The organism is Paenibacillus sp. FSL M7-1455 (assembly GCF_038004655.1).
Classification (GTDB): Bacteria; Bacillota; Bacilli; order Paenibacillales; family Paenibacillaceae; genus Paenibacillus_AQ; species Paenibacillus_AQ cookii.
Map to the genome: position 1 here is coordinate 5407501 of NZ_JBBORO010000001.1, position 54211 is coordinate 5461711.

The window sequence follows — 54211 nt, forward strand, 5'->3', positions numbered from 1 at the left end:
AGACCTCTTCGCCTAACCAGTTCCTTTGTAACTCCATGTGAGACGTCCCACAACCCCGGCCAGCAAGCTGACCGGTTTAGGCTAATCCGCGTTCGCTCGCCGCTACTGACGGAATCACTATTGTTTTCTCTTCCTCAGGGTACTTAGATGTTTCAGTTCCCCTGGTATGCCTCTTCACATCCTATGTATTCAGATGCGAGTGACTGACTATTACATCAGCCGGGTTTCCCCATTCGGACATCCCCGGATCAAAGCTTGCTTACAGCTCCCCGAGGCAGTATCGTTGTTCGCCACGTCCTTCATCGGCTCCTAGCGCCTAGGCATCCTCCGTGTGCTCTTAGTAGCTTAACCTTTGACTCCTGTTTGCCTCGTTTCGCTCCGTTGTTTTGTGCTTCGCACAAAGCCAAAGTCGCTCTTCGATTCAAACACTCGTCTGCTACCTTTATTACTTGGTCTTTCAATGAAGACACAAGCAGCTATGATGAATTTCAATTTGACGCGAAGCCAAATTCAAAATCATCAGAAAAGGATATTTCTAAAACGCAAATTCGTTTCGTTATCTAGTTTTCAAGGATCAAATTGAATAATTGGTGGAGCCAAGCGGGATCGAACCGCTGACCTCCTGCTTGCAAGGCAGGCGCTCTCCCAGCTGAGCTATGGCCCCATAATAGGAAATATGCTTATTTAATTATATATGGTGGGCCCTAGTGGACTCGAACCACCGACCTCACCCTTATCAGGGGTGCGCTCTAACCAGCTGAGCTAAGGGCCCATATTCATTTCCTAATATACTCTTGATGAGTAAACCCATAAAGGTTTGCGCTTGGCAGCGTCCTACTCTCCCAGGACCCTTCGGTCCAAGTACCATCGGCGCTGGAGGGCTTAACGGTCGTGTTCGGGATGGGTACGCGTGGAACCCCTCCGCTATCGCCACCAAACGCATTTCGAAAGAGGTTTGCTCTTTCAAAACTGACAACGAGTGAGATTGTTTTGCCTTGCGGCATATTTGAATGTTTCCGTTGCAGGAAACGATTCTCCATAGAAAGGAGGTGATCCAGCCGCACCTTCCGATACGGCTACCTTGTTACGACTTCACCCCAATCATCTACCCCACCTTCGGCGGCTGGCTCCTTGCGGTTACCCCACCGACTTCGGGTGTTGTAAACTCTCGTGGTGTGACGGGCGGTGTGTACAAGACCCGGGAACGTATTCACCGCGGCATGCTGATCCGCGATTACTAGCAATTCCGACTTCATGCAGGCGGGTTGCAGCCTGCAATCCGAACTGAGACCAGCTTTGATAGGATTGGCTCCATCTCGCGACTTCGCTTCCCGTTGTACTGGCCATTGTAGTACGTGTGTAGCCCAGGTCATAAGGGGCATGATGATTTGACGTCATCCCCGCCTTCCTCCGGTTTGTCACCGGCAGTCATTCTAGAGTGCCCACCTTAATGTGCTGGCAACTAAAATCAAGGGTTGCGCTCGTTGCGGGACTTAACCCAACATCTCACGACACGAGCTGACGACAACCATGCACCACCTGTCTCCTCTGTCCCGAAGGCCGCCTCTATCTCTAGAGGATTCAGAGGGATGTCAAGACCTGGTAAGGTTCTTCGCGTTGCTTCGAATTAAACCACATACTCCACTGCTTGTGCGGGTCCCCGTCAATTCCTTTGAGTTTCAGTCTTGCGACCGTACTCCCCAGGCGGAATGCTTAATGTGTTAACTTCGGCACCAAGGGTATCGAAACCCCTAACACCTAGCATTCATCGTTTACGGCGTGGACTACCAGGGTATCTAATCCTGTTTGCTCCCCACGCTTTCGCGCCTCAGCGTCAGTTACAGCCCAGAAAGTCGCCTTCGCCACTGGTGTTCCTCCACATCTCTACGCATTTCACCGCTACACGTGGAATTCCACTTTCCTCTTCTGCACTCAAGTCACCCAGTTTCCAGTGCGAACTAGAGTTGAGCCCTAGCCTTAAACACCAGACTTAAGTGACCGCCTGCGCGCGCTTTACGCCCAATAATTCCGGACAACGCTTGCCCCCTACGTATTACCGCGGCTGCTGGCACGTAGTTAGCCGGGGCTTTCTTCTCAGGTACCGTCACTCGGATAGCAGTTACTCTACCCGACGTTCTTCCCTGGCAACAGAGCTTTACGATCCGAAAACCTTCATCACTCACGCGGCGTTGCTCCGTCAGGCTTTCGCCCATTGCGGAAGATTCCCTACTGCTGCCTCCCGTAGGAGTCTGGGCCGTGTCTCAGTCCCAGTGTGGCCGTTCACCCTCTCAGGTCGGCTACGCATCGTCGCCTTGGTGAGCCGTTACCTCACCAACTAGCTAATGCGCCGCAGGCCCATCCGTAAGTGACAGATTGCTCCGTCTTTCATTACCGCTCCATGCGAAGCGATAAATTATCCGGTATTAGCTACCGTTTCCGGTAGTTATCCCGATCTTACGGGCAGGTTGCCTACGTGTTACTCACCCGTCCGCCGCTAACCAAGAGCGATCCGAAGATCGCTAAGGTCCGCTCGACTTGCATGTATTAGGCACGCCGCCAGCGTTCGTCCTGAGCCAGGATCAAACTCTCCATGAAAGTTGGAAGAATCTGCTCACCCGAAGGAGAGTAGCGTTCCAACAAAAAGTTTGTGACTCATTTTGAATCTGACGAGAAATAAATTCTCATTTGTGCTCCACAAACCATCCAGCCATAGGCTTGAACCGATTTGCTTCGCGTTTCGGTTTCGTTGCCGAAACCTCATATCTCACTCGTTGTTCAGTTTTCAAAGATCAAATTCTTTCGTTTTCATTCATCACCGCATCTCAGCGGCGACTTTTATAATATATCATACATGCTCGATGTTTTGCAAGGCTTTTTTTAAAACTTTTTTTTCGAAGTTTTAAATTCGTCAACATCTCGCAGCTTTCCGTTTTATTTGACTAAAACCGAAGCGAAAATAAATTTATCATAGATCCCCGCTGACCGTCAAGCACTTTTTTCGCATCTATTGTTTGAATTGAGACAGCTTGCTGTTACGCGCATATTTGGAGAGCTCCTTCGGGGGCGCGAATCTGGCATACATGCGGAACACCGTGCGATATCGGCTCGCGATCGCGTTTCTCACTTCCAGGTCCAATCTATGGTCGCTTAAGTCAAACAGCATTTCATCCAGCTCTTTACGCAGTACATAATCCAGTTCCTTGCATTCCTTATCGTTAAAAAGCATACCCAGCATGGTTGCTTGGCCTCCTTGTCGACTAGAGCATATTTTCTGAAATTATCGGAATTTGCAACATTCTAAAATGTGGCTCGATATGCCGCCTTAATGTTATGCACAGTTTTTGGGAAATTTATGAATGCGGTATGCCGAAAAAAGGCAAATAGGCGCTATGCCTATTTACCCCTTCATCAGCGTGTAAGTAATCGTGCTTTCGATAATGGCGGCCACAAACAATAAAATGACGATCCATATCGATGCCGTCCATGCCTTCCGGAAACCCTCTTTCCATTTCCCCTTTAATCCTTCCTTCCCGCTTCCGCCAAGGCTCGCAATGACAAGCATCCCCATCCGAACCCCAAAAGCGCAAGCGATGATAATCGCGGGAATTTCGATGATCCCATGAGGCAGCAGACCTTTCACGACCAGATCGAACAAGCTGTTTCCCTGCTCCATAGAGGTATGAACCAGGAACCCGACAACCATGCCGTTCACAAGCAAAAACAAAATCGAAGGATGCCCAAAAACAACCCCAAAAAGATCATCAATACGGCCTTGATGCTGTTATTGAAAAAGATGAACACGAAAAAATTCCACTTCGGGTTGGACGACCTGCTCAGGCTTTCCCCGATGTCGCGGATTCCTCCCATCTGCTGATCGATGAACTGCGCCAATACGCCGGTGCTGTACCATCCTGCGACGATGCCCAAAACGAACAGGACCGTAACGAACAGCAGGGTTTTGCGGATCGAACCCAAATCTTTCAGAAAAACCGAAGGGCGAAGCATAGTTAACCTCCTCCTGGTATAACTCGCTGGTACGAGCATACTATGTAAAGTAAACAAGCATTTCCATTGTGGGAAAGGAGCGACAAACGCAAATGAGTTCATTTTTTTATGTGCTGAACGGCCGCAAAATCAAACGCACCTTCTTCGTGCTCGCCGCGGCACTGTTTGCGATCGGCATCATTTATGTAGAGTCAGACAATGTCACGGTATTCTCCGAAGGGGCTCCAGCCGCCATTTACAGCGTTCCTACCGAAAAGAAAGTGATCGCCCTGACCTTTGATATCAGCTGGGGAGAAAAGCGCACCGAGCCTATCCTGAACGTTCTGAAAGAGAAAGGCGTAACCAAAGCCACCTTCTTCCTCTCTTCCCCTTGGAGCAAAAGCCATCCGGATATCGTCAATAAAATCAAAACCGCGGGCTTCGAGATCGGAAGCCATGGCCATAAGCACGTCAACTACAGCAGCTTAAGCGACGAGGAGATCAAAACCCAGCTCATGACGGCTAACTCTATATTAACCGATCTGACGGGTAAGGAACCTACCCTGCTCCGCCTGCCGAACGGCGACTTCGATAAACGCGTGCTTAAAATCGCCGACAGCATGAATTACAAGGTCATCCAATGGGATACCGACTCGCAGGATTGGAAAAACATCGGGGTCGACAATATCGTGAACCGCGTCGTAAGCAGCGCCCATCCGGGCGATATCGTTCTCCTCCATGCAAGCGATTCGGTCAAACAAACCCACCAGGCGCTCCCGATCATTATCGACGAACTGCGGAAACAAGGTTATGAATTCGTCACGGTCTCCGATTTATTGTCGCAAGCCGATACCAAAGGAAAAGAAGTGCAGGATCAGGCGACGCTGCAGCAAGCCCTTGAAGATGCGGCAGGCATGTAGCATACGTAAATTTAAAGAAAAAAGAGCTAAGTTTCTTAGCTCTTTTTTGGTTTCAGCACTTTATGCAGTATTAAAATCTGGTATGCATTGCATGCGAGGAGTGGAACCACAATAAAGATCGTGGCATTGTTCTCATTGATTTTCAGACCGCCCACCATTTCGACGATGGTCACCGCGATCATGAAAAAGAGGGTCGGCACCCATGCGGTAACGTTGGTGGCTTTCGCTTTAAAATAGGCAACGGCAACAGCCACGACCAAAATCGCCAATCCCAGGAGCAAATCCGCCATTTGGCTGTTTTCCTTGCCGACGAAGGAACGGAAGAACATCACTTCCAGCAGCGCCAATATTGCTAAAACAAGCTGTATGTATTGCCAAGCCTTTTTTGGGAATACGCCGATAGCCGTATAATTCAGGATCATATAAGCAAAAAAACCAAGCTGCGAGTAAACGCTCGTCAGTGCTCCAAAACCGAAAAGAATAAGCAAGTAAAACAATACATCGCTTACATCCTTGAAGGAAATGGATTCCCTGCTGAACGGCAGCAGAAAACCGGTGATGATGGAGACGGCGGCTCCCACCAGCAATGTTTGCAAAAATAACTTGGACCAATTTTTTAAGTTCAAATCGCCTGCACCCCCAAGACTTTATTTTACCAACGTTCACATTAAAAAACCATGCCCGGAAACGACATATTTCGAAATCCACTTCGGCATACTACATGCAGGATGATAAGCAAAAGGAGTGACGCTCATGAAGTGGCCTGTTTTAGGCATTTGGGGAATCATATTCGGACTTACCACCGTACTCTCAGGCTGCGGATCCGAACCGAGCTATGCACCGCCTCAAGGCGATTATAAAGAAATGAAGACGATGGTGGTCGACATCCTGAAGAGCGACGAAGGCAAAAAAGCCGTCGAAGATGCGCTGAAACAGGGCGGCGGTGGCTCTTCGGGCGGCAGCGGCGGTCCCGGCATGCAAATGATGACGATGCAGGCTACCGATCAGATCCGAACGGCGGTCAAGGATACCATCACCTCGCCGGAATATAAAAAGGAATTCGAAAAAATCATGACCGATCCGCAGTTCGCCGGCGACTTTGCCAAGGCGATCAGCACCCAAAACAAGCAGCTTCACATGCAGCTGATCAAGGATCCGACGTATCAAAAGGCGATTTCCGATATCATGAAGTCGCCCGAGGTCATGAAGATGTTCCTCGATTTGACCAAAACGCCGGAATACCGCAAGCAATCGATGACGGTCATGCAGGAAGCGATGCAAAATCCGATGTTCAAAATGGAAGTGATGTCGCTCCTGCGAAACGTGGTGACCCAGGAACTTCAGCCGAAGGTCGAAAAGGAAGGCGGCCAAGGCGGAGAAGGCGGCAAACAGAAGGAAGGCGGGGAAAAAGGCGATAAAGAAAAAGAAGGCGGTGGCGGCGGAGAAGGCGAAGAAGGCGGTGGCGGCAACGCTTCCTAAAATCGAATGGCACAAGAAAAAAAGCCCTCGCGACGGGGCTTTTTTTCTTTGAACCAAACGGTCTATTTTTCGCATTTGGCGATAATGCTCGCCGCCAGCTCATTGTAAATTCGTCCGCTCGCGGATTCGGATTTATATACCGATGGCGAAAAATCCGGCTCTGAAATATGGTTGTCCGGCGCTCCGAGCGGAAGCTGGGCCAAAAGTTCGGTGTGAAGCGTTTCCGCCAGCTGTCCGCCGCCGCCCCGGCCGAACACGAAATCCTTTTCTCCGCAATGGGAGCATTCGTAGTATGCCATGTTTTCCACGACGCCCAGTATTTCATGATTCGTCTGAATGGCCATGGCCCCTGCCCGGGCAGCCACAAAAGCGGCCGTGGCATGCGGGGTCGTCACGATGATTTCCTTGCTTTGCGGAAGCATTTGGTGAACGTCCAGCGCAATGTCCCCGGTTCCCGGCGGCAAATCGAGCAGCAGGTAATCCAGCTTGCCCCAGTTGACGTCGCCGAAAAATTGATGGAGCATTTTGCCGAGCATCGGGCCGCGCCATACGACCGGGCTGTTTTCGCGGATGAAAAAGCCCATCGACATCACCTTCACGCCAAACCGTTCGACGGGAATGATCAATTCGTTCTCGACGACGGGGCCTTCCTCGATTCCCATCATGTCCGGAACGCTGAAGCCGTAAATATCGGCATCGATCAATCCGACCCGCTTGCCTTGGCGGGCCAGCGCCGCAGCAAGGTTGACGGTTACCGTGGATTTGCCGACTCCCCCTTTACCGCTCGCCACCGCGATAAAATGGACGTCCGGATCGTTCAGCAGCTCGTTTCTTTCAAGGCCGGCCGCATGCCCCTTCACCAGCTTGTCTTTATCCGTTTTTCGTTCGTGGTCGCCCAAAATCTTGCCGCGCTCATGCTCGTTGGCCGGACGGATGCGGATGTGCACATCTCCCGCTCCGGCAGCTTGCAGACGCTCGCGGATTTCTTTTTCCAGCGCTTGTCCATAATCGTCCAGCGTAATCACGGATAGTGACACCCTGGCGTCTTTCACGACGATATCTCTTATCATTTGCAGCTCCATAAGGCTTCTACCGGTAACAGGCTCGCTTACGGGCTGTAGCACCTCTTGTACTTGCTCACGTGACAACATGATGGCAGCACCTCTGCTTTGTATATTGTGCATCCGCACGAGGCGAATGCGCCCCAGAAGCCATTATACCATCAACGCTTACATTTCTGGCGACAAATTCGCCTTTTCCCCCGATAAATACCGCAGCATCCCTTTATACACCGCAGCCGCGACCTTCCGCTGGTATCCTTCGTCCCTTAAGAGCTGAGACTCCTCCGGATGGGACAAAAAACCGACTTCGACCAATGCCGCGGGCATTTTCACGGCTTTAAGAAGGTACACGTGGTTTACGGTTTTGGCGACGCGATCGGTATTTTCCAGGTTGCGCTTGATTTCCTCCTGGATGAATACGGCCAGCGTCTTATTGTCGGGATGATTGGGATAATAAAAGGTCTGGGCTCCGCTCCATCTGCCGGGGAAGCTGTTCAAATGGATGCTCAGAAACAGGTCGGCGTTGGAGTTTTCGATCATCTTGGCGCGCTGTTTCAAATCCTCCGTTTTGCGTTTGGAGTATCCTTTCGTATCCTTCCCTGCCAAATCGTAGTCGCCTTCCCGCGTCATGTACACGACAGCCCCCGCCTGCTGCAAATAATCGCGCAAATACAAGGCGATCGCCAGATTCACATCCTTTTCGATCAGGCCCTGCTTGCTTACGGCTCCGCCGTCGGGGCCGCCGTGGCCCGCATCGAGCACGATGACCTTTCCCGATAACGGGAGGCCCCATTGCCCCGTCGTTTTAACCGCAGGAATATTCAGCGTGGCTACGGTGACAAACACGATGGCCAGACATATGCCGATGAAAAGCTTCTTGATGGAGCTCAGCCGGATCCACAGCACCTGCTTGCCAGGCTTGGACATCAAAAATCCACCTCCGTTCCCATATCGACTCTACTCATCTATATGGGCGAAGGTGGACAAATAGTACCTTTAAGGCGTTACTTGCGCGCGCATGCCTGCGATCAGCACTTCAGCGACTTCCGGACGGGTGAATTCCGGCGGCGGACACTGCCCGTCGCGGAGCAATCCGCGTACCTTGGTGCCGGACAGGGTCAGGTGATCTTCCTTCGGATGCGGGCAGGTTTTGCTGGACGCCATGTTGCCGCATGTTTTGCAGAAGAAGCTATGCTCGAAAAACAGCGGCGTAATGCCGAGCTCTTCAGGCGTAAAGTTCGAGAATATCTCCTGCGCTTCATAAGTGCCGTAATAGTCGCCTACCCCGGCATGGTCGCGTCCGACGATGAAATGGGTGCAGCCGTAATTTTTGCGGACCATCGCATGGAAAATAGCCTCTCTAGGACCCGCATAACGCATGGCGGCAGGAAACACGCCCAAAAACGTCCGGTCCTGCGGATAATAGTTTTCCAGAAGAACCAGGTAGCTCTTCATTCGTACGTCCGCCGGAACGTCGTCCGATTTCGTCTCGCCGACAAGCGGATTCAGGAATAGGCCGTCAACGATCTCTAGCGCCGTCTTCTGAATGTACTCGTGGGCCCGGTGCACGGGATTGCGGGTTTGGAAGCCGACAACCGTTTTCCAGCCCTTTTCCCGGAACAGCTCCCGGGTTTGCGCCGGGTCGAAATAAAATTCGCGGAACCTTGCAGGCTGCGGGCGGTTAAGGACCTTGACGCTTCCGCCGACATAGATCGGGGAACGCTCGAACAGCTTTTTCACGCCGGGATGCTCCAGATCGCTCGTTTTGAACACCTTCAGCGCTTCTTCCTCCTGATCGGCTTCGTACACGCTTTCCACGGTCAAAACGGCATACACGACGCCGTCCTCGGCTCCGGTCAACGCCACTTGATCCCCCAGGTTAAGCCCTTGGGCCGTCGTTTCATCGACGGATAACGTCACCGGTATGCTCCATACCGTTCCATCGGCAAGCCGCATCGTGCTGACTACCGAACGGTAATCCTCTTCGTTCAAAAATCCTTCAAGCGGAGAAAATGCTCCGTTCCCGATTAAATCAAGATCGGAAATGGTCCAATTGTTCACCCGGATCTGCTTCAAAAACGGCGAAGCCTTCAGAAGCTCATCGCGTTCGTTTCCTTCTGCGAACCTGTTAACCAGCTTGCCGCCATGCGGAAGTATTCCAGTCATGCCGTTCATTCCTCCTATTTCGAAATTTATTGATGCAGTCCGCATTCCGTTTTTTCCGTTCCGGACCAGCGGCCGGCTCTTGGGTCTTCGCCCGGCTGCACCGGACGGGTGCAGTGTTCGCAACCGATGCTCGGATAGTTCCGGTCATGGAGAGGATTGTACAGCACTTGGTTATCGCGAATATATGTCCAGACATCGTCGGATGTCCAATCGGCAATCGGGTTGAATTTGACCAGCCCGAACTTATGATCATATTCCACTTTCTTGGCATTGGCGCGGGTCGGAGCCTGGTCTCTGCGGATCCCCGTGATCCAGGCGTCGTATTGGGAAAGAATCCGGGTGAGCGGCTCGACTTTGCGGATGTTGCAGCACTGGTTCGGGTCGATTTTCCACAATTCCTCGCCATGGCTGGCCGCTTGCTCCTCCGGCGTCAATTTGGGAGACACGCGCACGAACTGGATGCCGTATTTGGATTCCAGCCGGTCTCTCGTTTCGTACGTTTCCTTAAAGTGGAAGTCCGTATCCAAATAAAAAATATCGGTGGACGGACTCACCTTTTGCAAAATATCAACCAAAACCACGTCCTCGGCCCCAAAACTGCACGCAAACGTAATATTCGGGAATTTCTCGACGGCAACCCGAATGACCTCTTCGGCGGAAGCATGCTCCAGCTCGGCGGCTTGAACCTCGATCCACTTTTCTTTTTCAAGCAAATTCATGCGAATGTCTCCCCTTCCAATAATTCGTATCATAATCATTGCAATAATAATCAGTGAATACCAAGCGGTTTAATATGATTTAAAACCAGTATAAAGCAATATCTTTAGTTGTCAATCCTATAAAAGGTCCTGAAACCTGCGAAGAAGAAAAAGACCTTTCGCTGCGAAAGATCTTTTTCTTGGCCGGGCCCTTACATCTCCAGCGCTTTTTTAGCGGTTTTCTTATCGTTTTCGAGCAGCTGATGCAAATCGTATGCCGGATAAAACCCGCGTTCATGCATGAAGTTAAACACTTTCGTATGCAGTTTGATCGCATGGTTCAGATGTTTGACGAATGTATCTTTAAGCTGCGGAGTAGCTGCCTCCGTAACGGCTGCCGCGTAGTTTTTGACGCAGTTTTTGGCTATCCCGAGCAGATGGCCGGCATAAAAGGCGGTCAGGTCTTCGTGATGCGGCTTGCTTTTGTTGTTTCTCGCTTCCATGGGGGCCATCGGATAAAATTGCAGCAGCTCCTTCAGGTTGGACTCCGTGGAGCGGATCGTCTCCTCATAAAGGCCCCGCAGCTTCGGATCCGCCACGTCATGGACGTGCATTTTAAGCCCCATCAAAGTGTTGGACTGCGAAGCGGTAAGTTCATGCAGCTCCATCGTTTCATGCCATGCCAAATGTTTATGCTGTGCGTTAGGTTGCAAAATCAAATCCCTCCGTTCGAGTTATGCTACAGCATATGATGAATCCGCCCAATGGGCACATTGTCTTACCAAAAAGAATAAGAATCCGCCCTTCAAAGGAACAATACGTAAGGGATCAAAACCATACCAGACTACCGAAGGAGGCATTCCCTTTGAACCAGTTCAACCAAACGCAGCAAATTACCCAGCTCGTCCAGCAGTTGATTCAGCAAACCCAACAGGCTTCGCAAGCTTACCAACAGCTGTTGAGACAAGAAGAAAGCAACGCGATGCAGCTCGAGCAGCTCGCTCAGCGTGAGCGCCATGCAGCCCAGGTGATCCAAAACGCGCTGCAAGGACACCAAACCGCGATTCAACAGCTGCAGCAAATTTCCAATATGGCTCACCAAATGGAAAACGTCAGCCATTCCTACACCGGCTTTGGCCAACAGCAATACGGAATGGGCACCAACTACCAAGGCTTTCAGCGTCAATAATCATCCAAACGGGAAATAGATCGAGCAGTCCGGTCTATTTCCTTTCAAAATTCCGATGAGGTGAAAAAGCATGATTGTTTCCTCCAACCAGCTTGGCCAATCGTTGTATTGCAGCCAATGCGGCAAGGAAAACGAACAGATCAACGTATGGTGGAAAGACGGACGGAATGACGACGGATTGGGTTACAGCGAGGTTTTTGCCGAGTGCCCGGCCTGCCATGCCCAGCTCATGAAAAAACATGCGTACGGGGAAATCGGCTCTGTCGATGATGCATTACATATTTTGCAAAATGAATAACTCCGCTTTTTGGGGGTTTAATCCAACTGCCGCAAGGCAGTTTTTTTCTGGAACGGGCAAAATAAAAAGCCCCTGACCGGTAAAGGCCAGAGGCTTGTATCCTGAAATCCAGGAAATATTAACGTTTCGAGAATTGTGGCGCGCGACGAGCCGCTTTGAGACCGTATTTTTTACGTTCTTTCATGCGTGGGTCACGAGTCAGGAAGCCCGCTTTTTTCAAAGCCGGACGGAACTCTGGGTCAGCTTTCAGCAACGCACGGGAGATACCGTGACGGATTGCGCCTGCTTGACCGGAGATGCCGCCGCCGTTAGCGATAACGAGTACGTCGTATTGTCCGAGCGTTTCAGTCAGAGCCAGCGGTTGCTTCACGATCAGTTTGAGGGTTTCCAAACCGAAATATTCGTTGATGTCGCGTTTATTGATGACGATGCGTCCTTCACCCGGTACAAGGCGAACACGTGCTACCGAATGTTTACGACGACCTGTCCCATAGTATTGTACTTGTGCCATGAAACTTGTCCTCCTTTTAATTATCCGCGAAGTTCGTAAACTTCTGGTTTTTGTGCTGCATGTGGATGTTCGGAACCTGCATATACTTTCAGTCTCAGCTTCATTTTTTCGCCCATGCGGGTTTTAGGAAGCATGCCGTGAACAGCGGATTCCAATACACGTTCAGGTTTGCTGTTCAAGAGGTCTTGAGCGTTGGTCACTTTCAGACCGCCTGGATGCAGGGAGTGACGGTAGTATTTTTTGTTTTGCAGTTTTTTGCCTGTCAGATGGATCTTCTCAGCGTTGATGATGACAACGAAATCGCCGCCGTCAACATGAGGTGTAAATTGTGGCTTGTGTTTGCCGCGGATCAAAGCAGCTGCTTCGCTCGCCAAACGACCAAGCGTTTTGCCTTCGGCATCGATGATGTGCCAATTGCGCTCAACTTCATTTGGCTTCGCCATATAGGTGGTACGCATGAATAGTTCCTCCTTGTAATCGTCCGAAAATCATTTATCTTCGTTCATCTTTGTTATGAAAAGAAAGTCATTTGTAATGTTAGGTTTGTCGTTTTCTTACTGGGGGCTGTGGGAGAGCCATAAGAAAACACAACTTTTATTTTACAGTATAGGCAGATAAATCGCAAGCCGATTTTCAATGTTTTTAATTGAAATTCTCATACTCCACATTCCATAACATGAGACCCTTCGATTCGGCCGTCGGACCTGCTTTCATCCGGTCTTTGGCCTTCAGGATCGACGCAATGTCCTCAGGACGTCTACGGCCTTTGCCCACTTCCAGCAGCGTGCCCACGATAATGCGGACCATATGCTGCAAAAAGCCGTTTCCGGTGATATAGACATGGATCAAGCCCTGATCCCGGGTTCCCGGGCGGCACATGGATTGATCCCTTTCGATATGGGCATCATATACGGTGCGAACATGGGAAGGCTTGGTGGAATGACGGGAAGCAAAGGAAGTAAAGTCATGGGTACCGATCAAATGCTTCAGCCCTTCGGACATCGCTTCTACATCGAGCTTGCCGGGATGATGAAGCTCCGTATTTCTGCGGAACAGATCCGGATATTGATTGGCATTGATGGTGTAACGGTACGTTTTTCGCTTCGCGTTTCTTCTGGAGTGAAAATCCAGGGAAACCTCCCGGGCTTCGGTCACCAAAATATCTTTGGGAAGTCTCGAATTCAGCGCCAGGCACCATCGTTCCACGGGAATTTGGGAGGCGGTATGAAAATGAAACACCTGCCCGATCGCGTGAACGCCGGCGTCCGTCCGGCCCGAGGCATGGATTTTCACCTGCTCGCCCGTCAGCAGCTTAATGGCCTTCTCCAAATAATCCTGAATGGCGTTTCCGTCCGGCTGCGTCTGAAACCCGCTGTAATTCGTACCGTCATAACTGACTTTCATGCAAATGTTGCGCATTCCCCAAATCCTCCTGACCTCTTGCTTCCTGCTTCGATGACGCGCTTCATGCCGCAAACATAAAACGGCTCCGCCGTAATTCACGGCGAAGCCGTTCCAAGGTAATTCAAAAGGAACACGAAACGGGGCCTCTTATCCGGATAAGAAAAATCTTATTCCGTATACAGGCCCCGGACGTGAAAAAAGGGTTCGATCAGAATCATGCGATTCCTTCCCCCCTTTCCCCATCCTCACCTGTTTACGCGCGGTCAACCAGTTCCAGATAAACCATAGGCGCGGAGTCACCGCGGCGAGGTCCGAGCTTCAGGATACGAGTGTATCCGCCTGGACGCTCAGCGTAACGGGTAGCCAACTCGCTGAACAGTTTTTGGATCGCGTCTTGCTCTCCGTCAACCGTTTCACGACGTACGAATGCTGCCACTTGGCGGCGAGCATGAAGGTCACCCTTCTTCGCTTTCGTGATCAGCTTCTCAGCGATGGAACGAACTTCCTTCGCTTTCGCTTCCGTTGTTTGAATGCGCTCATATAAGAACAGGTCGGTTACCAGGTCACGGAACAAAGCTTTACGTGCGCTGGAATCGCGGCCCAACTTTTGGTATGCCATGTTTTCCCCTCCTTCGCTAACAATCCTAAGATGCTATTCTTCTGTACGGAGTCCCAAACCGAGCTCTTCGAGCTTCTCTTGAACTTCCTCCAAAGACTTGCGGCCCAGGTTGCGGACTTTCATCATATCTTCTTCGGTCTTCGTGGTCAGCTCTTGTACCGTGTTGATGCCGGCACGCTTGAGGCAGTTGTAGGAACGAACAGAGAGATCCAGCTCTTCGATCGTCATTTCAAGCACTTTTTCTTTTTTGTCTTCTTCTTTTTCGACCATGATTTCCGCATCTTTCGCCTCATCGGTCAAGCCGACGAACAGCATCAAATGCTCGGTCAAAATTTTGGCGCCGAGGCTTACGGCCTCTTCCGGACGGATGCTTCCATCAGTCCAGATTTCAAGCGTCAATTTGTCGTAGTTGGTCACTTGACCAACCCGCGTATTCTCCACGCCATAATTCACGCGGCTAATCGGGGTATAGATAGAATCGACCGGGATGACGCCAATCGGTTGATCATCACGTTTATTCTTATCTGCTTGGACATAGCCACGACCGCGGTTAGCAAAAATACGCATGTGAAGTCTCGAACCTGGTCCCATGGTAGCAATATGCAGGTCTGGGTTGAGAATTTCAACATCGCTGTCCGCCCGGATATCTCCTGCCGTCACGACTCCTTCGCCCTCAGCATCAATCTCAAGGACTTTCTCCTCGTCGGAATGAATTTTCAGGGAAAGAGCCTTCAGGTTCAGAATAATTTCCGTCACGTCTTCCATTACACCCGGAACCGTTGAGAACTCGTGCAGTACGCCATCGATTTGAACGGACGTTACGGCTGCGCCTGGCAGCGAGGACAACAGGATCCGGCGAAGGGAATTCCCCAGGGTCGTTCCATATCCGCGCTCAAGCGGTTCTACTACAAACTTGCCATAGGCACCGTCTTCACTGACGTCTACGGTCTCAATTTTCGGCTTTTCGATTTCAATCACGCAAGTACCCCTCCTTCAAGCGTCGCTCCTATTTGAAACTGTCATTACCCTTGTGTACTCATGTAGTATGCCTAAACAACCATTATTAGCAGATTGTGCCGGAAATATACCACATTTTACAGGTTTGCTTCAATTAGACACGACGACGCTTAGGTGGGCGGCAACCGTTATGCGGAACTGGAGTTACGTCTTTGATCAGGTTGACTTCCAGACCAGCAGCTTGCAAAGAGCGGATCGCTGCTTCACGGCCTGCACCTGGACCTTTAACCATAACCTCTACCGACTTCATGCCATGTTCCATCGCAGCTTTAGCCGCGGATTCGGCAGCCATTTGCGCTGCGAACGGAGTCGACTTACGGGAACCTTTGAATCCAAGGCCGCCGGAGCTTGCCCAAGAAATCGCGTTTCCATGAGGATCCGTAATCGTTACGATAGTGTTATTGAACGTGGAACGGATATGAGCCACTCCGGATTCAATATTTTTGCGGTCACGACGTTTAGTACGTACGACTTTTTTCGGTTTAGCCATTGTCTTTTATCCCCCCTTCTTATTTCTTCTTGTTCGCTACAGTACGACGAGGGCCTTTCCGTGTACGAGCATTCGTTTTAGTACGTTGTCCACGAACCGGCAGACCGCGGCGATGACGCACTCCACGATAGCAGCCGATCTCAATGAGACGTTTAATATTCAAGGAAATTTCACGACGCAGGTCACCTTCAACCTTAACCGTTTTGTCGATCGTTTCACGCAGTTTGCTGACTTCATCTTCCGTCAAATCACGAACACGAGTGTCCGGATTGATGCCTGTAGTGCTCAGAATTTTCTGGGAAGTCGTTTTACCGATTCCGAAAATATAAGTCAAGGCGATCTCAACGCGTTTGTCACGTGGCAAATCCACACCAGCTATACGAGCCATTTTACGCTACACCCCCTTCTATTAACCTTGTTTTTGTTTGTGCTTCGGATTTTCACAGATAACCATTACAGTCCCTTTGCGGCGAATGACTTTGCATTTTTCGCAAATAGGCTTTACAGAAGGTCTTACCTTCATGTTAATTACCTCCCTCAAGTTTTGCAAAAAACAAAACTCGCTTCGTAAGGATTGACTAAAGTCTTGCTTTTACGCAAAACCTTCTTCAGAGAATTCACTCCCATCATGAAGGAAGCAAATTCATATTTAAGGATCAACCGGACTTTACAAATGTAAACCCTCGATCGAATATTTTCAAGTGCCCTATAGGATCATAACATCCCGGGCGTCCTATTGAAAGAAACGGTAAAAATTACTTACGGTACGTTATACGGCCTTTGGTTAAATCATAAGGCGATAACTGCACGACCACTTTGTCGCCTGTCAGAATACGGATAAAGTGCATCCGCAGCTTACCGGAAACATGGGCAAGAATTTGATGACCGTTCTCAAGCTCGACTTTGAACGTTGCATTCGGCAGCGGTTCGATGACCGTGCCTTCCACTTCAATTACATCCTCTTTAGCCACAGTTAGTCTCCTTTCTCTTCAGCATGGGATTCGGTGGACTTCATAAACTTCATGACTGCATAACGCAGTTTTCCGTTCGTGACCCGACCGCTTTCATTTAAACTGTTTGCGACCTCGCTGCTTATGAAGGACTGGGGCTCCAGATGGAGAAAGTTTTTCTTCTTTTTCTGGTCAAACTTTCGTTTGTTCCCGTCCGCTATATACACGAACCTGCTGTCCTCAATGGATACGACCACGGCCACCTGTCCGGCGTCTTTGCCTTTCAGGATCTTCACAATCTGGCCGATTTGCAGGCTGCCTGGATTACTCAAGAACCATCACCTACATATCGAGTTTTGTGAGAATTTCATGGCCTTCGGCTGTAACGGCAACCGTATGCTCAAAATGGGCACACAAGGAACCGTCGACCGTAACGACCGTCCAGTTGTCTTCAAGCGTTTTGACATAACGGGATCCGGCATTCACCATCGGTTCAATCGCCAGCACCATGCCGGGTTTGAGCCGCGGGCCCCGATCCGGAACGCCAAAGTTCGGAATTTGCGGTTCTTCATGCAGTTCTGCCCCAACTCCGTGTCCGACATACTCGCGAACAACCGAGAAGCCGGCGTCTTCGATGACGCGCTGGATGGCATGTGAGATCGTGAACAGGCGCACATCTGGTTTGACAAGCTCCAAGCCTGCATACAAGGATGCTTCGGTAACGTCCAGCAATCGCTGGGCTTCTTCCGAGATCTTGCCTACAGGATAGGTCCAAGCGGAGTCTCCATGGTAACCACGGTACTGCGCACCGATGTCTAGCGTAACAATGTCGCCTTCGTTTAATTTGCGTTTGCCGGGAAATCCGTGTACCAACTGATCATTGACTGAAGCGCAAATGCTGGCAGGAAAACCATTGTAGCCCTTAAAAGACGGCAGTGCTTTTTGACTGCGAATGTAGTGGTCAGCGATAGCGTCCAGTTCCCCGGTCGTGATGCCCGGTTCGATATGCTTTGCCATAAGACGGTGCGTTTCCGCCACAATTCGCCCTGCTTCCCGCATAAAGCCGAGTTCCGTTTCGGACTTACAAATGATCATTACGACTAACCTCGCAGCACCGACACGATCTCTTTCGATACCGTATCGATTTCTTGATCACCATCGATCTGACGCAAAAGACCTTTGTTCTCATAAAATGCAAGGAGTGGTGCTGTTTTGTTGATATATTCGTCCAGACGGGTACCGACGCTCTCTTCGTTGTCATCCGAGCGCTGATACAGCTCGCCTCCGCATTTATCACAAACACCTTCCTGTTTAGGCGGGTTGAAGATCACATGGTACGTGGCGCCGCAGCTTTTGCAAATCCGCCGCCCCGTCAAGCGGGCGAGCAGTTTGTCGCGGTCCACTTTCAGGTTGATGACATGATCCAGCTTGGTGTTCAGTCTGCTAAGGATATCATCCAGCGCTTCCGCTTGCGAAAGAGTTCTTGGAAAACCATCCAATAAAAAACCTTTTTCGCAATCGGACTGCTGCAGACGTTCCTCCACGATGCCGATCGTGACATCATCCGGTACCAAAAGCCCTTGATCCATGTATTCTTTGGCTTTGATCCCAATGGGAGTTCCCTGTTTAATCGCCAGACGAAATGCATCGCCGGTGGAAATGTGGGGAATGCCGAATTCATTGACAATGACTTCTGCCTGCGTTCCTTTCCCTGCCCCAGGAGGGCCCATGAATAGTATGTTCACGTTTCTCTCTCCCTCCGACTTGCCTCTTTACAAGAAACAACGCAATAAGTTGCCGGGAAGCTTTGGAATCACTTCACCGGAACCTATCACTATTTATTGATAAAACCTTTATAGTGGCGTTTGATCAACTGACTTTCGATGGTCTTCATCGTATCGAGCGCAACCCCGACGACGATCAGCAGTGAAGTGCCTCCGATTTTGACCGAACTAGGCAAGCCAGCCAGCGTACCCAAGCCGATCGGCAGCAAGGAAATAACAGCCAGGAAGATGGCGCCTGTCATGGTTAGACGGGACATGACCCGGGTCAGATATTTCTCGGTAGCTTTACCAGGGCGGATGCCCGGAATATAGCCGCCGTTTTTCTTCATGTTGTCTGCCATCTGGTTCGGGTTCATCTGCACGAAGGTGTAGAAGAACGTGAAACCGATAATCATCAGGACATACAGTACCATACCAAGAGGGTAATCATATCTCAAGTTTGTTTGGATCCATTGGGCCCAAGCATACGTGTTAAAGAATCCCGCGATAATGGTAGGGAACTGCAGCAGGGATACGGCGAAGATGACCGGAATGACGCCTGCCGCATTGATTTTCAGCGGAATATGCGTATTCTGTCCACCGTACATCTTGTTGCCAACCACACGTTTGGCATATTGGACAGGAATTTTACGAATCGCCTGTTGGATGTAGATGACACCCACAATAACCGCCACAATAACAATCAGGACGATCAGAGATTTCAGCGTATTCATAAAGGCCTGACCTTCTTGAATGAAACTGGACTGAGCCGTTGTACGGATATATGTCGGAATGTTGGCGATAATCCCGGAGAAGATCAAGATGGAAATACCGTTGCCGATTCCCTTTTCCGTAATCTGCTCGCCGAGCCACATCAAGAACGCGGTACCTGCGGTCAACACGATCGCAATCACCAAGTAGTCCGCGAACGTGGCGTTGGGAATCATCTGCGTACCGTACAAACGGTTAAAACCGACGGACATCGCAAATGCCTGGATGAGACCCAACACGATCGTACCATATCGAGTCAATTGCGCCGATTTCTTTTTCCCGTGCTCGCCTTGTTTTGCCCACTCGGCCAGCTTCGGAATAACGTCCATCGAAAGCAATTGCACGATAATGGACGCGGTAATATACGGCACGATCCCGAGGGCAAAAATAGAGAACTGATGGAGCGCGCCCCCTGAGAACGTGTTTAAGAGACCAAACAATTCTGAACCTTGTTGATTCGTCTGTTCCAGGACATCTTTATTGACGCCAGGAACAGGAACGAATGAGCCAATACGGTAAATGATCAGCACGAACAAGGTAAACAAAATTCTTTTACGAAGGTCCTCAACCCGCCATATATTCTTCAGGGTCTTAAACATTAGATCACCTCGGTTTTACCGCCGGCAGCCTCGATCTTCTCTACCGCAGATTGAGAGAACTTATTTGCTTTTACAGTCAACTTCACGGTCACTTCACCGTTGCCAAGAATTTTGATGCCGCTTTTCGTGTTTTTCACTACGCCGCTCTCCACCAAAATTTCAGGAGTAACTTCTGTGCCCTCTGCAAAGCTGTTCAGTTCCTCGATGTTAACAATCGCATACTCTTTCCGGGTAGGATTTACAAAACCACGTTTTGGCAAACGACGATACAGCGGGTTTTGGCCACCCTCGAATCCAGGACGTACACCGCCGCCGGAACGAGCGTTTTGACCTTTATGACCGCGACCGGATGTTTTGCCCGTACCGCTACTTGTACCGCGACCTACACGCTTGCGGTCTTTACGGGAACCCGCAGCTGAAGTAAGTTCATGTAACTTCATCGTTCGTTGCACCTCCTTAATATTTGTAAGTTAATTCAACGCTGGAATTAACCTTCAATTTCTTTAACGGATACCAGATGGCTCACTTTGTTGATCATACCGCGAATCGCGGGATTGTCGTTGTGGACCACGCTGGAGTTAAGTTTACGCAAGCCGAGAGTTTTCACGGTAGTACGCTGAGTTTCAGGACGACCGATCACACTGCGGACGAGGGTAATTTGAAGTTTAGCCATGACATTCCCTCCTTAACCGAGCAGCTCTTCGACAGATTTGCCACGAAGTTTGGCAACCTCTTCAACGCGTTTCAGACGGGACAAGCCCTCCAGAGTCGCGTTGACCATGTTCATGGAGTTCGAAGAACCCAAAGATTTTGTCAAGATGTCACCTACACCAGCCAGCTCGAGTACTGCGCGAACAGGACCGCCGGCGATTACTCCAGTACCTTCGGAAGCTGGTTTCAACAGAACGCGTCCAGCGCCAAAGTGACCAGTAACCAGGTGAGGAATGGTTGTTCCTACGATCGGAACGTGGATCAAGTTTTTCTTCGCATCTTCGATGCCTTTGCGGATCGCGTCAGGTACTTCACCGGCTTTACCGATACCTGCACCGACCCAGCCTTTGCCGTCGCCGACAACAACCAGTGCGCTGAAGCTGAAACGGCGTCCGCCTTTTACAACTTTAGCTACGCGGTTAATATTTACAACTCTTTCAGTCAGTTCTAAAGTGTTCGGATCTACACGCAAGTCGTTAACCTCCTTTTTAGAAATTCTTAGAATTCCAAGCCTGCTTCGCGTGCTGCTTCAGCCAGGGCTTGAATCCGTCCATGATACAGATATCCTCCACGGTCGAATACAACCGCTGTGTGTCCTTTTTCCTTCGCGCGTTTTGCTACCAGTTCGCCTACTTGACGAGCTGCTTCCACGCTGCCGCCGTTTTTCACGGAACCGCTCAGTTCTTTGTCAACCGTAGATGCGGATACCAGGGTTACGCCTGCTACGTCATCGATCAGTTGAGCATAGATATGTTTAGAAGAACGGAATACGTTCAAACGCGGACGAGCTGCAGTACCTTGGATTTTCTTGCGTACACGCAAATGACGTTTGACACGTGCCTTGTTCTTATCCTGTTTTGTAATCATGACTTCCTTTTCACTCCTTTCAGTTTGCCATTACAGCTTCACTAAGACGCACAAGGCAAAAGACCGGTAAGCTTAGAAAGCTTATTTCTTCTTACCAGCTTTACCTTCCTTACGGATAATGCGTTCGCCTTCGTACTTAATCCCTTTGCCTTTGTACGGTTCAGGTTCGCGAACGGAACGAATTTTAGCGGCGTATGCACCTACGCGCTCTTTATCGATACCGCGAACGATGATTTTCGTATTTGCAGGCACTTCGAATTCAATACCCGGTTCTGGAGTGATTTCAACCGGATGAGAGTAACCAACGTTCAGGACGATCTTGTCTCCGGACTTGTTTGCACGATATCCGACCCCAACGAGTTCGAGAGATTTCGAGAATCCTTCGGTTACGCCGCTCACCATGTTGCTGACAACGCTGCGGGTCGTGCCGTGAAGGGAACGATGCAATTTGTTGTCGGATGGGCGTTCAACGATGATTTCGTTGTTCTCAACCGTTACTTTCATATCCTTGTGAAGTTCACGAGTCAAAGATCCTTTCGGTCCTTTAACCGTGATTGTAGTATTGTTCAGTGTGACATCCACACCGCTAGGTACTGCGATTGGTTTGCGACCAATACGGGACATTTGTTGCACCTCCTTGTTCTGTGACGTGTATTACCAAACGTAGCAGACAACTTCTCCGCCAGCTTTGGATTGACGAGCTTCTTTGTCGGTCATAATCCCCTTCGAAGTGGAGATAATCGCAATTCCGAGACCGCCGAGTACACGAGGGATTTCGTTGCTCTTCGTGTAAACGCGCAGACCTGGTTTACTGATTCTCTTCAAGCCGGAGATAACGCGTTCGTTGTTAGGACCGTATTTCAGGAAAACACGGATAATCCCTTGTTTGTTATCTTCGATATATTCTGCATCACGGATGAAACCTTCACGCTTCAGGATTTCAGCGATTTGTTTTTTCATCGTCGAAGCAGGCATCTCAACTGTTTCGTGACGCACAGTGTTCGCGTTACGAATACGAGTAAGCATATCTGCAATTGGATCAGACATAGTCATGTGTGTAAACCTCCTTCCCGATTATAAACTTCTTACCAGCTTGCTTTTTTCACGCCAGGGATCTGGCCTTTATAAGCTAATTCACGGAAACAAATTCTGCAAATTTTGAACTTTTGCAGTACCGAATGTGGACGACCACAACGTTCGCAACGCGTGTAAGCACGTACTTTGAACTTAGGCGTACGTTGTTGTTTTACTTTCATCGAAGTTTTTGCCACTTAGCCTGACACCTCCTAAAAATTTTCGGAGAAATGGATTCGCGATCTTACTTCGCGAAAGGCATTCCCAATTGAGCGAGCAGCTCGCGGGACTCTTCGTCAGTTTTAGCCGTCGTTACGATAACGATATCCATACCGCGGACTTTATCCACTTTATCGTACTCGATCTCAGGGAAGATCAGTTGCTCCTTGAGGCCAAGCGTATAGTTTCCGCGTCCGTCGAATGCTTTCGTGGACACGCCGTGGAAGTCACGCACGCGTGGAAGAGTGATGTTGAACAATTTGTCCAAGAAGTAATACATGCGCTCACCGCGCAGCGTTACTTTCACACCGATCGGCATATTCTCACGCAATTTGAATCCTGCGATGGATTTTTTAGCACGAGTGATTACCGGTTTTTGACCAGCGATCAGCTGCATGTCGTTAACTGCGGAATCAAGCACTTTCGAGTTGGATACGGCATCACCCACACCCATGTTGATGACAACCTTCTCGATTTTAGGTACTTGCATAACAGTAGAATAGTTGAACTTCTGCATCAAAGCAGGAGTAACTTCATTCAAAAAACGTTCTTTCAATCTTGCTGCCATGAATCATAAACCTCCTTTCTTTAGCTCTCGATTAGTCGATAACTTCTCCGGATCTTTTCGCTACGCGAACTTTCTTACCGTTATCGAGCACTTTATAACCAATGCGGGTTACTTTGCCGCTCTTCGGATCGATATGCATCACGTTGGATACATGGATTGGCGATTCCTGTTCGATGATTCCGCCTTGCGGATTCATTTGGTTAGGCTTTTGGTGTTTTTTCACCATGTTCACGCCTTCCACCAGTACGCGGTTTTCACGAGGATAAGCTGCAATGACGCGGCCTTTTTTGCCTTTGTCTTTACCGCTGATCACCATAACCGTGTCGTCCTTTTTAACGTGGAGCTTGTTGTTGTAGGATTCCAGAACCTTTTTCACTTTTGGCATTCGTTACACCTCCTGCGGGCTTGCCCATGGCAAGTAACTTGGAACGATTTATTCAATCGGTTATCCGATTCAATTGAAGACTTAGATAACTTCCGGTGCCAAGGAAACGATTTTCATGAAGTCTTTATCACGAAGTTCGCGTGCCACTGGTCCGAAAATACGAGTTCCGCGCGGGCTCTTGTCTTCTTTAACAACAACCGCTGCGTTTTCGTCAAATGCGATGTAAGATCCGTCCTTACGACGTACGGAACGTTTCGTACGAACGACAACAGCCTTGACTACGTCACCCTTTTTGACAACGCCGCCTGGTGTTGCTTGTTTTACGGAACAAACGATCAAATCGCCAATCGCTGCAGTACGACGTCCTGTTCCTCCCAATACGCGGATACACATCAGTTCCTTCGCACCGGAATTGTCAGCTACTTGCAGACGTGTAAATGGTTGAATCATTGAAATTTCCTCCTTTCGGAAAAACTGTCGCTATATCTTTAGATGATAACCGCTTTTTCAACGACTTCTACCAGTCTCCAGCGCTTATCTTTGGAGAGTGGACGAGTTTCCATGATTTTAACGGTATCTCCGATTTGTGCAGTGTTGTTCTCATCATGCGCTTTAAATTTTTTGGTGTATTTAATGCGTTTGTGATAGAGATCATGCTTCTTGTAAGTTTCAACAGCTACGACAATGGTTTTATCCATTTTATCGCTGACAACTTTACCGATTTGCACTTTACGAGCATTGCGTTCTTCGCTCATCGTTAGCCTCCTTCCTGAATACAGGCAATAATGACTGCATCAATTAACTAATCCCAAGTTCTCTTTCACGGATGACGGTTTTAGCACGAGCTATTTCCCTGCGCACATCACGGATCCGAGTCGGGTTATCAAGCTGTCCGGTAGCCAATTGAAAACGGAGGTTAAAGAGTTCTTCTTTAAAGCCCGCAATCTTTTGCTCAATTTCTGCAGTGGTCAAGTTACGCAGATCATTAGCTTTCATTTGCTTCACCACCCAATTCTTCACGTTTCACAAACTTCGTTTTGATCGGCAGCTTGTGAGCGGCGAGACGCATCGCTTCGCGAGCAACTTCCTCTGGCACGCCTCCAAGTTCAAACATAATCTTGCCTGGTTTGACAACTGCGACCCATTTTTCAACGTTACCTTTACCGCTACCCATACGAACCTCAAGAGGTTTTTGAGTGATCGGCTTATCTGGGAAAATTTTAATCCAAACTTTACCGCCGCGGCGGATGTAACGAGTCATCGCGATACGCGCTGCTTCGATTTGGCGGTTCGTGATCCAAGTTGGCTCCAGAGCCTGCAGACCGAATTCGCCGAAGTTGAGCTCAGTGCCGCCTTTTGCCATACCCTTCATGTGACCGCGTTGCTGCTTGCGGTGTTTTACACGTTTTGGTACCAACATGATTAGTTGCCTCCTTCCTGAGCTACTTGTTTCTTAGCCGTAGGAAGAACCTCTCCACGATAGATCCATACTTTCACGCCAAGACGGCCGTAAGTCGTATGTGCTTCAGCTGTACCGTAGTCGATGTCAGCACGAAGCGTATGAAGTGGAACAGTTCCTTCACTGTAGCCTTCCGTACGAGCGATTTCAGCGCCGCCAAGACGTCCGCTGACTTGAGTTTTGATACCTTTAGCGCCTGCACGCATCGTTCTTTGGATTGCTTGTTTCAATGCACGACGGAAAGAAACGCGGCGTTCCAATTGTTGTGCAATGCTTTCTGCAACCAAGATCGCGTCCATGTCCGCTTGTTTGATTTCAGAAATGTTGATGTGAACTTTTTTACCGCCTGCAATTTTCGTTACTTGGTTCCGCAGTACTTCGACTTCAGAACCACCTTTACCGATAACCATGCCTGGTTTCGCAGTGTGGATCGTTACGTTCACACGGTTAGCCGCTCTTTCGATTTCGATGCGAGATACGGCAGAGTCTTTCAATTTATTTTTAAGGTATTCACGAATTTTAACGTCTTCCAGCAAAAGATTTCCGAAATCTTTGCCTGCATACCATTTCGATTCCCAATCACGGATAATACCGATCCGGAGTCCGACTGGATTTACCTTTTGGCCCACACGTTATCCCTCCTTATTTTTCAGATACCACCAAAGTAATGTGGCTGGTGCGTTTGTTGATTCGGCTCGCACGACCCATGGCACGTGGACGGAATCTCTTCATGGTCGGCCCTTGGTTTACGTAAACCTGGCTCACAACCAAATTGTTAATATCCATCGAGTAGTTATGCTCAGCATTGGCGATCGCCGAGTTCAGCAGCTTCTCTACGACCAGGGAAGCCGATTTCGGAGTGTGGCGAAGAATGGCGATGGCCTCACCAACTTGCTTACCGCGGATCAAGTCAACCACGAGCTTGACTTTACGAGGAGCAATCCGGATCGATCTGGCATGTGCTTTTGCTTCCATTTGTTTTACCTCCTCTCAAACAAAGAGCTTCAGTTTTATCTTCTTGTTTTCTTGTCATCGTCCGTATGACCTTTGTAAGTACGCGTTGGCGCGAACTCGCCCAACTTGTGACCTACCATGTCTTCCGTTACGTATACAGGAACGTGCTTGCGTCCATCATATACACCGAACGTGTGACCGATAAATTGCGGGAAAATCGTAGAGCGGCGGGACCAAGTTTTGATAACGGCTTTCTTGTTCGATTCGTTCATCGCTTCTACTTTTTTCAGCAGGTACCCATCAACGAAAGGTCCTTTTTTCAAACTGCGACTCATCTATAAAATCCTCCCTTCGTCCAATCTCTCGTTACTTTCGGCACTTCACAAAGTTATGCACAGCGTGCATTATTTTGTGCGGCGGCGAACGATATACTTGTCAGAAGCTTTTCCTTTTTTACGCGTTTTGTAACCAAGGGTTGGTTTGCCCCATGGAGACATAGGCGATTTGCGTCCGATTGGAGCGCGGCCTTCACCACCACCGTGAGGGTGATCGTTAGGGTTCATGACGACACCGCGAACTTCAGGACGTTGTCCGAGCCAGCGGCTGCGGCCTGCTTTACCGATTTTGATCAATTCATGATCTTCGTTGCCTACGGAACCGATCGTCGCGCGGCAAACTTTCAGGAGCTTGCGAACTTCGCCGGAAGACAAACGTACGGATACGTACTTCTCTTCTTTACCGAGAAGCTGAGCTTCGGTACCGGCAGCGCGAACCAATTGTCCGCCTTTGCCAGGCTTCAGTTCGATGTTGTGGATAACGGTACCTACCGGAATGTTTTCCAGCGGAAGCGCGTTACCGATTTTGATGTCGGCGTTAGGGCCGGATTCGATCTTGTCTCCGACTTTCAGACCTTTTGGAGCGATGATGTAACGTTTCTCTCCGTCTGCATAGTGGATCAGAGCGATATTGGAAGTACGGTTCGGGTCATACTCGATTGTAGCAACGGTACCTGGTATGCCGTCTTTCGTACGTTTGAAATCGATGATACGGTATTTACGTTTATGTCCGCCGCCGTGGTGACGAACTGTAATTTTACCTTGGTTGTTGCGGCCGGCTTTTTTGCTGAGCGGCGCAAGCAACGATTTCTCCGGCTGGTTTGTCGTGATCTCTTCAAACGTAGAGACGGACATGTTACGTCTGGCCGGGGAAGTCGGTTTATACTTTTTAATAGGCACGTTTACTCCTCCTTACTCTACAGATTCAAAAAACTCAAGCGGTTTGCTGTCTTGGCTCAGCGTTACGATGGCTTTTTTCCACTCGGTCGTATAACCGTTGTAGCGGCCATAACGTTTCGGCTTCGCTGGGACGCGCATCGTATTAACGTTAGTCACTTTCACTTTGAAAATAGACTCAACGGCTTGTTTGATCTCGGTTTTGTTGGCACGAATGTCAACCTCAAAAGCGTATTTCATGTCGCTCATGTATTCGGCCGTACGTTCCGTAATCACCGGACGTTTGATAATATCACGAGGGTCTTTCATTACGCGAGCACCTCCTCTACCTTCTGAACTGCTTCTTTCGTAATGATCAGCTTGTCGTACAGAAGTACGTCAAGAACATTAATGCCGTCTGCCGCTACGAATTTCACGCCAGGAATATTACGTGCGGAAAGAGCCACATTATCATCATAGCTAGGAGCCACGATCAGGGCTTTGCGTTCCACTTTCAGGTTGTTCAAAATGGCTGCGAATTCCTTGGTTTTAGGAGCGTTCAACGCAAGTGCATCCAGAACGATGATGTTGTTGTCGATCACTTTGGAAGACAACGCGGATTTGATCGCCAAACGACGAACTTTCTTAGGAAGCTTGAACGTGTAGCTGCGTGGCGTTGGGCCAAACACAGTACCGCCGCCTTTCCATTGTGGTGCACGGATCGAACCTTGACGAGCACGGCCTGTGCCTTTTTGTTTCCAAGGCTTACGTCCGCCGCCGCGTACTTCAGAACGACCTTTCACTTTATGCGTACCGCGACGCAAAGATGCTCTTTGCAGCAATACGGCTTGGTTCATGACATGAACGTTCGGCGTAATACCGAATACCGCATCGTTCAGTTCCAATTCTTCTACTTGGCTTCCGCTAACGTTAAACACGGATACTTTTGGCATTTATTGTTCCTCCTTTCCTTAGGTGATTATTTCTTCACCGTTTCACTAATTTTCACGAAGCTGTTTTTAGGGCCTGGGATGGCGCCTTTGATCAGCAGCACGTTGCGTTCTGCGTCAACTTTAACAACCTCAAGCTTTTGAACCGTTACGGTCACATGACCCATCTGTCCTGGAAGGTGTTTGCCTTTAGGAACGCGGTTTGCTTGGATGGAACCCATGGAACCTGGTCCGCGATGGTAACGGGAACCGTGAGCCATTGGTCCGCGGCTTTGTCCCCAACGTTTGATAACGCCTTGGAAACCTTTACCTTTGGACGTGCCGGTTACGTCAACATACTCGCCTTCCGCAAAAATGTCAGCTTTCAGCTCTTGGCCAACCTCGTATGCTCCGAGGTCAACACCGCGGATTTCGCGAACGTAGCGCTTAGGTGCAGTGTTAGCCTTTTTGGCATGTCCTGCTTCCGGTTTATTGGCACTTTTCTCTTTTTTATCGGAGAAACCGATTTGGATCGCTTCGTATCCATCGTTCTCGATATCTTTCTTTTGCAGAACAACGCAAGGACCTGCTTCCACTACAGTTACAGGAATTACATTACCTTCAGCGGTAAATACTTGAGTCATTCCGAGTTTTTTTCCTAAGATACCTTTCATGTTGACACCTCTTTTCCCTTCTTGATTCCTTGACGGAAATTACAATTTGATTTCGATATCTACACCGGACGGCAGGTCCAAGCGCATAAGAGCATCCACAGTTTGTGGAGTTGGGTTCACAATGTCGATCAGACGCTTATGAGTGCGCATTTCGAATTGCTCCCGAGAATCCTTATACTTGTGTACCGCACGGAGAATGGTAATGATTTGTTTTTCAGTTGGAAGCGGAATCGGTCCGGATACACCAGCACCAGAACGTTTCGCAGTTTCAACGATTTTCTCAGCGGATTGATCAAGAATTCTGTGATCGTAAGCTTTCAAACGAATACGAATTTTTTGCTTTGCCATTTTAGTCCCTCCTTCTATCGCCCAATTTGGTATCGGACATACTCCGTGAAAATTTTCTGACATCCTGCTCCATGGCAAAGGGGCCGGGTGTGTCAGTAACCTCTCACATCATCGCAACGTCTCAGAACAACATTCACTATTATATAGAAAGATTGGGCGTAATGCAAGCTTTAATAAGAAAAAAAGCAAAAGGCACTTCCCGGAAAAAGAAGTACCTTTTGCATTCCTTGCGTTTACGTCACAACGTTACTCGTTCCAGCACAATGTTGCATATAATATATCGTTCAGACTCCGGAATTTGAAGCTTCGTTACCGAAGCTGCTTCATTCCAAAATCATTACTTGATGATGCTAGCTACCGCACCTGCACCAACTGTACGTCCGCCTTCGCGAATGGAGAACTTCGTTCCTTCTTCGATCGCGATTGGGGAGATCAGTTGTACAGTTACAGTGATGTTGTCGCCAGGCATAACCATTTCAGTTCCTTCTGGCAGGTTGATGATACCTGTTACGTCAGTTGTACGGAAGTAGAACTGAGGACGGTATCCAGTGAAGAAAGGCTTATGACGTCCGCCTTCTTCTTTAGTCAGTACGTAAACTTGAGCAGTAAACTCAGTGTGTGGGTTTACGGAAGCTGGTTTAGCAAGTACTTGACCGCGTTCGATTTCTTTACGGTCTACACCGCGAAGAAGAGCACCGATGTTGTCGCCGGCTTGAGCGGAGTCAAGCAATTTGCGGAACATTTCAACGCCGGTAACGACGGATTTTTTAGTTTCTTCAGCAATACCGACGATTTCAACTTCGTCGCCGACTTTAACTGTTCCACGCTCTACGCGGCCAGTAGCAACGGTACCGCGGCCAGTGATGGAGAATACGTCTTCGACTGGCATAAGGAAAGGTTTGTCAGTGTCGCGTTCTGGAGTTGGGATGTACTCGTCGATGATGTTGAACATTTCAACGATTTTTTCAGCCCACTCGCCGTCTGGGTTTTGCAGAGCTTCACGAGCGGAACCGCGGATGATTGGAGTGTCGTCGCCTGGGAATTCATATTCGCTCAGGAGATCGCGCACTTCCATTTCAACCAGTTCAAGCAGTTCGTCGTCTTCAACCATGTCGCATTTGTTCAGGAATACGACGATGTAAGGAACGCCTACCTGACGGGACAACAGGATGTGTTCGCGAGTTTGCGGCATTGGGCCGTCAGCTGCGGATACAACCAGGATTGCGCCGTCCATTTGAGCTGCGCCAGTGATCATGTTTTTAACGTAGTCGGCGTGTCCTGGGCAGTCAACGTGTGCATAGTGACGAGCAGGAGTTTCGTATTCTACGTGTGCAGTAGAGATCGTGATACCGCGTTCGCGCTCTTCTGGAGCTTTGTCGATTTGGTCGAATGCTACGGCAGCGCCACCGTATTTTTTGGACAATACAGTTGTGATTGCTGCAGTCAAAGTAGTTTTACCATGGTCGACGTGACCAATCGTGCCAATGTTAACGTGCGGTTTAGTACGTTCAAATTTAGCCTTTGCCATTTTGAACAATTCCTCCTTAAATGGAATAAATGTTGTATGTTTATGCCGGCCGGCATTTATGCAGGGTTTCTTGGATGTTAATGTTCCGGCCAGTCTTTAAAACGTAAAACTTATTCGGCAGAGCCTTTGGACTTCGAGATGATCTCTTCGGCGATGTTGCGAGGAACTTCCTCATAGTGAGAGATTTCCATCGAGAACACGCCGCGTCCTTGGGTACCGGAACGAAGTGTGGTCGAGTATCCGAACATTTCGGAGAGAGGCACCTTCGCACGAATGATTTGAGCACCGGAACGGGAATCCATACCTTCGATTCGTCCGCGGCGGGAGTTCAGCATACCCATTACGTCGCCCATGTATTCTTCAGGCACGGTAACTTCGACTTTCATGATTGGCTCGAGCAGGACAGGATTACACTTGTCTTTTGCTGCTTTAAGCGCCATGGAACCGGCAATCTTAAACGCCATTTCGTTGGAGTCGACATCATGGTAGGAACCGTCTACGATCGTAGCTTTGATGTCCACGATCGGGAAGCCGGCGAGTACGCCATTTTTCATGGCTTCTTCGATACCATTCAGTGCAGGCTGAATATATTCTCTCGGTACGGCGCCGCCGACGATTCTGCTGTCGAACTGGCTGCCAGTACCTGGCTCCAAAGGTTCGAATTCAACCCATACGTGACCGTATTGACCACGACCACCGGATTGACGTACGAATTTACCTTCGACGCGAGCCGGTGTACGGAAGGTTTCACGGTAAGCAACCTGCGGTTTACCCACGTTGGTTTCTACCTTGAACTCGCGACGCATGCGGTCGATGATGATGTCGAGGTGAAGCTCACCCATACCAGCCAAAATCGTTTGACCGGTTTCTTCATCCGTATGAGCACGCAGCGTAGGATCTTCTTCCGTCAATTTGCTCAAAGCAACGCCCATTTTGTCTTGGTCGGCTTTGGTCTTAGGTTCAACGGCAATCTCGATAACCGGTTCAGGGAAGTTCATCGATTCGAGGATTACCGGAGCTTTTTCGTCGCAAAGCGTGTCGCCCGTACCCGTATCTTTCAAACCTACGGCAGCCGCGATATCACCAGCGTAAACTTCGCTGATCTCTTGACGGCTGTTCGCGTGCATCTGAAGGATACGTCCGATACGTTCGCGTTTGCCTTTGGTGGCATTCAATACGTAAGATCCGGATTGAAGGATACCGGAGTATACGCGGAAGAATGTCAATTTACCGACATAAGGGTCAGTCATGATTTTAAATGCCAAAGCCGCAAACGGCTCTTCGTCGGAAGAGTGGCGTTCTACCTCGGATCCGTCCTCAAGGTGACCTTGGATCGACGGCACGTCGACTGGAGATGGCAAGTAATCGATAACGGCGTCCAGCATCAGCTGAACCCCTTTGTTGCGGTACGAGGAGCCGCAGACAACCGGGAAGATCTTAACTTCGCAGACCCCTTTGCGGAGTGCAGCTTTCAGTTCCGGAACGGTGATTTCTTCGCCTTCCAGATACTTCATCGTTAATTCTTCGTCGAGTTCCGCAACCTTTTCGATCAATTCCGCGCGAAGTTCTTCGACTTGGTCTTTGAACTCTGCAGGAATTTCAGCTTCCTCGATGTTTTGACCCAGGTCGTCTTTGTACATGTAAGCTTTTTGTTCGACCAGGTCGATGATGCCAGTGAAGTCGTTTTCCGCGCCGATCGGCAATTGAATCGCAACCGCGTTCGCTTGCAGACGTTCACGCATGTCTTTTACGACGTTCAGGTAGTCGGCACCGATGATATCCATTTTGTTTACATATGCGATCCGTGGTACGCCGTAACGGTCAGCCTGTCTCCATACGGTTTCAGACTGAGGCTCAACGCCCTCTTTCGCACTGAAAACGCCTACTGCCCCATCCAATACACGAAGGGAACGTTCAACTTCAACAGTGAAGTCAACGTGCCCTGGGGTATCAATGATATTGACGCGGTGACCTTTCCAAGAAGCGGTCGTCGCAGCGGAAGTAATCGTGATCCCGCGCTCCTGTTCCTGCTCCATCCAGTCCATCGTAGCTGCACCCTCGTGAACTTCACCGATTTTGTGCGTACGGCCTGTATAGAACAAGATCCGCTCTGTGGTGGTCGTTTTACCAGCGTCAATATGCGCCATGATCCCGATATTACGTGTATTTTTCAAGGAGAACTCTCTTGCCATGAAAATAGTCTCCCTTCAAAATTGAAGTGTAATATATGATGAACTGAATCCTACCAGCGGTAGTGAGCAAACGCTTTGTTCGCCTCAGCCATTTTGTGCGTGTCTTCGCGTTTCTTGACGGAAGCGCCTGTGTTGTTGGATGCATCGATGATCTCTGCAGCCAAACGCTCTTCCATCGTTTTCTCACCGCGGCTGCGGGAGTAGTTTACGAGCCAACGAAGTCCGAGAGCTGTACGTCTCTCTGGTTTTACTTCGATAGGCACCTGGTAGTTCGCACCACCGACACGGCGAGCTTTAACTTCCAGTACTGGCATGATGTTTTTGATGGCTGCTTCAAATACTTCCATAGGATCTTTACCCGTACGTTCTTGAATCAGGTTGAACGCGTTGTAAAGAATGCTTTGAGCAACACCTCTCTTACCATCCAGCATGATGCGGTTGATCAGACGAGTAACCAGCTTGCTGTTGTACACCGGATCTGGCAGCACGTCTCTTTTGGCAACTGGACCTTTGCGTGGCATGGATATCCCCCTTTCTTACGTCTTGGTTCTTACAAAGCGGTTAGCCGCTTATTTTTTAGCTTTCGGACGCTTAGCGCCGTATTTGGAACGAGCCTGCATGCGGTTGTTTACGCCAGCCGTATCAAGCGCGCCGCGAACGATATGGTAACGTACACCCGGAAGGTCTTTTACCCGTCCGCCGCGAACCAATACCACGCTGTGCTCTTGCAGGTTGTGTCCGATCCCCGGAATGTAAGCAGTAACCTCGATGCGGTTCGTCAAGCGAACACGGGCATACTTACGAAGTGCGGAGTTCGGTTTTTTCGGAGTCATCGTACCTACACGGGTGCAAACCCCACGTTTTTGAGGAGCGCTCAAATCCGTATCTTCACGCTTCAAAGCGTTGTATCCTTTCTGCAGAGCAGGGGACTTCGATTTGTAGATTTTAGCTTGACGTCCTTTGCGAACCAGTTGGTTAATTGTTGGCATTGTTAGCCACCTCCTTCCAATATGTTCATTCTCCTTACAAACCTCTTTTTTAAGTCCACAGACCCAGGCGGTTCATAAAAGAACAAATGAAAAGTTTTTGCCGAGAGAAGCCTGGCTTCCCTAACAAAAACGTTTCTTACCGTATTAACTTGCATCCCATATTGCTATGGTTTCACGATGGCAGCCATCGCTGCGCCCACTTCAATCCCGCATGCTTTTCCCAAATGCTGCATGGTGTCCACATAGGTGATCTTCACGCCGTGCTTGTTGCACAGCCCTTCGATCTTGGAAATGAGCCGGAATTCCGCATCCTCTGCCACATAAACTTCTGCGGCTTGGCCTGACTCCACAAGTTTCATGGTCTGTTTGGCCCCGATTTTGACATGAGCATCCTGTAATCCTTTATCATTAGACATCTTTACGATTCCTCCAAAAGCACAGGGATGTTGCTACTCACGCACCTTTGATATATTAGCACCTGCATTCGCCGATGTCAAGAAAAACGGCTATTAATTTTCGCTAGGAAAATCATTGTAAAAAAGCTTTTTGCGAGAGCAGGCGTTCAATCGCCCGCCCCCGCAAGCCGCTTTCCGTTTGAAGTTACTCCACGTTTGCCGTTTCCAACTCTTTCGAACCGTCTTCTTCCGCGTTCGGGTCATCGAATCTGACGTTGCGGTAACGGTTCATACCGGTACCCGCAGGAATCAGCTTACCGATGATGACATTTTCCTTCAGGCCGAGCAGCTGGTCGACTTTGCCTTTGATGGCTGCGTCGGTGAGCACCCGCGTCGTTTCCTGGAAGGAAGCCGCAGACAAGAACGAGTCGGTTTCGAGGGAAGCTTTCGTGATCCCGAGCAGGACTGGCTTGGCAACGGCCGGTTCCTTGCCGGAAAGGATCGCTTCCTTGTTGGCTGTTTCGTATTCGTAAATATCGACGAAAGATCCCGGCAGCAGCGGCGTATCTCCCGCATCGACGATGCGGATTTTGCGCAGCATCTGCTTGATCATGACTTCGACGTGTTTGTCGTTGATTTCTACGCCCTGGTTCCGGTATACGCGCTGAACTTCCTGAAGGATGTAGTTCTGCACGCCGCGGATCCCTTTGATGCGCAGCATTTCTTTAGGGTCGATCGAACCTTCGGTCAGCTCGTCGCCGGCTTCGATTTCCATGCCTTCGGTCACGCGCAGCCGGGAACCGTAAGTGACGGAGTAAACCTTGGTTTCGGCTTCCCCTTGGATTTCGATTTCGCGGCGGTCTTTTGCTTCGCGAATTTCTTTGACGACGCCGTCGATTTCACTGATGGTCGCCTGACCTTTCGGATTCCGGGCTTCAAACAGCTCCTGGATACGCGGGAGACCTTGCGTGATATCGTCGCCCGCTACGCCACCGGTATGGAACGTACGCATCGTGAGCTGGGTTCCCGGTTCACCGATGGATTGCGCGGCGATGATGCCGACTGCTTCCCCGATTTCGACATGTTTGCCCGTCGCCAGGTTGCGTCCGTAGCACTTCTTGCACACGCCATGGCGGGCGCGGCAGCTGAGCACGGAGCGGATTTGCAGTTTCGTAATTCCGGATTTCACGATCAGGTTCGCTTTGTCCGAATCGATCAGTTCGTTGCGGTTAACCAAAATTTCGTTGGTTTCCGGATGACGAACGGTTTCGAAGCAGTACCGGCCTTCGATACGGTCGTACAGATCCTCGATGACCTCTTTGCCGTCCTGGATTCTGCTAACCGTAAAGCCTTTGTCCGTTCCGCAGTCTTCCTCGCGCACGATGACATCCTGCGCAACGTCGACCAGACGGCGGGTCAGGTAACCGGAGTCCGCCGTACGAAGCGCCGTATCCGCGAGACCTTTCCGCGCGCCGTGCGTGGACAGGAAGTACTCGAGGACCGTCAAACCTTCGCGGAAGTTCGACTTGATCGGGAGCTCGATGATCCGGCCGGACGGGTTCGCCATCAGACCGCGCATACCGCCGAGCTGCGTAATCTGCGATTTGTTACCCCGCGCTTTGGAGTCGACCATGAGCATGATGGAGTTGAAACGGTCCATCGATTTCATGAGGACGTCCGTAATATCGTCTTTGGCCTTGGACCAAATGTCGATAACCCGGTCGTAACGTTCTTCGTTGGTGATCAGACCGCGGCGGTACTGGTTGGTAACGACCGCAACCTTCTCTTCGGATTCTTTCAGGATCGCCTGTTTTTCTTCAGGAACGATAACGTCCGCCACCGCAACGGTTACGCCGGCACGGGTGGAGTACGTGAATCCGAGCTGTTTGATTTTATCCAAAATGATGGATGTTTCCGTCGTATGGTAGATCTCGAAGCACCGGGCGATGATTTGGCCCAGGTACTCTTTGCCGACAGCGCTGCTGACAGGCAGTTCATTCATACGTTCGCGGATATCCACGCCTTTTTCGTAAACGAAATATTTCTCAGGCGTACCGTTCAAAAGATTGTCGCGGGTCGCTTCGTTGATGTACGGGAAGCTGCTTGGGAAAATTTCGTTGAAAATGATGCGTCCGACCGTGGTCAGGAGCATCGCGTCTTGCTGTTTTTCGGTAAAGCTGGTTTTGCCGAGCGCTTTAACCGGGATGGCCACGCGCGCATGCAATCCTGCCGTGCCGCGTTGGTAAGCGGACACCGCTTCGTTGACCGAGCCCAAAATCATGCCGGAACCTTTTTCTTCCTTGTTGTCCATCGTCAGATAGAAGGAACCGAGGACCATATCCTGGGACGGAGTTACGACCGGCTTGCCGTCTTTAGGGTTCAAGATGTTGCCGGAAGCGAGCATCAGAAGGCGCGCTTCAGCCTGAGCTTCGGCGGACAACGGAACGTGCACCGCCATTTGGTCGCCGTCGAAGTCGGCGTTGTACGCCGTACATACGAGCGGATGCAAACGGATCGCATGGCCTTCGACCAGAATCGGTTCGAACGCCTGGATACCGAGACGGTGAAGCGTAGGGGCACGGTTCAGCAGAACCGGATGCTCTTTAATGACTTCTTCAAGAACGTCCCAGACTTCCGGACTTACGCGCTCAACCTTGCGTTTCGCGCTCTTGATGTTATGGGCAAGGCCTTTGTTGACCAATTCTTTCATGACGAATGGCTTGAACAGTTCAAGCGCCATTTTTTTCGGCAGACCGCATTGGTACATTTTCAGGTACGGTCCAACGACGATAACGGAACGGCCGGAGTAGTCGACGCGTTTACCGAGCAGGTTTTGGCGGAAACGTCCTTGCTTACCTTTCAGCATGTGGCTGAGGGATTTGAGCGGACGGTTGCCCGGACCCGTTACGGGACGGCCGCGGCGGCCGTTGTCGATCAAGGCGTCTACCGCTTCCTGCAGCATCCGTTTTTCGTTTTGCACGATGATGTCCGGAGCGCCCAGGTCAAGCAGGCGTTTCAGACGGTTGTTACGGTTGATGACGCGGCGGTACAAGTCGTTCAGGTCAGACGTCGCAAAACGTCCGCCGTCCAGCTGTACCATCGGGCGAAGTTCCGGAGGAATGACCGGAAGGACGTCCATGATCATCCATTCAGGCTTATTGCCGGAATTGCGGAACGCTTCGATCACTTCAAGGCGTTTGATCGCGCGGTTGCGGCGTTGGCCTTGAGCGGTGCGAAGCTCTTCTTTCAGGAATTCCAGCTCTTTTTCCACGTCGAGATCCTGAAGAAGCTTTTTGATGGCTTCGGCACCCATGCCCGCCTGGAATCCGTAGCCGTATTTTTCACGGTAGCTGCGGTATTCTTTTTCGGACAAAAGCTGTTTCTTCTCCAGAGGCGTATCTCCTGGGTCGGTCACGACATAAGATGCAAAGTAGATGATCTCTTCGAGAGATCTTGGAGACATATCCAAAGCGAGACCCATACGGCTCGGAATGCCTTTAAAGTACCAGATATGGGAAACGGGAGCTGCCAGCTCAATATGGCCCATCCGTTCGCGGCGCACCTTCGAGCGGGTAACTTCTACGCCGCAGCGGTCGCAGACGACGCCTTTGTAACGGACACGCTTATATTTGCCGCAATGGCATTCCCAGTCTTTTTGCGGTCCAAAAATCCGTTCGCAGAACAAGCCTTCCTTCTCCGGTTTCAGCGTACGGTAATTGATGGTTTCCGGTTTTTTTACTTCTCCGCGGGACCATGAACGAATTTTTTCCGGGGATGCAAGCCCGATTTTCATGAATTCGAAATTGTTTACGTCCAACAAGGAGCAACCCTCCTAGTCCTATTGTTTTAATCCGCGAATGAGGCAGACGGGTTAACCCCGTCCGCCGTCCATCCGCGAACTTATTCCACTCCGACTTCCGCGCCTTCCAAATTGAGGCTCAGTTTATCGCCTGCAGTATCATCGTCGTCATCGAGCTCTTTCATCTCGATTTCCTGCTCGTCGCCGCTCAGGATTTTTACGTCCATGCCGAGAGACTGAAGCTCTTTGATCAAGACTTTGAACGACTCCGGAACGCCAGGTTCCGGAACGTTTTCGCCCTTGACGATGGATTCGTACGTCTTCACCCGGCCAACCACGTCGTCGGATTTGACGGTGAGGATTTCCTGGAGCGTGTACGCCGCGCCGTAGGCTTCGAGCGCCCACACTTCCATCTCCCCGAAGCGCTGACCGCCGAACTGGGCTTTACCGCCCAGAGGCTGCTGCGTAACGAGGGAGTAAGGACCCGTGGAACGGGCATGGATTTTATCGTCAACCATGTGCGCGAGTTTGATCATGTGCATGACGCCGACGGTCACTTCGCGTTCGAAACGCTCGCCGGTACGGCCGTCATACAGCACGGTCTTACCGTTGCGCTGCATGCCTGCTTCTTCCATCGTATCGAATACGTCGTATTCGTTGGCTCCGTCGAATACCGGCGTTGCCACGTGAATGCCGAGCTGCATGGCCGCGAAGCCCAGATGGACTTCGAGCACCTGCCCGATGTTCATCCGCGAAGGTACGCCGAGCGGGTTCAGCACGACCTGTACAGGCGTGCCGTCCGGCAGGAACGGCATATCTTCTTCCGGAAGAATGCGGGCCACGACCCCTTTGTTGCCGTGACGTCCGGCCATTTTGTCGCCCTCGGAGATTTTACGCTTCTGGGCGATGTACACGCGAACCAGCTGGTTTACGCCTGGAGGCAGCTCGTCGCCGTTCTCGCGGGTAAACACTTTGACGTCGACGATAATGCCGTCGCTGCCATGCGGTACGCGCAGTGAGGTGTCACGCACTTCGCGGGCTTTTTCGCCGAAAATCGCGTGCAGGAGACGCTCTTCCGCCGTCAGTTCCGTTACGCCTTTCGGCGTTACTTTGCCGACCAGGATGTCGCCGGCGCTGATTTCCGCACCGATGCGGATGATGCCGCGCTCGTCGAGGTTCTTAAGCGCATCTTCACCTACGTTAGGAATATCGCGGGTGATTTCCTCAGGTCCGAGTTTGGTATCGCGCGCTTCGGATTCGTACTCTTCGATGTGGATCGAAGTGTACACGTCCTCTTTAACCAGCTTTTCGCTCAGCAAGATGGCATCCTCGTAGTTGTAACCTTCCCACGTCATGAACGCAACGACGACGTTGCGGCCGAGGGCAAGTTCGCCCATCTCCGTGGAAGGTCCGTCGGCCAGGATATCGCCTTTTTTGACGATGTCGCCTTTTTTGACGATCGGACGCTGGTTGATGCACGTTCCTTGGTTGGAACGCATGAATTTGTGCAATTTATGTTTAACGATGTCGCCTTTGACTTCTTTTCCGTCCACGTTTTCGATCCGGCGCACCCAGATCTCGTCGGCGCTGGAGCGCTCCACGATGCCGTCGTGCTTGGAAACGATACATACGCCCGAGTCCTTCGCAGCCTTATGCTCCATGCCGGTTCCGACCAGCGGAGCTTTAGGCACGAGCAGAGGCACCGCCTGCCGCTGCATGTTCGATCCCATCAGCGCGCGGTTGGAGTCGTCGTTCTCGAGGAACGGAATGAGCGCCGTCGCGACGGATACGACCTGTTTAGGCGAAACGTCCATGTAGTCTACCCGATCGCTCGGCATCGGCAAAATGTTGTCGGACTGTTTGTTGTAACGGACGATAACCATATCTTCCGCAAACGTTCCGTCTTCATTCAGCTTCGCGTTCGCCTGGGCGACGACGTAGTTGTCTTCCTCATCGGCCGTCAGGTAGTCGATATGATCGGTAACGACGCCCGTCTTCGGATCGACCCAACGGTAAGGAGCTTCGATGAAGCCGTACTCGTTGATGCGGGCGAACGTGGACAAGGAGTTGATCAGACCGATGTTCGGACCTTCCGGCGTTTCGATCGGACACATCCGGCCGTAGTGACTGTGGTGAACGTCGCGGACTTCGAAGCCTGCGCGTTCACGCGTCAAACCGCCCGGTCCGAGCGCGGACAGACGACGTTTATGCGTCAGTTCCGCCAGCGGGTTCGTTTGGTCCATGAACTGCGAAAGCTGGGAGCTTCCGAAGAACTCTTTGATCGACGCGATGACCGGACGGATGTTGATCAGCGCCTGCGGCGTAATGACGTTGGCATCCTGAATCGACATTCTTTCGCGGACCACGCGTTCCATACGGGACAAACCGATACGGAACTGGTTCTGCAGCAATTCGCCGACGGAACGCAGACGACGGTTGCCCAGATGGTCGATGTCGTCGGTGTTCCCGATGCCGTGCAGCAAATTAATAAAGTAGCTGATCGAGGAAATAATATCAGCAGGCGTAATGTGCTTCACCGACTTGTCGATGTTGCCGTTCGCGATCACCTTGACCACTTTGCCGTCTTCGATCGGCGAGAATACGTCGATCGTTTGCAGCGGAATGTCGTTGGCGTCGAGCACGCCGTTGGAGACATGATAGGTTTTGTGGCCCACCATCGTATCCAGATGCGGCATGATCTCGTCCAGCAAACGACGGTCAACCATTTGGCCGGCTTCCGCGATGATTTCGCCCGTTTGGGTGTCGATCAGCGTTTCGGCAAGGCGCTGGTTGAACAGACGGTTTTTGATGTGAAGCTTTTTATTGATTTTATAACGGCCGACATTGGCCAGATCATATCTTTTCGGATCAAAGAAGCGCGCTACGAGGAGGCTTTTCGCGTTATCCAGCGTAGGCGGTTCGCCCGGACGAAGGCGTTCATAGATTTCGATGAGCGCTTTTTCCGTCGAATCGGTGTTGTCTTTATCAAGCGTGTTGCGGATATATTCGTCGTTACCGAGCAGGTCCAAAATTTCGGCGTCGCTGCCGAAACCAAGCGCTCTCAGCAAAACGGTAACCGGAATTTTACGGGTACGGTCAATGCGGACATACATGATGTCCTTCGCATCCGTCTCCAGTTCAAGCCATGCCCCGCGGTTCGGAATGACCGTCGCGGTGTACGTCTTTTTGCCGTTTTTATCGACTTTCGTGCTGAAGTAGACGCTAGGAGAGCGTACCAACTGGCTGACAATGACCCGTTCTGCGCCATTGATGATAAACGTACCGGTTTCCGTCATCAGAGGGAAATCACCCATGAATACTTCCTGTTCTTTGACTTCTCCGGTTTCTTTGTTGATGAGCCGCACCTTCACCCGCAAAGGCGCCGCATACGTCACGTCGCGTTCCTTCGCGTCATCGACGGTGTATTTCGGTTCACCAAGGCTGTAGTCAATGAACTCCAGCACCAAATTTCCCGTAAAATCCTGAATTGGCGAGATATCCTGGAACATTTCGCGCAATCCTTCCTCCAAAAACCATTCGTATGATTTTTGTTGGATTTCGATCAGGTTCGGAACCTCAAGTACTTCATTAATTCGCGCATAACTTCGCCGAGTGCGTCGACCATACTGAACAAGATGTCCTGCCAACTTTAACTCACCCCTCATGTCTACTCACTTCAAAAATTGATTGCGAACCTCTGTTTGGAACCTTATAATGGATTCATGCAGAGGATTCCATCCACAAATAAAGAAAAGCCCTTACCCGAATGCTTTCGAACAAAGAGCAACTTATCCATGGTCTTCCTAGCTCAACACGGAAGTGGCTTCATATCCTGTAGATTTGCCCAAAATGTACATATTATACGTGAACATGCTCTTGTTTATGCATCTCTCCGCATAAAAACTATTGACATTTCAGTCAACTAAAGACAAGAAGCCTATCCTAATACTGACATTTTATAATAATATCACATCAGTATTTTCAAGTCAATAGTCCTATTGCAAATTACCGAAAAGTTTTTGTTGCCTTAAAAATCCGGTACCCTTTATCCTTCGTCACTTCCTCGACCTGTCCAAACAAGCTCTCCAGCTTGGCTTTCGCCGAAGGCGCTCCCTGCTTTTTCTGAATGACGATCCACAAGGAACCTCCGTTTTTCAAGTGCGCGTAGGCCTGTTCGAAAATCGCATGCACGGTTTCTTTGCCGGCACGGATCGGCGGGTTGGTCAGCACGACATCGAAGGTTTTTCCCTGCACGGCCGCAAACAAATCGCTCTCCAGAATGGTTACGTTTTGAATGCCGTTCAGCTTTGCGTTTTCCTTCGCCAGGGCGACTGCACGGGAGTTCACGTCAAGCATGGTCACATGACCGCTGGCGGCAAGTTTGGCGGCCGCAAAACCGATCGGGCCGTACCCGCAGCCCACGTCCAAAACTTCGGCATGCTGCGGAATATCCATCGCTTCGATCAGCACCTTGCTGCCGTAGTCTATACCTTTTTTGGAGAATACGCCCGCGTCGCTGATAAACCTGAAGGTCTGTCCCCGCAACCGTTCCTCCAGCTCCCGCCGGTCATGGCCGGCTTCAGGCTGATTCGAATAATAATGCTGTGACATGCCGTCCCTCCGTCTCGTTTCGTCTTCCTTTTACAGATTGTCCCGATCAGTTTCATTTCAATCCACCCAAACGGGGAATCCCGTTTACAAAAACAAACCCCTTGAATTTTCAAGGGGTTTGTTATGTTTAATCACTCGTAAGAAGGAATTACTTCACTTCTACAGTAGCGCCTGCTTCTTCCAATTTAGCTTTGATGGAATCAGCTTCTTCTTTACCCACTTTTTCTTTGAGTGGTTTTGGTGCGTTGTCAACCAGGTCTTTAGCTTCTTTCAAGCCGAGGCCAGTGATTTCGCGAACCGCTTTGATAACGTTGATTTTGGAAGCGCCAGCGCTAGCCAGAATTACGTCGAATTCAGTTTGCTCAGCAGCTTCGGAAGCGCCAGCAGCGCCGCCTACTACAGCAACTGGAGCTGCAGCAGTTACGCCGAATTCTTCTTCGATTGCTTTAACCAGATCGTTCAGTTCCAATACAGTCATGCCTTTGATTGCTTCCAAGATTTGCTCTTTACTCATGGTTAAACCTCCATTTTATAATTAAAGTTTTTGTGTTTGTCTTTCAATACTGCATCGAGGAACAGGTGCTTACGCGCCTTGTTCTTCTTTCTCTGCAACGGCTTTAACTGCAAGCGCGAAGTTGCGCACAGGAGCTTGAAGCACGCTGAGGAGCATGGAAAGGAGACCTTCGCGGGATGGCAGTTCTGCCAGCGCTTTGACTTGGTCAACGCCGACGACACGACCTTCGACCACGCCACCTTTCAATTTCAATGCATCGTTTTTCTTAGCAAAATCGTTAAGGATTTTCGCTGGGGCTACGGCATCTTCACCACTGAATGCAATCGCTGTAGGACCGGTCAATACTTCGTCCAGTTCTGTCAGCTCGGCAGCAGCGGTAGCGCGACGCAGCAATGAGTTTTTCAGAACCTGGAATTCGATGCCGGCTTCGCGAAGCTGCTTACGCAGTTCGGTCACTTGGGCAACGTTCAATCCACGGTAGTCGGCAACAACGGTAGATGCGCTTTCGCGCAGCTTAGCCGTGATTGCTTCCACTGCTTCTTGTTTCGCTTGAATCACTTTTGCGTTTGCCAATGTTCACACCTCCTGAAAGTTTCGCTGTCCGGTACCTAAACGGCCGGAACATGTACTGCTATCGTTTGGATGAAAAGTCTGACTTGCTTCCCGTTCCTAATGATTCTAGGCATGTAAAAAGCCTCCGTAGAATCACGAAGGCCTGATAAATGATGATTGTCCACACGAACGTCAGGAGCAACCATCCTCATTCTATCACAACACCTCGGTAGGAAATTAAGCCTTTGCGGGGCACCTACTGTCTACGGTAAGCATATTCAACTTTAATGGTCAGTTCTTTCACAACAACTTTTACAGATTATCAGATAACGCGACGGAAGTCAACGTTAATTTCTTATCTGAAAGAAGCTGTGTTCACGCGAGCGCTTGGGCCCATCGTCGAGGATACTGCGATCCCTTTCAGATAAACGCCTTTCGCAGCTGCCGGTTTAGCACGGTTGAGGGCGTCGATGAGAGCTTTGAGGTTCTCATTCAGTTTCGCCGCATCAAAGGATACTTTACCGATCGGAGCGTGAATTTGACCTGCTTTATCCAGACGGTATTCGATTTTACCCGCTTTGATCTCTTGAACCGCTTTGGCAACATCGAATGTAACCGTGCCTGCTTTAGGGTTAGGCATGAGGCCTTTACCGCCGAGCAGACGACCCAGTTTACCGACTTCGCTCATCATGTCAGGTGTAGCTACGCAGACGTCGAATTCGAACCAGCCTTGTTGGATTTTGTTGATCATGTCCTGATCGCCAACATAATCCGCGCCAGCCGCTTCCGCTTCTTTCGCTTTGTCACCTTTCGCAAATACCAATACGCGTTGCGTTTTACCCGTGCCGTGAGGCAGGACAACGACGCCGCGAACGGCTTGGTCTTGTTTACGTGGGTCTACGCCCAAACGAACTGCAACTTCAACGGTTTCGTCGAATTTGGCAGTCGCAGCCTTTTTCACAAGCTCAACGGCTTCTGCTGGCTCGTAAAATGCTTCGCTGTCAATCAGCTTGGCAGCTTCAACATATTTCTTACCATGTTTCGCCATGTTTGTTCCTCCTTTGTGGTTTTAACGGAAATTCCTCCCACATATGCCGGTCCCAATCGACCGGTTGTCGCAGAAAAACCGAAAATAAAATTAGTCTTCGATCGTGATACCCATGCTGCGGGCAGTACCTTCAACCATACGCATAGCAGCTTCGACGGAAGCAGCGTTCAGGTCAGGCATTTTTGTTTCAGCGATTTCACGGACCTTGTCGCGTTTAACCGTTGCCACCTTTTTCTTGTTAGGTTCGCCGGAACCTTTCTCGATTTTTGCAGCTACGCGAAGCAGAACTGCAGCCGGTGGAGTTTTCGTGATAAACGTAAAGGAACGGTCTTCAAATACCGAGATTTCAACCGGAATGATCAGACCAGCCTGGTCAGCGGTACGAGCGTTGAATTCTTTACAGAATGCCATGATGTTGACACCTGCTTGACCCAATGCAGGACCTACTGGCGGAGCCGGATTCGCTTTACCTGCAGGAATTTGCAGTTTTACCATTTTGATTACCTTTTTTGCCATGTAAGACACCTCCTTCAAAAGTGGTTAACGGGACGTTTGCGCCCCTCCCACAAGAAACCTGAAGAAAATATTTATATTTTCTCCACCTGAGTATAATCCAGCTCAAGCGGGGTTTCCCGTCCAAACATGTTGACGTGAACTTTGAGTTTGCTCTTGTCGGCGAGAATTTCCTCTACAGAGCCCACAAAATTCGCAAATGGACCAACCTTGATCCGTACGGATTCCTTAATGTCGAATTCGATTTTTGGTTTAGGTTCTTCCATGCCCATATGCTTCAGGATTTGATCTACTTCTTCCGGAAGCAAAGGCGTAGGTTTGGAACCCGACCCCGTCGAACCAACGAAGCCCGTCACCCCCGGCGTGTTGCGGACAACATACCAGGAGTCGTCGGTTTGGATCATTTCAACCAAGACATACCCCGGGTAAACTTTTCTCATGACGGTTTTTTTCTTGCCGTCCTTGTTTACCACTTCTTCTTCCATCGGAACAAGAACGCGGAATATCTTGTCCTCCATGCCCATGGACTCGACGCGTTTCTCCAAATTGGCCTTGACCTTGTTCTCATACCCGGAATAGGTATGAACAACGTACCATCTTTTTTCCATAGTTTCCATATCAAGCCACCCGGGACCCTTCTTAAATAATCGCTTCGATCACAGCGGAAATGCCGATATCCAGAACCCAAAAATAAATCGTGACGAATACAATGGTGCCGAGGACGATCAGAGTATAATTCGTCAGCTCTTTACGATTAGGCCAGCGAACTTTTTTGAGCTCCGCCCAGCTTTCAGAGAAAAAGGAAAACAGAGACTTGAAACTACTTTTCACGCCGACTACACCTCCAAAAAACTATCTGGTTTCGCGATGAGGAGTTTGCTCGTTACAGAACTTGCAAAATTTCTTCATCTCCATGCGGTCGGGGTGATTTCGCTTGTTTTTGGTAGTTGTGTAGTTTCTTTGTTTGCAGTTCGTACAAGCCAAAGTGATAATTACCCGCATGCTGTGCACCTCCCGAAGACGTCCTTCTTTTCAGAAGGCTCTATATTTCCCTAGCAGAACAGCCCAAGCCCTTCATTGCTGAAAAGAAAAAACCGTTCTTGCGAAATGAATAAGAAACAAAAACCTTGCGGTCTTTGCCTGCTCATCCATTAAAACACGCGAATTTAGGCCTACCTAAAACACTTTATCATAAGGGTTAAACCGTGTCAACGAAAGAATAGCCCTGTTTCCGGCATGCCGGGATCGCTACATCCCTAGTGTTTTCAAGCCTTTTTCCTCTACTGAAAGCCGCCTGCATTCATTTACCATTATGATTCATTCCTGTGGCGCTTAAACCTTGTCATGTCCAATTGTGAAAAAAAGACTCCGTTAAGAGCCTTTTCGTTACCGAGCGTCTAATTGTCGCGAACTTCCAAATAACGTTCCAATTTGCGTTTGACACGCTGCAAGGCGTTGTCAATCGATTTCACATGCCGCTTGAGGTCGACCGCAATCTCCTGATAGGAACGGCCGTCCAAATACAGCATCAGCACTTTGCGTTCCAGGTCGCTTAAAATCTCGGACATCTTGTCCTCCAGACCCACGAACTCTTCCTGGTTGATGATCAATTCCTCCGGGTCCGACACCTGCGAACCGCAAATGACGTCCAGGAGCGTCCGGTCGGAATCTTCATCGTAAATCGGCTTGTCCAAAGAGACATAAGAATTCAGTGGAATATGCTTCTGTCTCGTCGCCGTCTTGATCGCCGTAATAATCTGCCGCGTGATGCAGAGCTCGGCGAAAGCCTTGAACGAAGACTGCTTGTCCACCCGAAAATCACGGATCGATTTGTATAATCCGATCATGCCTTCCTGAATGATATCCTCCCGGTCGGCGCCGATCAGAAAGTAAGACCTGGCTTTGGCGCGCACGAAATTCCGGTACTTGTTAATCAAAAACTCGAGCGCTTCGCTATCGCCTTCACGAAAATATTCGACGACGTCCTCATCCGACTTGTACTCGTAATCCGACAACGTTAATTCTTTGAGGTCTACACTCACCAAGAATCCCCCCGGCTGCAACGCAAGGTACCCGTTACTCTGTGAAATATACGAACAGTATAAATGATGGCAGTTGACACCGTCAACCACGTATTACCTAAAAAAGAACACCGCTAACAAAATTGTCAAGAGATGCAAATTTGTAACTGGTTCCAATTTCTGTCATTCCCTGCGCCATTTCTCGAATAACTCCCTAAGCTCCGGCTTCAGCTTGCCGTCCAGCGTATTTCTCGTCTTCGGCGCATGCTCGCGCTGAATCCGTTGCTGAATCGCCTTTTCGCAGTTTTCCACTTCGATAAGCAGTTCGCGGGCGGAAAGCCGCAGCGCGCCGCGAGCGAAGATGACATGCTGCTCGATGAAGTCGCTGGTGGCCACATAGATTTTGCGGCTGCGGAGGCTGAGTTCCCCGACCAGCCGCTCTATGCATTCATCGGCAGTTTCCTTCTCTTTCGTGAAGTAAACCTGAACTTTGCTTTGGGAAAAGGCTTTGCCAAGCCCCGGCACCCGATACGCATCAAAGACGGCGATCACCTTCCGGCCGGTAAAAGCCTGGTAATCGGCCAGTTTGCTTAGCAGATTGTCGCGCGCCTCCTGCATGCTGATTTGCGACAGCTTCGCAAGAGACGGCCAAGCACCGATCATATTGTAGCCGTCCACCAGGAGCACGTCCCGCAAATCCGCCATCCCGATCTAACCTTGGGTGCGGCGCCGCAATACTTCGTACATGACCACGCCGGCGGCCACGGAGGCGTTCAGCGAGTTGATCCGCCCGTTCATCGGCAGCTTGACCAGAACGTCGCATTTTTCCCGGATCAGCCGCCCCATGCCTTTGCCTTCGTTGCCGATGACGATGGCTACGGGCCCGTCGAAAACATTCGTTTCGTAGATCCCCGCAGCGGCCGACACATCGGTACCTACGACCCAGATCCCTTTTTCCTTCAAAGAATCGATCGTTTGCCCCAGGTTGGTGACTCTGGCTACCGGCACGTATTCGGCCGCGCCGGCCGAAGTTTTGGACACGGTGGCGGTCACCTGCGCCGAACGGCGCTTCGGAACGATGACGCCGTGCACGCCGGTGCAATCCGCCGTACGAAGGATCGACCCCAGGTTATGCGGATCCTCGATTTCGTCCAAAAGCAAAATGAACGGCGGCTCCCCTTTCTGTTCGGCAGCCTGCAAGATGTCCTCCACTTCGGCGTAAGCGTAAGGGGCGGCCTGAGCCACGACGCCTTGATGCTGAACGCCCGGCGCCAGCTGGTCGAGCTTGCGCTTGTCTACGTGCTGGATGACGACGCCGAGTTTTTTCGCCTCGACGACGATCGGCTGCGTCAAATGCTTTTGCGCATTTTCGGCAACCCAGATTTTATTGATCGTGCGGCCGGATTTCAGCGCTTCGATGACCGAATGCTTCCCGCCGATAATTTCTTCCTCCATGATATCCTCCACTAGCTTTATTTGATATGACTCTGCTGCAGCATGTAATCGATTCCCATGCCGATGAGCTCCCGCATCCGGTCGTGCCGCTGCGCGTAATACAAATACCCGATCAAACTCTCGAACGCCGTGGCATGACGATATTCGAGCACGTTCGCGTTTTTCGGAATGCTGCCGGATTTGGCGTTGCGCCCTTGCCTGACGACGTCCTTCTCCTCGTCGGTCAAGACGGGCTCGAGCGCCGCCAGAATCCGGCTTTGCGCTTTCGCGGATACGATGCCGGTCGCTTGGTGGTGAAGCTGGTTCGGCTTCAGGTTCCGTTTGGAAATCAGGTACTGCCTGACCGCCACTTCATAAATGGCATCCCCGATGTACGCAAGCACGATCGGGGGAATCAGCCGAGGCTGCCTGGAAGGCGGGTATTCGAACCAGCCGTTCCATTCATCCCCCGCTTCCGGCGGCAGCCCTGCATTGTCCCGGCCGCTCATTTGCGCCGCCAGCGCATGCCTTGCGCCGTATCCTCCAGCACGATCCCCTGCGCCGCCAGCTGGTCGCGGATTTCGTCGGCACGGCTCCAGTTTTTATCCTTGCGGGCCTGCGCGCGCTCCACGATCAGTTGTTCGACTTCTTCATCCAAAAGCACGGCGTCTTCCCCGCCATACAGGCGAAGCACGGCGTTCAGTTGTTCGAAGGCGGACAGCATCAGCTTCAGCTCTTCCGGATTGACGACAGGCTGCTGCAGCAGCGAATTCGTTTCGTTGACCCATTCGAAAACCGAGGTAATCGCATCCGGCGTGTTGAAGTCGTCGTTCATTTTCTCGTAATACTGACTCAAAATGCCGTCCAGCTTCTGCTTCAGCTCCTCGCGGACCGCTCCATGCCCGTCGGGCGTCACCGTTTCCAGGCGGTGCTTCAGGTTGGAGACGGCGTTCGCGATGCGCTCCACGCTGTTCGTCGCCTGATTCATCGTTTCGGCGTTGAAGTTCAGCGGGTTGCGGTAATGCGTCGAAAGCATGAAATAGCGGATCGCTTCTTTTTTGAATTCCTTGCGCAAATCTTTGACGAGTATGCCGTTGCCGAGCGATTTCGACATTTTTTCGTTGTTGATTTTGATGTAGCCGTTATGCATCCAGTAGCGCGCCAACGGCTCGCCCGTCAGCGCTTCGGATTGGGCCACTTCGCATTCATGGTGCGGGAACTGCAAATCCTGCCCGCCCCCGTGGATGTCGATCGTGTCCCCCAAATAACGGCGGGCCATGGCCGAGCATTCGATATGCCAACCCGGACGTCCGTCTCCCCACGGGCTGGACCAATAAATTTCGCCGGGTTTCGCCGCTTTCCAAAGCACGAAATCCTCCGGATTTTCCTTTCGCTCGTCGACGTTGATCCGGATCCCGAACTGGAGTTCATCCAGCTTTTGGTGCGACAGCTTGCCGTAATCCGGGAATTTGTTCGTACGGTAGAAGACGTCGCCGCCTTTTTCGTATGCGAAGCCTTTCTCCTCCAGCTCCCGAATGAAAGCGATGATATTGTCCATGTTCTCGGTGACTCGCGGATTGACCGTTGCTTTTTCGATGCCCAGTCCTTCCAGATCCTCGTAATAAGCCTTGATGAACGTATCGGCAACCTCCGGCACGGTGCTGCCCATTTGCTCTGCCTTCCGGATCAGCTTGTCGTCCACGTCCGTGAAGTTGACGACGTAATTGACCTCGTTGCCGATTTGCTCCAGGTACGTGCGGACCACATCGAAAAAGATCATGGGACGGGCGTTGCCGATATGAATGTAGTCATACACGGTCGGCCCGCACACATACATTTTTACCTTTCCCGGTTCCATCGGTACAAACTCTTCTTTGGAGCGTGTCAACGTATTATATATTTGAAGCGCCATAGTCACTTTTCCTTTCGTTCGGGATTTTCAGCCAAAATCCTCGGTTTTTCTTATCTTTCTTATCCAATCGCGATTCAGGCGAATCATCGGCGCCGGCTTCGCTTCCCGCGTGCAACGCCCTTGTCCGGAACGGGCTTTATTCCCCCTGCTCCGGTTCCCGCGCGGCATGGATTCGGACCAGCTCGCCGCGTTCGCCTTTCAGGTTTTCCAGTTCGCTGCGAAGCCGGTCGATCTCCTGCTGCATGCTGCGAAGCGAATCGACGATCGGGTCGGGCAGCTGGTGGCTGAGCCGGTCGACGCGGCGGCCGTCCTGCTTCACGATCCGGCCCGGAATGCCGACGACCGTACTGTTCGGCGGTACTTCCTTGAGCACGACGGAGTTGGCTCCAATGTTGCTTTGGTCGCCCACCTTAAAAGAACCCAGAACCTTTGCGCCGGAAGCGATGACGACGTTGTTGCCGATCGTCGGATGGCGTTTGCCTTTTTCCTTCCCCGTACCGCCAAGCGTTACGCCCTGGTAAATGACGACGTCGTCGCCGATCTCGCAGGTTTCCCCAATCACGACGCCCATGCCGTGGTCGATAAAGAGCCTGTTGCCGATTTTCGCGCCGGGGTGGATTTCGATTCCCGTCATGAAACGGCTGAACTGCGAAATGACGCGGGCAAGGGTGAACCATCGGCGGGTGTACAGCTTGTGCGCGATCCGGTGAGCCCAGATGGCGTGCAATCCCGAGTAGGTGAATACCACTTCGAACAGGCTTCTGGCGGCCGGATCGTTTTCAAATACCGTCTGGATGTCCGATCTGATTCTTTTAAACATGTCCGTTCCCCTCTTTGTGCTCTTCTCTTCCTTCGCTCCCATAAGCGCAGGCTGCCGCCGTCCGGCGGCTCGCCTGAAAACCAAAAAACGCCTCGGCAGCTTACGCTGCAGAGGCGTTATGATACGCGGTTCCACTCTGCTTGAATCCGGCCTGATCGGCGCGTCGTTCTTTCTGATGCGCACGGCTGGATTCCACTCGATTGCCCTGATAACGGGGGACCTTCCGGCATAGTCTAACGGCTCCGGACGGAACCGCTCATCCATGCAGCTCACAGGCGCATTTCCGCAGCCGGCATATGGATAACTTCCAGCCAGCATGGAAAGCAAATTCTCCATGAGGTTATCCTCTCTGGTAAATGCCTGAGGCTAAAGCGTACTTCTCCTGCTCATCGCTCTTTCGATCACTTCGTCTATAATATCCGGCCTGTTCTTATAGACAGGCTCTATAGATCTTATTTTGGTAGTTATTATATCCGAAAATACATCGGGCTGACAAGAAAGTTTTCGGGATTTGGGCGCAGCCTTCCCGGTCAAGCTCCCTTGATCTGCGATCTCAGCCGTTCGATGACCCGGTCCTTGCCGAGCAAATAGATCGTTTCGTTCAGGTCGCGCCCGTGCATCTGGCCCGTCAGCGCCACGCGGATCGGCATAAAGAGCTGTTTGCCTTTAAAGCCCGTTTCCTTTTGCACCTCTTTGATCATGGCCGCGATCTGCGGCGCCGAATATTCGGCGGAAGCTTCGATTTTTTCAAGCAAGGCTTTCAGCACGGCCGGCACATGCTCCTCGCCCAAAATCGGCAGGGCTTCGGCGTCCACTTCCAGATGGGTCCGGAAAAACATGGCCGATAATTCGACGATGTCCGAAGCGGCGACCATTTGCTCTTGGTACAGGGCAACCAGTTTTTTCGCCCACGCTTCCTGTTCGGCGGAAAGCTCGGCAGGAAGGCGGCCCGCTTTTTGCAAATGCGGAATCGCAAGCTTGGCGATACGTTCCGGGTCGGCTTTTTTAATGTATGCGTTGTTCAGGTGCGCCAGCTTGTTCTGGTCAAACACCGCCGGGCTTTTCGACAGACGGTCCGGATTGAAGATTTTGATCAATTCCTCCAGGCTGTAGATCTCCTCTTCCCCTTCGGGCGACCAGCCGAGCAGGGCGATGAAGTTGACGAGCGCTTCGGGCAAATATCCGAGCTGGTCGTATTGCTCGATGAACTGGATGATCGATTCATCCCGTTTGCTGAGCTTTTTGTGGTTTTCGTTCACGATCAGCGTCATATGGCCGAAACGCGGCGGCTCCCAGCCGAGCGCTTCATAAATCATCAGCTGCCGCGGCGTGTTGGAAATATGGTCTTCCCCGCGCAGCACGTGGCTGATTTGCATCAGGTGATCGTCGATGACGACCGCGTAGTTGTATGTCGGAATGCCGTCTTTTTTGACGATGACGAAGTCGCCGGTATCCTGGGTATTAAACGAAATCGTTCCTTTGACCATATCGTCGAACGTATACGTTTTGTTTTCGGGAACGCGGAAACGGATGCTTGCCACGCGCCCTTCCGCTTCGTACGCCTTGCGCTGCTCTTCGGTCAGATTGCGGTGCTTGCCGGAATAACGCGGGGTTTCGCCGCGCGCAAGCTGCTCTTCCCGTTCCTTTTCAAGCTCTTCTTCCGTGCAGTAGCAGTAATAAGCAAGCCCTCTGTCCAGCAGCTCCTGCGTGTATTTGTTGTAAATGTCGAGACGTTCGGTCTGACGGTAAGGTCCGTACTCCCCGCCGATATCGATGCTTTCGTCCCAATCGAGGCCGAGCCATTTCAAATATTTCAGTTGGCTTTCTTCGCCCCCGGCGATGTTGCGCTTGACGTCGGTATCCTCGATCCGGATCACGAAGTCCCCGCCCTGATTGCGGGCATACAAATAGTTGAACAGCGCCGTTCTGGCGTTTCCGATATGTAAATGTCCCGTAGGACTCGGTGCGTACCGTACGCGAACTTTATCAGTCATGGTCATACCCCTCCGCATTGTGTTTACTTACGTTTCTACCGCTCAAATCCTTCAAGATGATAGCACATCTTTGACAAGGCAGACAACCGATTGCGCCGCGATTCCTTCGCCTCTGCCGGTGAAGCCGAGCTGTTCAGTCGTCGTCGCCTTGACGTTCACCTGTTCCAGGTCCGCATCAAGGGCGCGGGCGATCACCTCGGCCATCTGCGGGATGTACGGCGCCATTTTCGGCTTCTGCGCGATGATGGTGGAGTCGATGTTCCCCAGGCGGTATCCCCGCTCCTTGGCCATCTCCCATACATGCAGCAGCAGCTTCAAACTATCTGCGTCCTTGAATTTCGGATCGGTATCGGGAAAATGCTTGCCGATATCGCCAAGCCCCAGCGCGCCGAGAATCGCATCGGTCACCGCGTGCAAAAGCACGTCCGCGTCGGAATGGCCAAGCAAGCCTTTTTCGTAAGGAACGGTGACGCCCCCGATGATGCACGGCCTGCCTTCCACCAGCTGATGCACGTCAAATCCTTGTCCTACTCGTATCATCTACTCTTCTCTCCCCTGCGTTTTAACATGA

General features: G+C 50.7%; 71 protein-coding genes, 2 tRNA genes, 3 rRNA genes and 1 other annotated feature (2 of these 77 running past the window's edge). Of the genes, 4 read left to right on the forward strand and 72 right to left on the reverse strand.

Features of this window, described 5'->3' with window-relative positions; translation table 11 throughout:
• From NYE48_RS24730 to NYE48_RS24765, 8 genes are all read right to left on the reverse strand, one after another.
• Positions 1-351, reverse strand: a 23S ribosomal RNA gene (locus tag NYE48_RS24730) (it extends 2696 nt beyond the left edge of the window).
• A 237-nt stretch (positions 352-588) separates the two neighbouring features.
• Positions 589-664, reverse strand: a tRNA-Ala gene (locus tag NYE48_RS24735).
• Between the two features lie 31 nt (positions 665-695).
• A tRNA-Ile gene (locus NYE48_RS24740) sits at positions 696-772 on the reverse strand.
• A gap of 49 nt (positions 773-821) precedes the next feature.
• A 5S ribosomal RNA gene (gene rrf / locus NYE48_RS24745) occupies positions 822-938 on the reverse strand.
• A 104-nt stretch (positions 939-1042) separates the two neighbouring features.
• Positions 1043-2595, reverse strand: a 16S ribosomal RNA gene (locus NYE48_RS24750).
• The 16S, 23S and 5S rRNA genes sit together here with 2 tRNA genes alongside, the layout of an rRNA operon.
• Positions 2596-3004: 409 nt before the next feature.
• Positions 3005-3235, reverse strand: a complete 231-nt coding sequence (locus tag NYE48_RS24755; RefSeq protein WP_036712662.1) for a hypothetical protein — start codon at positions 3233-3235, stop codon at positions 3005-3007.
• Between the two features lie 162 nt (positions 3236-3397).
• Positions 3398-3673: a stage II sporulation protein M gene (locus tag NYE48_RS24760; RefSeq protein WP_445324045.1), complete on the reverse strand. Its 276-nt coding sequence runs from the start codon at positions 3671-3673 to the stop codon at positions 3398-3400.
• A gap of 35 nt (positions 3674-3708) precedes the next feature.
• The gene (locus NYE48_RS24765; RefSeq protein ID WP_341000278.1) at positions 3709-4005 is read right to left on the reverse strand and encodes a stage II sporulation protein M; all 297 of its coding nucleotides are present in this window, start codon (positions 4003-4005) and stop codon (positions 3709-3711) included.
• Between the two features lie 92 nt (positions 4006-4097).
• Here NYE48_RS24765 and pdaB point away from each other — a divergent pair, with 92 nt between their 5' ends.
• On the forward strand, positions 4098-4904 hold the full coding sequence (gene pdaB / locus NYE48_RS24770) for a polysaccharide deacetylase family sporulation protein PdaB (RefSeq protein ID WP_341000279.1): 807 nt from the start codon (positions 4098-4100) through the stop codon (positions 4902-4904).
• 35 nt (positions 4905-4939) lie between these two features.
• On the opposite strand, the gene NYE48_RS24775 is transcribed toward pdaB, so the two are convergent.
• Positions 4940-5530 carry a KinB-signaling pathway activation protein gene (locus NYE48_RS24775; protein ID WP_341000280.1) on the reverse strand — a complete coding sequence of 197 codons (591 nt, stop codon included), beginning with the start codon at positions 5528-5530 and terminating at the stop codon, positions 4940-4942.
• Positions 5531-5657: 127 nt separating this feature from the next.
• On the opposite strand from NYE48_RS24775, the gene gerD reads away from it, so the two are divergent.
• Complete coding sequence (gene gerD / locus NYE48_RS24780) at positions 5658-6383, forward strand: spore germination lipoprotein GerD (RefSeq protein WP_036712658.1); 726 nt, start codon at positions 5658-5660, stop codon at positions 6381-6383.
• 62 nt (positions 6384-6445) lie between these two features.
• Here the strand turns inward: gerD and NYE48_RS24785 are convergent, their stop codons facing one another.
• From NYE48_RS24785 to NYE48_RS24805, 5 genes are all read right to left on the reverse strand, one after another.
• Positions 6446-7534: an Mrp/NBP35 family ATP-binding protein gene (locus NYE48_RS24785; protein WP_036712655.1), complete on the reverse strand. Its 1089-nt coding sequence runs from the start codon at positions 7532-7534 to the stop codon at positions 6446-6448.
• Between the two features lie 78 nt (positions 7535-7612).
• Positions 7613-8371: an N-acetylmuramoyl-L-alanine amidase CwlD gene (gene cwlD, locus NYE48_RS24790; protein WP_212952118.1), complete on the reverse strand. Its 759-nt coding sequence runs from the start codon at positions 8369-8371 to the stop codon at positions 7613-7615.
• A gap of 69 nt (positions 8372-8440) precedes the next feature.
• Positions 8441-9610 (reverse strand): sulfate adenylyltransferase, encoded by a 1170-nt coding sequence (sat, locus tag NYE48_RS24795; protein ID WP_341000281.1) that lies wholly within the window; start codon positions 9608-9610, stop codon positions 8441-8443.
• 26 nt (positions 9611-9636) lie between these two features.
• A complete protein-coding gene (locus tag NYE48_RS24800) occupies positions 9637-10329 on the reverse strand; it encodes a phosphoadenylyl-sulfate reductase (protein WP_341000282.1) in 693 nt (230 codons plus the stop codon).
• Positions 10330-10520: 191 nt separating this feature from the next.
• Positions 10521-10976, reverse strand: coding sequence for a spore coat protein (locus tag NYE48_RS24805; protein ID WP_052147141.1), 456 nt, complete (start codon positions 10974-10976; stop codon positions 10521-10523).
• 197 nt (positions 10977-11173) lie between these two features.
• On the opposite strand from NYE48_RS24805, the gene NYE48_RS24810 reads away from it, so the two are divergent.
• A complete protein-coding gene (locus NYE48_RS24810; RefSeq protein WP_036712643.1) occupies positions 11174-11497 on the forward strand; it encodes a hypothetical protein in 324 nt (107 codons plus the stop codon).
• 70 nt (positions 11498-11567) lie between these two features.
• Positions 11568-11795: a hypothetical protein gene (locus NYE48_RS24815; protein WP_339322466.1), complete on the forward strand. Its 228-nt coding sequence runs from the start codon at positions 11568-11570 to the stop codon at positions 11793-11795.
• Positions 11796-11913: 118 nt separating this feature from the next.
• Here NYE48_RS24815 and rpsI read toward each other — a convergent pair whose 3' ends face one another.
• From rpsI to ispD, 58 genes are all read right to left on the reverse strand, one after another.
• Entirely contained in the window at positions 11914-12306 is a 393-nt protein-coding gene (rpsI, locus tag NYE48_RS24820; protein WP_036712641.1) for a 30S ribosomal protein S9, read from the reverse strand.
• A gap of 20 nt (positions 12307-12326) precedes the next feature.
• Complete coding sequence (gene rplM, locus NYE48_RS24825) at positions 12327-12764, reverse strand: 50S ribosomal protein L13 (RefSeq protein ID WP_036712637.1); 438 nt, start codon at positions 12762-12764, stop codon at positions 12327-12329.
• 184 nt (positions 12765-12948) lie between these two features.
• Positions 12949-13725 carry a tRNA pseudouridine(38-40) synthase TruA gene (truA, locus tag NYE48_RS24830; RefSeq protein ID WP_341000284.1) on the reverse strand — a complete coding sequence of 259 codons (777 nt, stop codon included), beginning with the start codon at positions 13723-13725 and terminating at the stop codon, positions 12949-12951.
• Between the two features lie 238 nt (positions 13726-13963).
• Positions 13964-14329 (reverse strand): 50S ribosomal protein L17, encoded by a 366-nt coding sequence (rplQ, locus tag NYE48_RS24835; protein WP_036712632.1) that lies wholly within the window; start codon positions 14327-14329, stop codon positions 13964-13966.
• Between the two features lie 33 nt (positions 14330-14362).
• A complete protein-coding gene (locus tag NYE48_RS24840) occupies positions 14363-15307 on the reverse strand; it encodes a DNA-directed RNA polymerase subunit alpha (protein WP_127606487.1) in 945 nt (314 codons plus the stop codon).
• 133 nt (positions 15308-15440) lie between these two features.
• The gene (gene rpsK, locus NYE48_RS24845) at positions 15441-15836 is read right to left on the reverse strand and encodes a 30S ribosomal protein S11 (RefSeq protein WP_127606489.1); all 396 of its coding nucleotides are present in this window, start codon (positions 15834-15836) and stop codon (positions 15441-15443) included.
• A 19-nt stretch (positions 15837-15855) separates the two neighbouring features.
• Entirely contained in the window at positions 15856-16224 is a 369-nt protein-coding gene (gene rpsM, locus NYE48_RS24850; RefSeq protein ID WP_036712625.1) for a 30S ribosomal protein S13, read from the reverse strand.
• Between the two features lie 21 nt (positions 16225-16245).
• Positions 16246-16359: a 50S ribosomal protein L36 gene (gene rpmJ, locus NYE48_RS24855; protein WP_003322638.1), complete on the reverse strand. Its 114-nt coding sequence runs from the start codon at positions 16357-16359 to the stop codon at positions 16246-16248.
• A gap of 232 nt (positions 16360-16591) precedes the next feature.
• Positions 16592-16807, reverse strand: a complete 216-nt coding sequence (gene infA / locus NYE48_RS24860) for a translation initiation factor IF-1 (RefSeq protein WP_006212898.1) — start codon at positions 16805-16807, stop codon at positions 16592-16594.
• Positions 16808-16809: 2 nt separating this feature from the next.
• Positions 16810-17118, reverse strand: a complete 309-nt coding sequence (locus NYE48_RS24865; RefSeq protein ID WP_341000285.1) for a KOW domain-containing RNA-binding protein — start codon at positions 17116-17118, stop codon at positions 16810-16812.
• Positions 17119-17128: 10 nt separating this feature from the next.
• Complete coding sequence (gene map, locus NYE48_RS24870) at positions 17129-17881, reverse strand: type I methionyl aminopeptidase (protein WP_339322469.1); 753 nt, start codon at positions 17879-17881, stop codon at positions 17129-17131.
• Positions 17882-17886: 5 nt separating this feature from the next.
• Positions 17887-18531: an adenylate kinase gene (locus NYE48_RS24875; RefSeq protein ID WP_341000286.1), complete on the reverse strand. Its 645-nt coding sequence runs from the start codon at positions 18529-18531 to the stop codon at positions 17887-17889.
• An 89-nt stretch (positions 18532-18620) separates the two neighbouring features.
• Positions 18621-19919, reverse strand: coding sequence for a preprotein translocase subunit SecY (secY, locus tag NYE48_RS24880; protein WP_339322471.1), 1299 nt, complete (start codon positions 19917-19919; stop codon positions 18621-18623).
• Entirely contained in the window at positions 19919-20359 is a 441-nt protein-coding gene (gene rplO, locus NYE48_RS24885; RefSeq protein WP_036712615.1) for a 50S ribosomal protein L15, read from the reverse strand. Before rplO ends, secY begins: the two co-directional genes overlap by 1 nt.
• 47 nt (positions 20360-20406) lie before the next feature.
• Positions 20407-20592 carry a 50S ribosomal protein L30 gene (gene rpmD / locus NYE48_RS24890; protein WP_036712612.1) on the reverse strand — a complete coding sequence of 62 codons (186 nt, stop codon included), beginning with the start codon at positions 20590-20592 and terminating at the stop codon, positions 20407-20409.
• A 12-nt stretch (positions 20593-20604) separates the two neighbouring features.
• Entirely contained in the window at positions 20605-21102 is a 498-nt protein-coding gene (gene rpsE / locus NYE48_RS24895; RefSeq protein ID WP_036712609.1) for a 30S ribosomal protein S5, read from the reverse strand.
• A 26-nt stretch (positions 21103-21128) separates the two neighbouring features.
• Complete coding sequence (rplR, locus tag NYE48_RS24900; protein ID WP_160045386.1) at positions 21129-21497, reverse strand: 50S ribosomal protein L18; 369 nt, start codon at positions 21495-21497, stop codon at positions 21129-21131.
• A gap of 81 nt (positions 21498-21578) precedes the next feature.
• Positions 21579-22121, reverse strand: a complete 543-nt coding sequence (gene rplF, locus NYE48_RS24905; RefSeq protein WP_339322472.1) for a 50S ribosomal protein L6 — start codon at positions 22119-22121, stop codon at positions 21579-21581.
• 30 nt (positions 22122-22151) lie between these two features.
• The gene (gene rpsH, locus NYE48_RS24910; RefSeq protein WP_160045384.1) at positions 22152-22550 is read right to left on the reverse strand and encodes a 30S ribosomal protein S8; all 399 of its coding nucleotides are present in this window, start codon (positions 22548-22550) and stop codon (positions 22152-22154) included.
• A 32-nt stretch (positions 22551-22582) separates the two neighbouring features.
• Entirely contained in the window at positions 22583-22768 is a 186-nt protein-coding gene (locus NYE48_RS24915) for a type Z 30S ribosomal protein S14 (RefSeq protein WP_013312154.1), read from the reverse strand.
• Between the two features lie 47 nt (positions 22769-22815).
• On the reverse strand, positions 22816-23358 hold the full coding sequence (rplE, locus tag NYE48_RS24920) for a 50S ribosomal protein L5 (RefSeq protein WP_036712597.1): 543 nt from the start codon (positions 23356-23358) through the stop codon (positions 22816-22818).
• Positions 23359-23389: 31 nt separating this feature from the next.
• A complete protein-coding gene (gene rplX, locus NYE48_RS24925) occupies positions 23390-23743 on the reverse strand; it encodes a 50S ribosomal protein L24 (protein WP_341000287.1) in 354 nt (117 codons plus the stop codon).
• An 81-nt stretch (positions 23744-23824) separates the two neighbouring features.
• On the reverse strand, positions 23825-24193 hold the full coding sequence (gene rplN, locus NYE48_RS24930; protein ID WP_160045381.1) for a 50S ribosomal protein L14: 369 nt from the start codon (positions 24191-24193) through the stop codon (positions 23825-23827).
• 38 nt (positions 24194-24231) lie between these two features.
• Positions 24232-24498: a 30S ribosomal protein S17 gene (rpsQ, locus tag NYE48_RS24935; RefSeq protein WP_025336666.1), complete on the reverse strand. Its 267-nt coding sequence runs from the start codon at positions 24496-24498 to the stop codon at positions 24232-24234.
• 43 nt (positions 24499-24541) lie between these two features.
• The gene (gene rpmC, locus NYE48_RS24940) at positions 24542-24739 is read right to left on the reverse strand and encodes a 50S ribosomal protein L29 (RefSeq protein WP_036712586.1); all 198 of its coding nucleotides are present in this window, start codon (positions 24737-24739) and stop codon (positions 24542-24544) included.
• Positions 24729-25163, reverse strand: coding sequence for a 50S ribosomal protein L16 (gene rplP, locus NYE48_RS24945; protein WP_194234539.1), 435 nt, complete (start codon positions 25161-25163; stop codon positions 24729-24731). The genes rpmC and rplP overlap by 11 nt, the downstream gene beginning before the upstream one ends.
• A gap of 2 nt (positions 25164-25165) precedes the next feature.
• Positions 25166-25831, reverse strand: a complete 666-nt coding sequence (gene rpsC, locus NYE48_RS24950) for a 30S ribosomal protein S3 (protein ID WP_339322474.1) — start codon at positions 25829-25831, stop codon at positions 25166-25168.
• Positions 25832-25844: 13 nt separating this feature from the next.
• Entirely contained in the window at positions 25845-26177 is a 333-nt protein-coding gene (rplV, locus tag NYE48_RS24955) for a 50S ribosomal protein L22 (protein WP_212952123.1), read from the reverse strand.
• A gap of 35 nt (positions 26178-26212) precedes the next feature.
• A complete protein-coding gene (rpsS, locus tag NYE48_RS24960; protein WP_036712573.1) occupies positions 26213-26491 on the reverse strand; it encodes a 30S ribosomal protein S19 in 279 nt (92 codons plus the stop codon).
• Positions 26492-26560: 69 nt separating this feature from the next.
• Positions 26561-27391: a 50S ribosomal protein L2 gene (gene rplB / locus NYE48_RS24965; protein WP_339322475.1), complete on the reverse strand. Its 831-nt coding sequence runs from the start codon at positions 27389-27391 to the stop codon at positions 26561-26563.
• A gap of 12 nt (positions 27392-27403) precedes the next feature.
• A complete protein-coding gene (gene rplW / locus NYE48_RS24970; RefSeq protein WP_339322476.1) occupies positions 27404-27697 on the reverse strand; it encodes a 50S ribosomal protein L23 in 294 nt (97 codons plus the stop codon).
• Positions 27697-28320 (reverse strand): 50S ribosomal protein L4, encoded by a 624-nt coding sequence (gene rplD, locus NYE48_RS24975; protein ID WP_341000288.1) that lies wholly within the window; start codon positions 28318-28320, stop codon positions 27697-27699. Before rplD ends, rplW begins: the two co-directional genes overlap by 1 nt.
• A gap of 26 nt (positions 28321-28346) precedes the next feature.
• Entirely contained in the window at positions 28347-28970 is a 624-nt protein-coding gene (gene rplC / locus NYE48_RS24980) for a 50S ribosomal protein L3 (RefSeq protein WP_341000289.1), read from the reverse strand.
• 39 nt (positions 28971-29009) lie between these two features.
• On the reverse strand, positions 29010-29318 hold the full coding sequence (rpsJ, locus tag NYE48_RS24985; protein WP_005544556.1) for a 30S ribosomal protein S10: 309 nt from the start codon (positions 29316-29318) through the stop codon (positions 29010-29012).
• 337 nt (positions 29319-29655) lie between these two features.
• Positions 29656-30846, reverse strand: coding sequence for an elongation factor Tu (tuf, locus tag NYE48_RS24990; RefSeq protein WP_339322479.1), 1191 nt, complete (start codon positions 30844-30846; stop codon positions 29656-29658).
• Positions 30847-30956: 110 nt separating this feature from the next.
• Positions 30957-33038: an elongation factor G gene (fusA, locus tag NYE48_RS24995; protein ID WP_212952125.1), complete on the reverse strand. Its 2082-nt coding sequence runs from the start codon at positions 33036-33038 to the stop codon at positions 30957-30959.
• 50 nt (positions 33039-33088) lie between these two features.
• Positions 33089-33559, reverse strand: a complete 471-nt coding sequence (rpsG, locus tag NYE48_RS25000; RefSeq protein WP_212952126.1) for a 30S ribosomal protein S7 — start codon at positions 33557-33559, stop codon at positions 33089-33091.
• A 48-nt stretch (positions 33560-33607) separates the two neighbouring features.
• Positions 33608-34027, reverse strand: a complete 420-nt coding sequence (gene rpsL, locus NYE48_RS25005; protein ID WP_036712553.1) for a 30S ribosomal protein S12 — start codon at positions 34025-34027, stop codon at positions 33608-33610.
• 164 nt (positions 34028-34191) lie between these two features.
• On the reverse strand, positions 34192-34443 hold the full coding sequence (locus tag NYE48_RS25010) for a ribosomal L7Ae/L30e/S12e/Gadd45 family protein (RefSeq protein WP_212952127.1): 252 nt from the start codon (positions 34441-34443) through the stop codon (positions 34192-34194).
• Positions 34444-34627: 184 nt separating this feature from the next.
• Complete coding sequence (gene rpoC, locus NYE48_RS25015; protein WP_212952128.1) at positions 34628-38242, reverse strand: DNA-directed RNA polymerase subunit beta'; 3615 nt, start codon at positions 38240-38242, stop codon at positions 34628-34630.
• Between the two features lie 80 nt (positions 38243-38322).
• Complete coding sequence (gene rpoB, locus NYE48_RS25020) at positions 38323-41868, reverse strand: DNA-directed RNA polymerase subunit beta (RefSeq protein WP_212952129.1); 3546 nt, start codon at positions 41866-41868, stop codon at positions 38323-38325.
• A 358-nt stretch (positions 41869-42226) separates the two neighbouring features.
• A complete protein-coding gene (locus NYE48_RS25025) occupies positions 42227-42832 on the reverse strand; it encodes a class I SAM-dependent methyltransferase (RefSeq protein WP_341000290.1) in 606 nt (201 codons plus the stop codon).
• A 148-nt stretch (positions 42833-42980) separates the two neighbouring features.
• Positions 42981-43346 carry a 50S ribosomal protein L7/L12 gene (gene rplL / locus NYE48_RS25030; RefSeq protein WP_036712545.1) on the reverse strand — a complete coding sequence of 122 codons (366 nt, stop codon included), beginning with the start codon at positions 43344-43346 and terminating at the stop codon, positions 42981-42983.
• 69 nt (positions 43347-43415) lie between these two features.
• Positions 43416-43919 carry a 50S ribosomal protein L10 gene (rplJ, locus tag NYE48_RS25035; RefSeq protein ID WP_212952131.1) on the reverse strand — a complete coding sequence of 168 codons (504 nt, stop codon included), beginning with the start codon at positions 43917-43919 and terminating at the stop codon, positions 43416-43418.
• Positions 43920-44024: 105 nt separating this feature from the next.
• Positions 44025-44185, reverse strand: a sequence feature (ribosomal protein L10 leader region).
• Positions 44186-44253: 68 nt separating this feature from the next.
• The gene (gene rplA / locus NYE48_RS25040; RefSeq protein WP_160045365.1) at positions 44254-44946 is read right to left on the reverse strand and encodes a 50S ribosomal protein L1; all 693 of its coding nucleotides are present in this window, start codon (positions 44944-44946) and stop codon (positions 44254-44256) included.
• 90 nt (positions 44947-45036) lie between these two features.
• A complete protein-coding gene (gene rplK, locus NYE48_RS25045) occupies positions 45037-45462 on the reverse strand; it encodes a 50S ribosomal protein L11 (protein WP_036712539.1) in 426 nt (141 codons plus the stop codon).
• A gap of 71 nt (positions 45463-45533) precedes the next feature.
• Positions 45534-46067: a transcription termination/antitermination protein NusG gene (gene nusG, locus NYE48_RS25050; RefSeq protein ID WP_036712536.1), complete on the reverse strand. Its 534-nt coding sequence runs from the start codon at positions 46065-46067 to the stop codon at positions 45534-45536.
• A gap of 31 nt (positions 46068-46098) precedes the next feature.
• Complete coding sequence (gene secE / locus NYE48_RS25055) at positions 46099-46290, reverse strand: preprotein translocase subunit SecE (RefSeq protein WP_036712533.1); 192 nt, start codon at positions 46288-46290, stop codon at positions 46099-46101.
• Between the two features lie 21 nt (positions 46291-46311).
• Positions 46312-46461 carry a 50S ribosomal protein L33 gene (rpmG, locus tag NYE48_RS25060; protein ID WP_076176720.1) on the reverse strand — a complete coding sequence of 50 codons (150 nt, stop codon included), beginning with the start codon at positions 46459-46461 and terminating at the stop codon, positions 46312-46314.
• Positions 46462-46856: 395 nt separating this feature from the next.
• Positions 46857-47501, reverse strand: coding sequence for an RNA polymerase sporulation sigma factor SigH (sigH, locus tag NYE48_RS25065; protein ID WP_036712530.1), 645 nt, complete (start codon positions 47499-47501; stop codon positions 46857-46859).
• Between the two features lie 162 nt (positions 47502-47663).
• A complete protein-coding gene (locus NYE48_RS25070) occupies positions 47664-48185 on the reverse strand; it encodes an NYN domain-containing protein (RefSeq protein WP_341000291.1) in 522 nt (173 codons plus the stop codon).
• 6 nt (positions 48186-48191) lie between these two features.
• Complete coding sequence (gene rlmB, locus NYE48_RS25075; RefSeq protein WP_212952132.1) at positions 48192-48935, reverse strand: 23S rRNA (guanosine(2251)-2'-O)-methyltransferase RlmB; 744 nt, start codon at positions 48933-48935, stop codon at positions 48192-48194.
• Positions 48936-48952: 17 nt separating this feature from the next.
• On the reverse strand, positions 48953-49423 hold the full coding sequence (locus NYE48_RS25080) for a Mini-ribonuclease 3 (protein ID WP_341000292.1): 471 nt from the start codon (positions 49421-49423) through the stop codon (positions 48953-48955).
• Positions 49420-50826, reverse strand: coding sequence for a cysteine--tRNA ligase (gene cysS, locus NYE48_RS25085; RefSeq protein ID WP_341000293.1), 1407 nt, complete (start codon positions 50824-50826; stop codon positions 49420-49422). The genes NYE48_RS25080 and cysS overlap by 4 nt, the downstream gene beginning before the upstream one ends.
• Before the next feature lie 136 nt (positions 50827-50962).
• Positions 50963-51646, reverse strand: a complete 684-nt coding sequence (cysE, locus tag NYE48_RS25090; RefSeq protein WP_036712663.1) for a serine O-acetyltransferase — start codon at positions 51644-51646, stop codon at positions 50963-50965.
• Between the two features lie 530 nt (positions 51647-52176).
• Positions 52177-53640 (reverse strand): glutamate--tRNA ligase, encoded by a 1464-nt coding sequence (gltX, locus tag NYE48_RS25095; protein ID WP_036712522.1) that lies wholly within the window; start codon positions 53638-53640, stop codon positions 52177-52179.
• A gap of 51 nt (positions 53641-53691) precedes the next feature.
• Complete coding sequence (gene ispF, locus NYE48_RS25100; RefSeq protein ID WP_036712520.1) at positions 53692-54180, reverse strand: 2-C-methyl-D-erythritol 2,4-cyclodiphosphate synthase; 489 nt, start codon at positions 54178-54180, stop codon at positions 53692-53694.
• Positions 54177-54211, reverse strand: the 3' portion of a protein-coding gene (gene ispD, locus NYE48_RS25105; protein ID WP_036712517.1) for a 2-C-methyl-D-erythritol 4-phosphate cytidylyltransferase. It continues 670 nt past the right edge of the window; 35 of the gene's 705 nt are visible here — the last part of the coding sequence; the start codon falls outside the window, past its right edge; the stop codon is at positions 54177-54179. Before ispD ends, ispF begins: the two co-directional genes overlap by 4 nt.

Excerpts from the sequence above, each read along its gene's own strand:
- rpmD (WP_036712612.1), bottom strand. The coding sequence starts at position 20,592 with ATGGCTAAACTTCAAATTACCCTCGTCCGCAGTGTGATCGGTCGTCCT.
- rpsM (WP_036712625.1), bottom strand. The coding sequence starts at position 16,224 with ATGGCTCGTATAGCTGGTGTGGATTTGCCACGTGACAAACGCGTTGAG.
- NYE48_RS25070 (WP_341000291.1), bottom strand. The coding sequence starts at position 48,185 with ATGGCGGATTTGCGGGACGTGCTCCTGGTGGACGGCTACAATATGATC.
- secY (WP_339322471.1), bottom strand. The coding sequence starts at position 19,919 with ATGTTTAAGACCCTGAAGAATATATGGCGGGTTGAGGACCTTCGTAAA.
- rplW (WP_339322476.1), bottom strand. The coding sequence starts at position 27,697 with ATGAAAGACCCTCGTGATATTATCAAACGTCCGGTGATTACGGAACGT.
- rplF (WP_339322472.1), bottom strand. The coding sequence starts at position 22,121 with ATGTCCCGTATTGGTCGCAAACCAATCGCAGTACCTAGCGGTGTGGAT.
- rplE (WP_036712597.1), bottom strand. The coding sequence starts at position 23,358 with ATGGCAGCAAGATTGAAAGAACGTTTTTTGAATGAAGTTACTCCTGCT.
- rpsK (WP_127606489.1), bottom strand. The coding sequence starts at position 15,836 with ATGGCTAAACCGAAAAAAGTCGTACGTACTAAACGTCGTGACCGCAAA.
- rpmJ (WP_003322638.1), bottom strand. The coding sequence starts at position 16,359 with ATGAAGGTAAGACCTTCTGTAAAGCCTATTTGCGAAAAATGCAAAGTC.
- cysS (WP_341000293.1), bottom strand. The coding sequence starts at position 50,826 with ATGGCGCTTCAAATATATAATACGTTGACACGCTCCAAAGAAGAGTTT.
- rplC (WP_341000289.1), bottom strand. The coding sequence starts at position 28,970 with ATGAAAGGTATCTTAGGAAAAAAACTCGGAATGACTCAAGTATTTACC.
- NYE48_RS24805 (WP_052147141.1), bottom strand. The coding sequence starts at position 10,976 with ATGGAGCTGCATGAACTTACCGCTTCGCAGTCCAACACTTTGATGGGG.
- rpsJ (WP_005544556.1), bottom strand. The coding sequence starts at position 29,318 with ATGGCAAAGCAAAAAATTCGTATTCGTTTGAAAGCTTACGATCACAGA.
- map (WP_339322469.1), bottom strand. The coding sequence starts at position 17,881 with ATGATCATTTGTAAGTCCGAAACGGAACTCGGCTTTATGCGGGAAGCA.
- rplX (WP_341000287.1), bottom strand. The coding sequence starts at position 23,743 with ATGCCAAAAGTGAAAAAGGTTCTGGAATCCTACAACAACAAGCTCCAC.
- gerD (WP_036712658.1), top strand. The coding sequence starts at position 5,658 with ATGAAGTGGCCTGTTTTAGGCATTTGGGGAATCATATTCGGACTTACC.
- tuf (WP_339322479.1), bottom strand. The coding sequence starts at position 30,846 with ATGGCAAAGGCTAAATTTGAACGTACTAAACCGCACGTTAACATTGGC.
- cysE (WP_036712663.1), bottom strand. The coding sequence starts at position 51,646 with ATGTTTAAAAGAATCAGATCGGACATCCAGACGGTATTTGAAAACGAT.
- NYE48_RS25010 (WP_212952127.1), bottom strand. The coding sequence starts at position 34,443 with ATGTCTAATGATAAAGGATTACAGGATGCTCATGTCAAAATCGGGGCC.
- rpmC (WP_036712586.1), bottom strand. The coding sequence starts at position 24,739 with ATGAAAGCTAATGATCTGCGTAACTTGACCACTGCAGAAATTGAGCAA.
- NYE48_RS24785 (WP_036712655.1), bottom strand. The coding sequence starts at position 7,534 with ATGTTGTCACGTGAGCAAGTACAAGAGGTGCTACAGCCCGTAAGCGAG.
- fusA (WP_212952125.1), bottom strand. The coding sequence starts at position 33,038 with ATGGCAAGAGAGTTCTCCTTGAAAAATACACGTAATATCGGGATCATG.
- NYE48_RS24765 (WP_341000278.1), bottom strand. The coding sequence starts at position 4,005 with ATGCTTCGCCCTTCGGTTTTTCTGAAAGATTTGGGTTCGATCCGCAAA.
- NYE48_RS24815 (WP_339322466.1), top strand. The coding sequence starts at position 11,568 with ATGATTGTTTCCTCCAACCAGCTTGGCCAATCGTTGTATTGCAGCCAA.
- NYE48_RS24755 (WP_036712662.1), bottom strand. The coding sequence starts at position 3,235 with ATGCTGGGTATGCTTTTTAACGATAAGGAATGCAAGGAACTGGATTAT.
- rplP (WP_194234539.1), bottom strand. The coding sequence starts at position 25,163 with ATGTTGGTACCAAAACGTGTAAAACACCGCAAGCAGCAACGCGGTCAC.
- rplL (WP_036712545.1), bottom strand. The coding sequence starts at position 43,346 with ATGAGTAAAGAGCAAATCTTGGAAGCAATCAAAGGCATGACTGTATTG.
- nusG (WP_036712536.1), bottom strand. The coding sequence starts at position 46,067 with ATGGAAAAAAGATGGTACGTTGTTCATACCTATTCCGGGTATGAGAAC.
- gltX (WP_036712522.1), bottom strand. The coding sequence starts at position 53,640 with ATGACTGATAAAGTTCGCGTACGGTACGCACCGAGTCCTACGGGACAT.
- rlmB (WP_212952132.1), bottom strand. The coding sequence starts at position 48,935 with ATGGAGGAAGAAATTATCGGCGGGAAGCATTCGGTCATCGAAGCGCTG.
- rpsH (WP_160045384.1), bottom strand. The coding sequence starts at position 22,550 with ATGACTATGTCTGATCCAATTGCAGATATGCTTACTCGTATTCGTAAC.
- NYE48_RS24760 (WP_445324045.1), bottom strand. The coding sequence starts at position 3,673 with ATGGAGCAGGGAAACAGCTTGTTCGATCTGGTCGTGAAAGGTCTGCTG.
- rplN (WP_160045381.1), bottom strand. The coding sequence starts at position 24,193 with ATGATTCAACCATTTACACGTCTGCAAGTAGCTGACAATTCCGGTGCG.
- rpsQ (WP_025336666.1), bottom strand. The coding sequence starts at position 24,498 with ATGAGCGAAGAACGCAATGCTCGTAAAGTGCAAATCGGTAAAGTTGTC.
- rpsS (WP_036712573.1), bottom strand. The coding sequence starts at position 26,491 with ATGAGTCGCAGTTTGAAAAAAGGACCTTTCGTTGATGGGTACCTGCTG.
- NYE48_RS24800 (WP_341000282.1), bottom strand. The coding sequence starts at position 10,329 with ATGAATTTGCTTGAAAAAGAAAAGTGGATCGAGGTTCAAGCCGCCGAG.
- NYE48_RS25080 (WP_341000292.1), bottom strand. The coding sequence starts at position 49,423 with ATGAGCGGCCGGGACAATGCAGGGCTGCCGCCGGAAGCGGGGGATGAA.
- cwlD (WP_212952118.1), bottom strand. The coding sequence starts at position 8,371 with ATGTCCAAGCCTGGCAAGCAGGTGCTGTGGATCCGGCTGAGCTCCATC.
- pdaB (WP_341000279.1), top strand. The coding sequence starts at position 4,098 with ATGAGTTCATTTTTTTATGTGCTGAACGGCCGCAAAATCAAACGCACC.
- rplV (WP_212952123.1), bottom strand. The coding sequence starts at position 26,177 with ATGGAAGCAAAAGCACATGCCAGATCGATCCGGATTGCTCCTCGTAAA.
- rplO (WP_036712615.1), bottom strand. The coding sequence starts at position 20,359 with ATGAAGTTACATGAACTTACTTCAGCTGCGGGTTCCCGTAAAGACCGC.
- NYE48_RS25025 (WP_341000290.1), bottom strand. The coding sequence starts at position 42,832 with ATGTCACAGCATTATTATTCGAATCAGCCTGAAGCCGGCCATGACCGG.
- rplM (WP_036712637.1), bottom strand. The coding sequence starts at position 12,764 with ATGCGTACCACCTATATGGCGAAGCCAAATGAAGTTGAGCGCAATTGG.
- rpmG (WP_076176720.1), bottom strand. The coding sequence starts at position 46,461 with ATGCGGGTAATTATCACTTTGGCTTGTACGAACTGCAAACAAAGAAAC.
- rplA (WP_160045365.1), bottom strand. The coding sequence starts at position 44,946 with ATGGCGAAACATGGTAAGAAATATGTTGAAGCTGCCAAGCTGATTGAC.
- rplQ (WP_036712632.1), bottom strand. The coding sequence starts at position 14,329 with ATGGCATACCAAAAGTTGGGCCGCGATTCCAGCGCACGTAAAGCTTTG.
- ispF (WP_036712520.1), bottom strand. The coding sequence starts at position 54,180 with ATGATACGAGTAGGACAAGGATTTGACGTGCATCAGCTGGTGGAAGGC.
- rpsL (WP_036712553.1), bottom strand. The coding sequence starts at position 34,027 with ATGCCAACAATTAACCAACTGGTTCGCAAAGGACGTCAAGCTAAAATC.
- rpsI (WP_036712641.1), bottom strand. The coding sequence starts at position 12,306 with ATGGCACAAGTACAATACTATGGGACAGGTCGTCGTAAACATTCGGTA.
- sat (WP_341000281.1), bottom strand. The coding sequence starts at position 9,610 with ATGACTGGAATACTTCCGCATGGCGGCAAGCTGGTTAACAGGTTCGCA.
- rpsG (WP_212952126.1), bottom strand. The coding sequence starts at position 33,559 with ATGCCACGCAAAGGTCCAGTTGCCAAAAGAGACGTGCTGCCAGATCCG.
- rplR (WP_160045386.1), bottom strand. The coding sequence starts at position 21,497 with ATGATTACAAAACAGGATAAGAACAAGGCACGTGTCAAACGTCATTTG.
- rplK (WP_036712539.1), bottom strand. The coding sequence starts at position 45,462 with ATGGCAAAAAAGGTAATCAAAATGGTAAAACTGCAAATTCCTGCAGGT.
- rplD (WP_341000288.1), bottom strand. The coding sequence starts at position 28,320 with ATGCCAAAAGTATCCGTGTTTAACGTTAGCGGAAGCCAAGTAGAAGAA.
- truA (WP_341000284.1), bottom strand. The coding sequence starts at position 13,725 with ATGCGCAACATTTGCATGAAAGTCAGTTATGACGGTACGAATTACAGC.